Below are 55740 nucleotides of genomic sequence, written 5' to 3' on the forward strand. Positions count from 1 at the left end.
GCTCGCCCGCTGGCCCGAGCACCCCCGCGTCGAACTGGTCACCACCGACGGGTTCCTCTACCCGATGAAGGAGCTCCAGGACCGGGGGCTGATGTCGCGGAAGGGCTTTCCCGAGTCGTACGACCGCCGCGCCCTGACCCGTTTCGTCGCCGACATCAAGGCCGGCAAGGACGAGGTGTCCGCACCCGTCTACTCGCACCTCATCTACGACATCGTCCCGGGCGAGCGGCTGACCGTGCGCCGCCCCGACATCCTGATCGTCGAGGGCCTCAACGTCCTCCAACCCGCCCTGCCCGGCAAGGACGGGCGCACCCGGGTCGGTCTCGCCGACTACTTCGACTTCTCCGTGTACGTGGACGCGCGCCCGGAGGACATCGAACGCTGGTACCTCAACCGCTTCCGCAAGCTGCGCGAGACCGCGTTCCAGGACCCGTCCTCCTACTTCCGCAGGTACACCCAGGTCTCCGAGGAGGAGGCACTGGACTACGCGCGGACGATGTGGCGCACGATCAACGGCGTCAACCTCCAGGAGAACGTGGCCCCGACGCGCGGGCGTGCCACCCTGGTCCTGCGCAAGGGCCCCGACCACAAGGTCCAGCGGCTCTCCCTGCGCAAGCTCTGACCCGCCGCCGGCCGACCGGGCACACGCCGAGGAGCCGCCGGCGGGCTGCACCCTGAGTCTGCCGGTGGTGCCACCCGGTTACGCGCTACGGGCAGGCAGGGGGCTCCAGCCTGCAGCTGCTGCTGAACCTGCTCGGGATCGTCTTGGCGGGGACCCTCACGCTGTTCGTCCAGAAGTGGCTGTGGACGCGCCAGCGCCGGGCTATGTCGAAGCCGGCGGGAGTCTGAGCGTCGCACGAATGGTGCGCGCGAACGATTCGCCAAGGATTCTGTCGCTCAGGCGCCCGTTCCTTTGCCGTCCACGACGAAGACGCCCATGCCCGTCACGGTTTCGACGAGGCCCTCGTCCTTGAGTACCTTCACTGCCTTGCGCAGGGTGTCCCTGGCCACTCCGAATTCCGCTTCGAGTTCGACCAGGCTCGGAATGCGCCGTCCAGGGGGAATCGCGCCGCTCTCGATGCGCTCCCGCAGAAACGCGGCGATCTGCTGATACGGCGGCACGGGGCCTTCCCGGTCAATCCTCATGATCGCGACCGTAGACGGCGGGTGTCCACATTCCATAGCTATCCCAGGGGCTAGACGGGGGTAGTACACCTCCTCTACGCTGCAACGACAAGCCCCGGCGACGGATGCAGCCGTCCCGGGGCATGGCCATCAACCGACCAGGAAACCAAGGAGCCGATGACGTGACCGACCTTATCCCCCGCCTCGCCGCACGGCTGCGGGGTCGGCTGGACCGGCGCTTCCCTCCGGGAGCGGGCCCCGGCAGCACTCCCCCGCCCGCGCCGGTCGCACGCCCGGCGCCGACCCTGCCCGCGCACCGCAGCCCGTACGGCCTGGACGGACCGCTCGACGGGTGCGCGGGCGCGCTGGTGCGCCCGTACCTCGGCGACGCCCTCCTCCGCGAGGCGGCCGCATGAACCGCGACCGCTCTCCGGAACGGCCGCCGCCCGTGCGGATGTGCGTGCGGTGCGAGCAGGTCACGGACGATCCCGTACTGGTGCACGAGGTCCACAGTGCGAGCGGTCCCGGCTGGAACGTGTACGCCTGCCGCCGCTGCGCCCCTCGGTTCCCGCCGCCCGTCGACGTGTTCGACCTGCTGCGGGGCGACTGAACCGGGGCGACCGAGCCCGGAACGACGACGGGGCGGACCCGGCCCGGCGCCGTGCCCGCCCCGGAGCGTCCGGACGGACTACCCCAGCGTCCCCTGCAGCCAGTCGAAGACGACCTCGCAGTGCAGCTGCGGCGCCATCGGCGAGCAGTGCAGCTGCGCACCCTCGGCCGCGGTGAGTTTCAGATAGTCCTTGGGCGCGGTCAGTGCGTCGAACATCTGCTGGGCCTGGCCCGGGTAGAACTGCTCGTCCTCGTAGTCGAGCACGAGCGTCGGCGTCTTGATGCGCGGCACGATGTCCGTGATCGTCAGCGCCTGGATGCGCTTGGCGGGCGTGTAGAAGTCGGTGAAGATCTTGCCCTCGCGGGCGGCGAGCATCGCCGGGATGGAGAAGGGCTCGAAGCGCTTCTTCATCGTCGCGGCGTCTGCGGGAGACATTCCGGGAACGACTTCCTCGTTCCAGATGTTGTTCGTCTCCTCCTTGCTCGGGGTGAGGATCTCCCGGACCTCCGGGGGGAAGCCCAGCCACGGCTCCACGCAGCCGGGCATGGCCACCAGCGCGGCGATCCGGTCCTCGAAGGCCGCGGCCCGGGGCGCCAGGTCACCGGCCATGCTCAGCCCGGTGAGACCGATCTTGGCGGTGTCCACGTCGGAACGCCGCGACAGCCAGTCGAGGAGGGGCCCGACGACCTTCTCCCAGGTCGGGGTGAAGACGACCTGGTCCACGAAGAGCAGCTGGCCCTGGCCGGGGCCGTCGTAGACCAGGGCGTTCCAGCCGCGGTCCAGAGCGGCCGCCACGCCGTAGGTCCACATGTCGACGTTCTGTCCGTCGCTGCCGTTGGTGAGGATCACGGTGGGGCGGCGGGTGTTCGACGGGTCCGGCCGGAAGAACCACACCGGCAGCGGGGTCTTGCCGTACGGGACGTTCGCCTTCACCGGCGCCGGGTCGCACAGGTCGCAGAACTTGTCCCAGGCGCCACGCCCCGCCTTGTACAGGTCCTCCTCGCTGCCCGGGTCGTCCGAGCCGAGGACGAAGAACAGGGCCTGGGCGTAGTACTGCGCGGCGCGCAGCGCACGGAAGCGGGTGGTCTGGTCGTCGGGCTTGCTGCCCGGGGGCGGCCCCATCAGCTTGTCGCCGAGCTCGCGGAAGGTCTTGACGTACGTCTGCGCGGAGAGGCCGGCCTTGTTGACGGTGTTCACCGCGGTCAGGACCTCGCCCACCTCCCCCGCGCTGAACCCGGCCCCGCCGAGAGCCCACAGACAACTGAAGTTGTAGGCCGGTTCCTTGAACAGCGTCATCGCCCCGGGCGTCGGGTCGTCCGCCTGGGGCTGCGGCGGAGTCGCCCCGCTCGGCGTGGGCGCGTTCGCGGGCCTCGCCCCCGACGAGGTGCAGCCGGCCAGTACGGCCGCCCCGGCGCCGCCGAAGATCCCGGCCAGCGCGGAGCGACGGCTGGGCCCTGAAGAGAGGTCAGCTGATGTGTACGTCATACCGGCCGAACGTACGAGCCGTGCCTCCGGGCCGCCGTACGCGACACCCGCCGTTCCCCCGAACGGCGGGCCGCGGAGTCCCGCGTCAGCCCAGCGCGGACTTCACCGCGTCGGCGAGCCGTCCGGCCACCGAGCGGGCCTGCTCGATGTCCGCGGCCTCCACCATCACCCGGACCAGCGGCTCGGTGCCGGAGGGGCGCAGCAGCACCCGGCCGGTGGTACCGAGCTCGCGCTCGGCGTCGCCGACGGCGGCCGCCAGCTCGGCCGACGACGAGACGCGCGACTTGTCGACGTCCGGGACGTTGACCAGGACCTGCGGGAGGCGGTCCATGACGCCGGCCAGCTCCGCCAGGGAACGGCCGGTCGCGGCGACGCGGGCCGCCAGCATCAGCCCGGTGAGCGTGCCGTCTCCGGTGGTGGCGTGGTCGAGGACGATGACGTGGCCGGACTGCTCGCCGCCCAGGGCGTAGCCGTGCTCCTTCATCGACTCCAGCACATAGCGGTCGCCGACGGCCGTCTGCACCAGTTCGACGCCCTCGCGCTCCATCGCCAGCTTGAAGCCCAGATTCGACATCACGGTGGCGACGACGGTGTTGCCGCGCAGCGTACCCGCCTCGCGCATCGCGAGCGCCAGCACCGCGAGGATCTGGTCGCCGTCGACCTCGTTGCCCTCCGCGTCCACGGCGAGGCAGCGGTCGGCGTCGCCGTCGTGGGCGATGCCGAAGTCGGCCCCGTGGTCGACGACCGCGGCCTTCAGCAGGCCGAGGTGGGTCGAACCGCAGTTGCCGTTGATGTTGAGGCCGTCCGGCTCGGCGCCGATCGTGACGACCTCGGCGCCGGCCCGCGCGAACGCCTCGGGCGAGACCCGGGCCGCGGCGCCGTGCGCCTCGTCGAGGACGACCTTGAGCCCGTCCAGCCGGTTCGGCAGCACGGCGATGAGGTGGGCGACGTACTTGTCGAAGCCCTCGTCGTAGTCCCGGACCCGGCCGACGCCCGCGCCGGTCGGACGGTCCCACGGCGCACCGGTGCGGTGCTCCTCGTAGACGGCCTCGATGCGGTCCTCCAGCTCGTCGGCGAGCTTGTGGCCGCCGCGGGCGAAGAACTTGACGCCGTTGTCCGGCATGGCGTTGTGGCTGGCGGAGAGCATCACGCCGAGGTCGGCGCCGAGCACGCCGGTGAGGTACGCCACCGCAGGGGTGGGCAGCACACCGACCCGCAGGACGTCCACGCCCGCGCTCGCGAGACCCGCCACCACGGCGGCCTCCAGGAACTCCCCGGACGCGCGGGGATCACGTCCGACCACCGCCGTCGGCCGATGGCCCTCGAACGTGCCCGCCTCGGCGAGCACGTGCGCCGCCGCGACCGACAGGCCGAGCGCCAGCTCCGCCGTCAGATCCGCGTTCGCGACACCGCGCACACCGTCCGTGCCGAAGAGTCGTCCCACTGGTGTCCTCCGATTGTGCTCCGAAAACGCAGGCCCCGCGGTGTCCCTGCGCGAGGGTGCGGGGTCCCCCGTGTGCCGTTATACGCCGGGGGTACGGGGCCGTGTCACCCCGGGGGCGCCCCGGGTCCGATATACGGAACGCCCCGGCGGCACCGAGTGCCGCCGGGGCGAACGTAGGCCGTACAGGCGAGCAGGCGATTAGCGCTTGCTGTACTGCGGGGCCTTGCGGGCCTTCTTCAGACCGGCCTTCTTCCGCTCGACCGCACGGTCGTCGCGGCGCAGGAAGCCGGCCTTCTTCAGCGGGCCGCGGTTGTTCTCCACGTCCGCCTCGTTCAGCGCGCGGGCCACGCCGAGGCGCAGGGCGCCGGCCTGGCCGGACACGCCGCCACCCGCGATGCGGGCGATGACGTCGTAGCGGTCGTCGAGCTCGAGCACCTTGAAGGGCTCGTTGACTTCCTGCTGGTGCACCTTGTTCGGGAAGTAGTCCTCGAGGGTGCGACCGTTGATCGTCCACTTGCCGGTGCCCGGCACGATGCGGACACGCGCGATGGCGTTCTTGCGGCGGCCCAGGCCGGCGGCCGGCTGCGGCTCGCCGAAGCGGGACGCGAGCGACTCGCTCGTGTACTCGCCCTCGACGGGGGCCTCGGACTCGAAGGTGGTGACCTCGGCGTAGGTCTCTTCGCCCTCGAGCGGGGTCTCGGTGGTGGTCTCGGCCACGATTCTCCTCAGATTCTGTTCGTCTTAGGGGGTGGCCGGACTTACTGCGCGACCTGGGTGATCTCGAACGGGACCGGCTGCTGGGCAGCGTGCGGGTGGTTCTCGCCCGCGTAGACCTTCAGCTTCGAGAGCATCTGACGGCCCAGGGAGTTCTTGGGCAGCATGCCCTTGACGGCCTTCTCGACGGCCTTCTCGGGGTTCTTGTCGAGCAGCTCGTCGTAGCGGACGGAGCGCAGACCACCCGGGTAGCCGGAGTGGCGGTACGCCATCTTCTGGGTCCGCTTGTTGCCGGACAGGTGCACCTTGTCGGCGTTGATGATGATGACGAAGTCACCAGCGTCGACGTGGGGCGCGTAGATCGGCTTGTGCTTGCCGCGCAGGAGGGTGGCAGCGGTCGTGGCCAGACGACCCAGGACGACGTCCTGGGCGTCGATGACGTGCCACTGGCGCGTCACATCGCCGGGCTTGGGGCTGTACGTACGCACGGTCGTAGCCTTCGCTTCTTCAGTGATGGGGATCCCCCGGCTCGCGAGAGCACGGAGGACGGGGTCCTGACAAGGCCACCCGGACGATCACGACAGCCCTGGCCGCACATCGGGGACGCAACCCGAGTGCATGCCGCTGGTCATCGGCCCGGTGGACCGGCGTAAGGGCCCCTCACGTGAGATAGAGCAAGCCAATACGCATAACGAACCAGCAGAATACCCGCGCTCCCCCGCACGGGTCAAAACGCCCCCGTCCCGGCGGCGCGGCCCGGCAGGGCGGCCCCCGGGCCTCCGCTACCGGGCCCGGACCACCCTGCGCTCGTCCCAGACCGGCTCCGGCGCCTCCCTGACCGCCCCGTCCGAGCCGAAGACGAGGAAGCGGTCGAAGGACCGGGCGAACCAGCGGTCGTGCGTCACCGCGAGCACCGTGCCCTCGTACGCCTCCAGGCCCTCCTGCAGCGCCTCCGCGGACTCCAGGTCCAGGTTGTCGGTCGGCTCGTCCAGCAGCAGCGCGGTCGCGCCGCGCAGCTCCAGCAGCAGGATCTGGAAGCGGGCCTGCTGCCCTCCCGAGAGCCGGTCGAACGTCTGGTCGCCCTGGCGCTCCAGCTCGTAGCGGCGCAGGGCGCTCATCGCGCCGCCGCGGTCCTTGGCGTGCTCGGTCCACAGGATGTCGACGAGCGTGCGGCCGAGCAGTTCCGGGTGGGCGTGGGTCTGGGCGAAGTGCCCGGGCACCACCCGGGCGCCCAGCTTCCACGTCCCCGTGTGGGCCACGTCCTCCCCCGCCAGCAGCCGCAGGAAGTGGGACTTGCCCGAACCGTTCGAGCCGAGCACGGCGACCCGCTCGCCGTAGAAGACCTCCAGCGAGAAGGGTTTCATCAGCCCCGTCAGCTCCAGGTCCTCGCAGGTCACGGCTCGTACGCCGGTCCGGCCGCCGCGCAGCCGCATCCGGATGTCCTGCTCGCGCGGCGGCTCCGGCGGCGGGCCGGCCTCCTCGAACTTCCTGAACCGCGTCTGCATCGCGCGGTACCGCGACGCCATGTCGGGGCTGATCGCCGCCTGCTGGCGCAGCTTGTGGACCAGGGCCTTCAGCCGGGCGTGCTCCTCCTCCCAGCGCCGCTTCAGCTCCTCGAAGCGCGCGAACCGCTCCCGCCGGGCCTCGTGGAAGGTGCCGAAGCCGCCGCCGTGGACCCAGACGTCGCTGCCCGCGGGCCCCGGCTCCACGGCCACGATCTTCTGCGCGGCCGTGGCCAGCAGCTCCCGGTCGTGCGAGACGAAGAGCACGGTCTTGCGGGTCTCCCGAAGCCGGTCCTCCAGCCAACGCTTGCCCGGTACGTCCAGATAGTTGTCCGGCTCGTCGAGCAGCAGCACCTCGTCCGGGCCGCGCAGCAGCGCCTCCAGCACCAGCCGCTTCTGCTCGCCGCCGGACAGTGTGCTCACCAGGCGCCACTGTGCCTTCTCGTAGGGAACGCCCAGCGCGGCCGTGGTGCACATGTCCCAGACGGTCTCGGCCTCGTACCCCTGCACCTCGGCCCAGTCGCTGAGCGCCTGCGCGTACCGCATCTGCGCGGCCTCGTCGTCGACGCTCGTGGGCTGATCTTCCGGGGGACACCCCCGGATCCCCATCCGGTGCTCTGCCTCGTCGACCGCGCGCGCCGCGTCCCTGATCCTCGGCGGCGCGACCGAGACCAGCAGGTCCCGGACCGTGCGCTCGTCCCTCCCCCGTGGCCCTCCGGGCACGGGAGGCGCCCCCACGGAACCCACGAACTGCGGCATCACACCGAGGCCGCCGCTCACCGACACCGTGCCGCCGTGCGGCCTCAGCTCACCCGAGAGCAGGCGCAGCAGGGTCGTCTTGCCCGCGCCGTTCGCCCCGACCAGGGCGACGACCGACCCCTCGCCCACCCGGAACGACACGTCGCCGAGCAGCACCCTCCCGTCCGGGAGGAAGTACTCCAGATGCGCGGCCTCGAGATGTCCCATGGTGGGCATTCTCACCGCAGGACATGCTCACGCCCAACAGGTTTAGGATGCGCGGCATGAGCTTTGGGGGATCGCAGTGGCCGCAGGACCCGCGGCAGCCGTACCAGTCCTACGAGGAGCCGGCGTCCTCGACGCCCGACTGGGCGGCGCTGGCCGACGCCTCCGCCGCACGGGCCCGCCGCAGGAGGTGGCTGCTCATCGGGGCGGGCGGTGTCGCGACGGCGGCCGTCACCGCGCTCGTGGCCACGGCCGTCGTCTTCACCAACGACGCGGCGCCCTCCGGCAAGAACGCCAGTGACCTGCCCACGGCTCCCGAGCTGCCGAACGAGACCACACAGCCGGAGCCGTCGTTCTCGACGGTCGCTCCCCCGCCGCCGCCGAACCCCAAGGACTTCGTCTCCAGCGCGAAGAAGGACACCGCGCCGCTGAGCGCCGACACCCTCTTCCCGGGGAAGAGGCTCACGATGGGCGACCGGGTCTACGCCAAGGGCCCCACGGCCGGCACCAAGAACTGCGCCTCCGCGACCCGGGCCTCACTGGGCGCGGCGCTCCGCTCGCACGGCTGCGACCAGGTCATCCGCGCCACCTACACCAAGGACGGCGTGGCCGTCACCATCGGCGTCGCCGTCTTCCCCACGGAGGCGCAGGCCCAGGCGGCCGTGAAGCAGTCCGCCCGCAGCATCGCCCCGCTCTCCGGCTCGGGCGTCGCCGCCTTCTGCAAGGGTGGGCCGGTGTGCCGCTTCGTGGGCAACTCCTACGGCCGGTACGCCTACTTCACCGCCACCGGCTACGTCAGCGGAAAGTCCGTCACCAAGGGCGACAGCAAGGCGTTCCAGCCGGGCGACGACCTCGCGGAGTTCACGTTCCGCCAGATCGTGCGCCGCGGCGAGATGCAGGCGTCCGCCGCGGCCACGGCCCCGGCGGGCTGACGGCCCCCGACCGCGCCGGCGCGGCCTCGTCGAGCGGCGGCGCGCCTCCTGCCGCCGTCCGGCGGACCGCTGCTCCCCGGTCTGGGACGCCGTGATCCCCCGCCGGTTCCGGGGAACTCCGGCGCGGTCCCGCCCCGGCCGAACGCACGGAGGCGGAACGACCGCGCCCCTGCCGGGGCCGGATGCGCCGGGAGGCACCAGGTCGAGGGCGGGGCACCGCCGCGTCACGTTTCGTCCCCGGAACCCGCCCCGACGCGAGGGAGGGTGCCGAGGACGAGGGGGCGGCGAAACCCGCACAGCGGGCCGCCGGCTCAGCAGCAGCCGGCCGCCCCCGCGCGCCGGGCCGGAAGCGTGCGCCGGTTCCGCGCCTCCAGGTTCCTGGCGGCCAGCAGTTCGTCGGCGGGATAACCGACTTCCTCCAGCGTGAGCCCGTGCGGCCGCACGACGTGGACCGCCGAGTCACGGACACCGGCGGCCAGGACCTTCGCCGGCCAGTCCGCCGGCCGGTGGCCGTCGCCGACGAACAGCATCGCGCCGACGAGCGAGCGGACCATGTTGTGGCAGAAGGCGTCGGCCTTCACGGTCGCGGTCAGGATCCCGGACGCGTCGCGCTCCCAGCGCAGCTCCTGGAGCGTCCGGATGGTGGTGGCACCCTCGCGCTTCTTGCAGTACGCGGCGAAGTCGTGCTCCCCGAGGAGCCGTTCGGCCGCCGCGTTCATGGAATCCAGGTCCAGCGGCCAGTCGTGCCACAGCACATGGCCCCGCAACAGCGGGTCGACGCCCGCCGGGTGGTCGGTGACGCGGTAGGCGTAGCGCCGCCAGACCGCCGAGAAGCGGGCGTTGAAGCCGGCGGGGGCCTCCTCGGCCTTCCACACCCGGACGTCGTGGGGCAGCCGGCCCGCCAGACGCCGCAGCAGCTTCTCCCGGTGCTCGGCCCAGAGGTCCTGCGGCAGGTCGACGTGCGCGACCTGGCCGCGGGCGTGCACACCGGCGTCCGTGCGGCCTGCGACGGTCAGCTCGTACGCGTCCTGTGAACGGGTGACGGTACGGATCGCGTCCTCGATCTCGCCCTGGACCGTCCGCTGCCCACGCGTCTGCCGGGCCCAGCCCGAGAAGTCCCTGCCGTCGTAGGACAGGTCCAGCCGCACCCGCACGAACCCGGGCCTCACGTCATCGCTCACGTCTCGTATGCCTCTCAGGTCCTCTCAAGGGAACGGGCCCGCCCCCGGAAAAGATGGGGAACGGGCCCGTCCGTCAGCCGTAGAGCCGTCTCGGAACGCCTCAGGCGTCCTTCGACTCCTCGGCCGGAGCCTCGGCGGCGTCCTCGGCCTTGGTCTCCTCGGCCTTGGCCTCGTCGGCCTCCTTGACCGCGCGCTTGGCGGCGGCCTCGGCCTCGGCGACGGTGGCCTTCTTCGCGATCTCGCCCTCGACGAGCTCGATCACGGCCATCGGGGCGTTGTCACCACGGCGGTTGCCGATCTTGGTGATCCGGGTGTAGCCACCCGGACGCTCGGCGTAACGCGGGGCGATCTCGGTGAAGAGCGTGTGGACGATGCTCTTGTCCGTGATCGTCTGCAGCACCAGGCGACGGTTGTGGATGTCGCCCTTCTTCGCCTTCGTGATCAGACGCTCCGCGACGGGGCGCAGGCGGCGGGCCTTGGCCTCGGTCGTGGTGATGCGGCCGTGCTCGAAGAGCGACTTCGCGAGGTTCGCGAGAAGCAGCTTCTCGTGCGCGGCGCTGCCGCCCAGACGGGCACCCTTGGCGGGCTTCGGCATGGTTCTTCTCCTTCTGATCTGCACCGGCCGTGTCAGGTACCGGTGTCAGCCTGTGCGAGAGGCTCGCGCCCCTCGCGCACCCCCCGGCGGTGCCGGGGACATCCGTGCCGGGCTCGCGCCCGGAGCCCGGGGCCGTGGCCCCGGAGGCAGCCACCCCGGCGGGGTGCGGGGCGCACGGCCCCGCACCCCGCCGGGAGGTGCTCAGTACTGCTCGGTCTCGACGAAACCGGCGTCCGCGTCGTCGTCCGCGCCGAAGGCGTCGGCGGCGGCGGTCGGGTCGAATCCGGGCGGGCTGTCCTTGAGGGCCAGGCCCATGCCGGCCAGCTTCGCCTTGACCTCGTCGATCGACTTCGCACCGAAGTTGCGGATGTCGAGGAGGTCGGCCTCGGAGCGGGCGACGAGCTCACCCACGGAGTGGATGCCCTCGCGCTTGAGGCAGTTGTAGGAGCGGACCGTGAGCTCCAGCTCCTCGATCGGCAGCGCCAGGTCGGCGGCCAGGGCGGCGTCCGTCGGGGACGGGCCCATGTCGATGCCCTCGGCGTCGATGTTGAGCTCGCGCGCCAGACCGAACAGCTCGACCAGGGTCTTTCCGGCCGACGCCATGGCGTCGCGCGGGCGCATGGCCTGCTTGGTCTCGACGTCGACGATCAGCTTGTCGAAGTCGGTGCGCTGCTCGACACGGGTGGCCTCGACCTTGTACGTGACCTTGAGCACCGGGGAGTAGATGGAGTCGACCGGGATCCGGCCGATCTCCTGGCCCACCTGCTTGTTCTGCACGGCGGAGACGTAGCCGCGACCGCGCTCGACGGTCAGCTCCATCTCCAGCTTGCCCTTGCCGTTCAGCGTGGCCAGGACCAGGTCGGGGTTGTGGACCTCGACACCGGCCGGGGGCGCGATGTCGGCGGCGGTGACCAGACCCGGGCCCTGCTTGCGCAGGTACATCACGACCGGCTCGTCGTGCTCCGAGGAGACGACCAGCTGCTTGATGTTCAGGATGAGGTCGGTGACGTCCTCCTTGACGCCCGGCACGGTGGTGAACTCGTGCAGGACGCCGTCGATCCGGATGGACGTGACGGCCGCGCCCGGGATCGAGGAGAGGAGCGTACGGCGGAGGGAGTTGCCGAGGGTGTAGCCGAAGCCCGGCTCCAGCGGCTCGATCACGAACCGGGAGCGGTACTCGTCGACGACCTCTTCGGTCAGCGAGGGACGCTGAGCGATCAGCATGTCTGTGATCCTTCAGTCATGGGCGCCCGCTATTTGACGCCCGACTCGACCGGGCCGAGACCCGGCTGTCGAAAATACTGCGTGCTGCAAGGATACGGGCGGCACGTCCCACGAGGGGCCGTACCGCCCGGAGCCTCGGACCGGACGTGACGTGTCGGACACGTCGGCGCCCGGAGTCAGCCGTGCAGCGGCGACGCGTCAGACGCGGCGGCGCTTGGGGGGACGGCAGCCGTTGTGCGGCGTCGGGGTGACGTCCTGGATGGAGCCGACCTCGAGGCCGGTGGCCTGGAGGGAACGGATCGCGGTCTCACGGCCGGAGCCCGGACCCTTGACGAACACGTCGACCTTGCGCATGCCGTGCTCCTGCGCGCGGCGGGCGGCCGACTCGGCGGCCATCTGCGCGGCGAAGGGGGTGGACTTGCGCGAGCCCTTGAAGCCGACGTGGCCGGCGGAGGCCCAGGAGATCACGTTGCCGCTGGGGTCCGTGATCGAGACGATCGTGTTGTTGAACGTGCTCTTGATGTGCGCGTGGCCGTGAGCGACGTTCTTCTTTTCCTTGCGGCGCACCTTCTTGACGGCGCCCTGGCGTCCCTTGGGGGGCATGTATTTCTCCCGTGGAGGTGGTCGGTCCTACAGCGAAGACCGCTGGTAGAGCGTCCTGCTGAGGACTACTTCTTGCCCGGCTTCTTCTTGCCGGCGATGGCGCGACGCGGACCCTTGCGGGTACGGGCGTTCGTGCTGGTGCGCTGACCGTGGACCGGCAGACCGCGACGGTGGCGCAGACCCTGGTAGCAGCCGATCTCGACCTTGCGGCGGATGTCGGCCTGGATCTCGCGACGGAGGTCACCCTCGGTCTTGAGGTTGGCGTCCACGTACTCGCGGATCTTGACGAGGTCCTCTTCGGCCAGGTCACGAACGCGGGTGTTCGGGTTCACACCGGTCGCGGCGAGGGTCTCCTTCGCCAGGGTGCGGCCGATGCCGAAGACATAGGTGAGTGCGACCTCCACGCGCTTGTCGCGCGGGATGTCAACACCGGAAACGCGTGCCATTCAATGGCTCCTGTGGTGTTCGGGGGTCTGCAGCAGAACCGTCCCGGGCCGCCGACCGCTCCCGAAGGAGAGGTGGTACGTCCCGGTCCCCGGCCCCCGCCGGAGGTGCCGCCGGTCCTTGCGGACTGGGCGGGCCCTGCTGGTGAACGTGTTTTGCTCGCGTCGCGCGAAGATCTGCGAAGTGCAGGTCGGCGTGCGTCAGCCCTGGCGCTGCTTGTGGCGCAGGTTGTCGCAGATGACCATGACCCGGCCGTGACGGCGGATCACCTTGCACTTGTCGCAGATCTTCTTGACGCTCGGCTTGACCTTCATGGGATGTGAGGTTCTCCGGGTCAGTGCCAGCACCCCTCGGGAGGGGTGAGGGCAAGATCTACTTGTAGCGGTAGACGATCCGGCCACGCGTCAGGTCGTACGGAGAGAGCTCCACGACGACCCGGTCGTCCGGAAGGATTCGGATGTAGTGCATCCGCATCTTGCCGGAGATGTGCGCGAGGACCTTGTGACCGTTCTGGAGCTCCACCTTGAACATGGCGTTCGGCAGGGACTCGATCACGGTGCCCTCGATCTCGATGGCACCTTGCTTCTTGGCCACGCTTCGCCCTTCGAATCGGCTACCTTGATCGGCTCTTGTCGCCCTTGGACCGCAAGCGGGCATACGGGTACACGCGAACCGACGCATCAGTCTACGTCAGGCCCCTGGAAAAGACGAATCCGTGGAGTTTGCCCAAGGTGGGAGATCCTTAAGCAGAACGGGGGCCGCAGGGTCTCCCCCGCCGCCCCCGGTGTGCCGCGCCGCCCGCTCAGGCCAGCGGGTCCGGCGCCGCCGTGACGCCCAGCTCCGCCAGCTTCGCCCGGCCGCCGTCGACGGCCGTCAGCACCAGCGGGCCCTCCTCCGTCAGCGCCACCGAGTGCTCCCAGTGCGAGGACCAGGTGCCGTCCGTGGTGATCACGGTCCAGTCGTCGGAGAGCACCTCGGTGTGCGGGGTGCCGAGCGACACCATCGGCTCGATCGCCAGGCAGAAGCCCGGGACCAGCTTCGGGCCCTTGCCGCGCTTGCGACTGACGTAGTTCAGCAGATGCGGGTCCATGTGCATCTCGGTGCCGATGCCGTGGCCGCCGTAGTCCTCGATGATGCCGTAGCGGCCGCCGCCCGGCTTCGGCTGGCGGCGGATGTAGGTCTCGATCGCACGGGAGACGTCGACCAGCCGGTTGCCGTTCTTCATGGCGGCGATACCGGCCCACATGGACTCCTCGGTCACCCGGGACAGCTCGACGAGCTCCGGAGCGTGACCGTCGCCCACGAACGCCGTGAACGCCGCGTCGCCGTGCCAGCCGTCGACGATCGCGCCGGCGTCGACGGAGATGATGTCGCCGTCCTTGAGGACCGTCTTCCCGTCCGGGATGCCGTGGACGACGACCTCGTTCACCGAGGTGCAGATGGTGGCGGGGAAACCGCCGTACCCCAGGAAGTTCGACTTCGCGCCGTGGTCGTCGATCACCTTGCGGGCGACCTCGTCCAGGTCCTTCGTCGTCGCGCCGGGGACCGCCGCCTCACGGGTCGCCGCGTGGATGGCGGCGACGACCAGTCCCGCCTCACGCATCTTCGCGATCTGCTCGGGGGTCTTGATCTGCACCATGAGGGCCGGCGCCTTTCAGAGTCGGAGAGTGGTTCGGCGGAATGCCTGGGTAATCAACGATACGGCCGCGGCGTCCTGGGGACACCGCGGCCGTATGCGATCCGGTCGGAGGTACTGCGGGGTCAGGCCTGGGCGGCCCGGTCCTTCTGCAGCGCCTCCATCGCGCGCTCGGTCACCTCGTCGACCTTGCCGAGCGCGGAGATGGTCACCAGCAGGCCCTGGGCCCGGTAGTGGTCGATGATCGGCTCGGTCTGCGTGTGGTAGACCTCGAGCCGCTTGCGCACGGTCTCCTCGGAGTCGTCGTCCCGCTGGTACAGCTCTCCGCCGCAGACGTCGCAGACGCCCTCGGTCTTCGGGGCGCTGTAGGTGACGTGGAAGACGTGCGCGCTGTCGTTCCGGCAGATGCGGCGGCCCGCGATCCGCTTGACGACCTCCTCCTCGGGGACCTCCAGGTCCAGTACGGCGTCGAGCTTCACGCCGTCCGACTCCAGCGCGGCGTCGAGGGCCTCGGCCTGCGACACGTTCCGCGGGAAGCCGTCCAGCAGGAATCCGTTCTGGGCGTCCGACTGGGCCATCCGGTCCCGCGCCATTCCGATGGTGACCTCGTCCGGCACCAGGTTGCCGGCGTCCATGTACGCCTTGGCCTGCTTGCCCAGGTCCGTGCCCTTGCTGATGTTGGCCCGGAACAGGTCGCCCGTGGAGATGTGCGGGATCGACAGGTTCTTGGCAAGGAACGCGGCCTGCGTTCCCTTGCCGGCACCGGGCGGCCCGACGAGGACGATTCGCATCAGCGGAGGAACCCTTCGTAGTTGCGCTGCTGGAGCTGGCTCTCGATCTGCTTCACGGTCTCCAGACCGACACCCACGATGATGAGGATGCTGGTGCCACCGAACGGGAAGTTCTGGTTCGCACCACCGAAGCCCGCCAACGCCATCGTCGGCACAAGAGCGATCAGACCCAGATACAGCGAGCCCGGCCAGGTGATCCGGTTGAGCACGTAGCTCAGGTACTCGGCGGTAGGTCGACCAGCCCGGATACCCGGGATGAAGCCACCATACTTCTTCATGTTGTCCGCGACTTCCTCGGGGTTGAACGAGATCGCCACGTAGAAGAAGGCGAAGAACACGATCAGAAGGAAGTACGTCGCGATGTAGTACGGGTGGTCACCCTTGACGAAGTGGGCTTCGATCCAGGTTTTCCATCCGGCGTTCGAGCTCGAGAACTGCGCGATCAACGCCGGGATGTAGAGCAGCGACGACGCGAAGATGACGGGAATCACACCCGCCTGGTTCACCTTGAGCGGGATGTATGTGGACGTACCGCCGTACGACCTGCGGCCGATCATGCGCTTCGCGTACTGGACCGGGATACGGCGCTGGGCCTGCTCGACGAAGACGACGAGCGCCACCATCACGAAGCCGATCAGGATGACCGTGCCGAACTCGATCCAGCCCTTGGCGAGCTTGCCGCTCTCCTTGATGGCCCACAGCGCGCCGGGGAATCCGGCGGCGATGGAGATGAACATCAGGATGGACATGCCGTTGCCGATGCCACGGTCCGTGATCAGCTCGCCGAGCCACATGACCACGGCCGTGCCGGCGGTCATGGTGATCACCATGGTGGCGGTCACGAAGATCGACTGGTCGGGGACGATCTCGTTGGCCACCTGACAGCCGGAGAACAGCGCACCACTGCGGGCCGTGGCCACCAGGCCGGTGCCCTGCAGCACGGCCAGCGCGACCGTGAGGTAACGCGTGTACTGCGTGATCTTCGCGGTGCCGGACTGGCCCTCCTTCTTGAGGGCCTCCAGACGCGGGATCACCACGGTCAGCAGCTGCAGGATGATGCTCGCCGTGATGTACGGCATGATGCCGAGCGCGAAGATCGTGATCTGCAGCAGCGCGCCGCCGCTGAACATGTTGACGAGGCCGAAGAGGCTGCTGTTGTTCTTCGAGGCCTGGTCCACACAGATCTGGACGTTCTCATAGCTGACGCCGGGCACGGGGATGTGTGCGCCGAGCCGGTACAGCACGATGATGCCGAGCGTGAAGAGCAGCTTCTTGCGCAGGTCGGGCGTCTTGAACGCCCGGGCGAACGCGGTGAGCACGGTGCCTCCTGCGACCCCCGCGCAAAGCGTCAGAGGTGACGGTCTTGAGGTTCGACGAATTCGTATGAGACAAGAACCGCTCCGGGGACCGGGTGGGCCTCCGTCACGGCGTGGGGGTCGCCCCCCGGGGATAACAGCAACAACGCACGCCACCTTACCGGCGAGTGTGCCCCCCTTGGAACGACCAACCGGGGATGCCCCGTTTGAGAGCATCCCCGGTTGGTGTTCAGGCCATCGGCTCGTCTCAGACGAGCTCGGTGACGGTGCCGCCGGCGGCGGTGATCTTCTCCTTGGCGGAGCCGGAGACGGCGTCGACCGTCACCTGCAGCGCCACGGAGACCTCGCCCTGGCCGAGCACCTTGACGAGCTGGTTCTTGCGAACCGCGCCCTTGGCGACCAGGTCGGCGACCGTGACCTCGCCACCCTCGGGGTAGAGGGAGGCGAGCTTGTCCAGGTTCACGACCTGGTACTCGGTCTTGAACGGGTTCTTGAAGCCCTTCAGCTTCGGGAGGCGCATGTGGAGCGGCATCTGGCCGCCCTCGAAGCGCTCCGGAACCTGGTAGCGGGCCTTCGTGCCCTTGGTACCACGACCGGCCGTCTTACCCTTCGACGCCTCACCACGACCGACACGGGTCTTGGCGGTCTTGGCGCCGGGGGCGGGACGGAGGTTGTGGATCTTCAGCGGGTTCTGCTCCGCCATGATCAGTCGACCTCCTCGACCGTCACGAGGTGGCGGACGGTGTGCACCATTCCGCGGAACTCGGGGCGGTCCTCCTTGACGACCACGTCGTTGACCCTCTTCAGGCCGAGCGAACGCAGGGTGTCACGGTGGTTCTGCTTGCTGCCGATGTACGACTTCGTCTGCGTGATCTTGAGGCGGGCCATTACGCACCCGCTCCCGCACCGGCACGCGCACGAAGCAGAGCCGCGGGGGCGACGTCCTCGAGCGGCAGACCGCGGCGGGCCGCGATCTCCTCGGGACGCTGCAGACCCTTCAGGGCCTCCACGGTCGCGTGCACGATGTTGATCGCGTTGGACGAGCCGAGCGACTTCGACAGGATGTCGTGAACGCCGGCGCACTCGAGCACGGCACGCACCGGGCCACCGGCGATAACACCGGTACCGGGGGAAGCAGGCTTGAGCAGGACGACGCCCGCGGCCTTCTCGCCCGTGATCGGGTGCGGGATGGTGCCCTGGATGCGGGGGACCTTGAAGAAGTGCTTCTTGGCCTCCTCAACGCCCTTGGCGATGGCGGCCGGCACCTCCTTGGCCTTGCCGTAACCGACACCGACGGTGCCGTCACCGTCGCCCACCACGACCAGCGCGGTGAAGCTGAAGCGACGACCACCCTTCACAACCTTGGCGACGCGGTTGATCGCGACGACGCGCTCAACGTACGCGGTCTTCTCGGCGGCAGCAGCGCCGCCGTCACGGCCCTTCCGGTCCCGCCGCTCGCCGCCACCGGCACCGCTTCCGCGGCGCTGGGGTCCAGCCATTGGATTTACCTCTCTCTTTTCCGCTAGCTACGAACGGCTCAGAACTTCAGGCCGGCTTCGCGGGCGGCGTCGGCCAGGGCGGCGATGCGCCCGGCGTACTGGTTGCCGCCACGGTCGAACACGACAGCCTCGACGCCGGCGGCCTTGGCACGCTCGGCCACGAGCTGGCCGACCTGCTTCGCCTTCGCCGACTTGTCGCCCTCGCCGCCGCGGATGGAAGCGTCCAGGGTGGACGCCGACGCCACGGTGTGACCCTTGAGGTCGTCGATGACCTGAGCGGTGATGCCGCGGTTGGACCGGGTGACGACCAGACGCGGACGCTCCGCCGTACCCGAGATCTTCTTGCGGATGCGGATGTGGCGACGCTTCAGGGAAGCGCCCTTGTAGGCCTTGCCCTTGGCAATCTTCACGCCGTATGCCATGGCTTACTTACCAGCCTTTCCGACCTTGCGGCGGATGACCTCGCCCGCGTACTTCACGCCCTTGGCCTTGTACGGGTCGGGCTTGCGCAGCTTGCGGATGTTCGCGGCGACCTCGCCGACCTTCTGCTTGTCGATGCCCTCGACCGAGAACTTGGTCGGCGACTCGACCTTGAAGGAGATGCCCTCGGGGGCCTCCACCAGGATCGGGTGGCTGTAGCCGAGCTGGAACTCCAGGTTGGAGCCCTTCGCGGCAACGCGGTAACCGACACCGCTGATCTCGAGCGCCTTGGTGTATCCCTGGGTCACACCGGTGATCATGTTGGCCACCAGCGTGCGGGACAGGCCGTGCAGGGCCTTGTTCTGACGCTCGTCGTTCGGGCGGGACACCTTCAGGGTGCCGTCCTCGCCCTTAACGATCTCGATCGGCGCGGCAACGGTGTGGGTCAGGGTGCCCTTGGAACCCTTGACCGTGACCGTGCGGCCCTCGATGGTGACGTCCACGCCGGCGGGAACCGGGATGGGGAGCTTGCCGATACGCGACATTGTTCTTCTCCTCCGTTCCCGACTACCAGACGTAGGCGAGGACTTCCCCGCCCACACCCTTCTTGCTGGCCTGCTTGTCGGTGAGGAGCCCGTGCGACGTGGAGATGATGGCCACGCCCAGGCCGCCGAGCACCTTCGGCAGGTTGGTGGACTTCGCGTAGACCCGGAGACCGGGCTTGGAGATCCGCTTGATGCCCGCGATGGAGCGCTCACGGTTCGGGCCGAACTTCAGCTCGAGGACGAGGTTCTTGCCGACCTCGGCGTCCTCGACCTTCCAGCCCGTGATGAAGCCCTCCTGCTGGAGGATCTCCGCGATGTGCGACTTGATCTTGCTGTGCGGCATCGTCACGGAGTCGTGGTACGCCGAGTTCGCGTTACGCAGACGGGTCAGCATGTCCGCGATCGGATCAGTCATGGTCATGAATTGGCCTTCGGCCTCTCTCGCCGGGGTTTCCTGTATGTGCCATCCCTCTCCCCGCACAGGGGCGGGACGGGTGCGGCACGGGGACCTACGGCGTAGTAAGTCGTTCAGGGCGGCGGGCGCCCAACCCCACAAGCCTACGGCATATGAGGGAGGGCCCCGCCGACCCGTTGCTTACCGAGAGCCTCGGGTAGTCCCGCCCACCCGTCGCCCGACCGCCGCCCCTCAAGGGCGGCCCTTCGGGCCGACGGACTGGACTGGGGACTACCAGGAGCTCTTGGTCACGCCCGGCAGCTCGCCACGGTGAGCCATCTCACGCAGGCACACGCGGCACAGGCCGAACTTGCGGTACACGGAGTGCGGACGGCCGCAGCGCTGGCAGCGGGTGTACGCACGCACACCGAACTTGGGCTTACGAGCAGCCTTGGCAATCAGAGCCTTCTTCGCCATCTCGCTCACGCCTCCTTGAACGGGAAGCCGAGGTGACGGAGAAGGGCACGGCCTTCAGCGTCGTTGGTCGCCGTGGTGACCACGGTGATGTCCATACCCCGGACACGGTCGATCTTGTCCTGGTCGATCTCGTGGAACATGACCTGCTCCGTGAGACCGAAGGTGTAGTTGCCACGGCCGTCGAACTGCTTGGGGGACAGACCGCGGAAGTCGCGGATGCGCGGCAGCGCGAGCGACAGGGTGCGGTCCAGGAACTCCCACATGCGGTCGCCACGGAGCGTGACGTGGGCACCGATCGGCTGGCCCTCGCGCAGCTTGAACTGCGCGATGGACTTGCGGGCCTTGGTGACGGCCGGCTTCTGACCGGTGATCGTGGTGAGGTCGCGGATGGCGCCCTCGATCAGCTTGGAGTCGCGGGCGGCGTCGCCCACACCCATGTTGACCACGATCTTGACCAGACCGGGGACCTGCATGACGTTCTCGTACTTGAACTCGTCACGCAGCTTGCCGACGATTTCCTCGCGGTAGCGCGTCTTGAGACGCGGCGCAGTCGTGGTAGCCATCAGATGTCCTCACCGGTCCGCTTGGCAACGCGGATCTTGTTGCCCTCGTCGTCAAACCGGTAGCCGACGCGGGTGACGACCTTCTTGCCGTCCTTCTCCACGACGAGCTGCACGTTGCTGACGTGGATGGGGGCCTCGGTGGTCACGATGCCGCCGGCCTGGGAGGCACGGCCCGGCTGGTTGGCCTTGGTGTGCTTCTTGACCCGGTTGACACCCTCGACCAGGACGCGCTCGTCGCGCGGGAAAGCGGCAATGACCTTGCCCTGCTTGCCCTTGTCCTTGCCGGTGATGACCTGGACCAGGTCGCCCTTCTTGATCTTCATGCTTACAGCACCTCCGGCGCGAGCGAGATGATCTTCATGAACTTCTTCTCGCGCAGCTCACGGCCCACGGGGCCGAAGATACGGGTGCCGCGAGGGTCGCCGTCGTTCTTCAGAATGACGGCGGCGTTCTCGTCGAAGCGGATGTACGAGCCGTCCTGGCGGCGGCGCTCCTTGACGGTGCGAACGATGACCGCCTTGACGACGTCACCCTTCTTCACGTTGCCACCGGGGATCGCGTCCTTGACGGTGGCGACGATGACGTCACCGATGCCCGCGTAGCGGCGACCCGAGCCACCGAGAACACGGATGCAAAGGATCTCCTTGGCACCAGTGTTGTCGGCGACACGAAGTCGCGACTCCTGCTGGATCACGTCTATCTCCTGATCGTCTGCCGGTTCCCGGCGGGGGGCTGGTCCCGAAGGAGACAGCCCCCCGCCGAGCCTGGCGGAACTTAGTGCTGGGGCAGTGCCCCCGGAGGGGTTCCCCCAGCGGGGGGCATGCGGGGGAGCACTCCCCTTCCAGGGAGGGCCCCCGCAAAATTACTTGGCCTTCTCGAGGATCTCGACGACGCGCCAGCGCTTCGTCGCGGACAGCGGCCGGGTCTCCATCAGGAGGACGCGGTCGCCGACACCCGCGGCGTTCTGCTCGTCGTGCGCCTTGAGCTTGTTGGTACGGCGGATGACCTTGCCGTACAGCGCGTGCTTGACGCGGTCCTCGACGGCGACGACGACGGTCTTGTCCATCTTGTCGCTGACGACCAGACCCTCACGGGTCTTGCGGAAACCGCGCTCGGTCTTGTTCTCGGTCACGTTGCTCTCGCTCATCAGGCGTTCTCCACCGTCTCGATGCCCAGCTCGCGCTCACGCATCAGGGTGTAGATCCGGGCGATGTCCTTGCGGACGGCCTTCAGCCGGCCGTGGTTCTCGAGCTGACCGGTCGCCGCCTGGAAGCGGAGGTTGAACAGCTCTTCCTTGGCCTCGCGGAGCTTGGCAACAAGCTCCTCGTTGCCCAGCTCGCGCAGCTCGGACGCCTTGGTTCCGGCCGACATCACGCCTCACCTGCCTCGCGCCGAACGATGCGGCACTTCATCGGAAGCTTGTGAGCAGCGCGGGTGAGCGCCTCACGAGCAATCTTCTCGTTCGGGTAGGACAGCTCGAACATCACCCGACCGGGCTTGACGTTCGCGACCCACCACTCCGGCGAACCCTTACCGGAACCCATGCGGGTCTCGGCAGGCTTCTTCGTCAGCGGACGGTCCGGGTAGATGTTGATCCAGACCTTGCCGCCACGCTTGATGTGACGGGTCATCGCGATACGAGCGGCCTCGATCTGACGGTTCGTCACGTACGCCGGGGTGAGCGCCTGGATGCCGTACTCGCCGAACGCAACCTGCGTACCACCCTTGGACATACCGCTGCGCTTCGGGTGGTGCTGCTTGCGGTGCTTGACCCTACGGGGGATCAGCATTTCGGTCAGGCCTCCGTTCCGGTGCTCTCAGCAGCCGGAGCGGCAGCGGCGGGGGCGTCGGCCTTGGGAGCCTCGGCCGACTGCTGCTGGCCGCCCTGGGCCGACTGCTGCTGCGGCTTGCGACCGCGACCGCCACGCTCGCCACCACGGCCACCACGGGCCGGGCGGTCGGAGCCACCACGGGCCGGACGGTTGCCGGCGCGGGCAGCGGCGTTCTCGGCGCGGACCTCGGCGATGTTCTTGACATCGCCCTTGTAGATCCAGACCTTCACGCCGATGCGGCCGAAGGTGGTCTTGGCCTCGAAGAAGCCGTACTCGACGTTCGCGCGGAGCGTGTGCAGCGGCACACGGCCCTCGCGGTAGAACTCCGAGCGGGACATCTCGGCGCCGCCGAGACGGCCACCACACTGGATCTTGATGCCCTTGGCGCCCGCCTTCATGGCCGACTGCATGCTCTTGCGCATGGCGCGGCGGAAGGAGACGCGGGAGGACAGCTGCTCGGCAACGGCCTGGGCCACGAGCTGAGCGTCGACCTCGGGGTTCTTGACCTCGAGGATGTTCAGCTGGACCTGCTTGCCCGTGAGCTTCTCGAGGTCGCCGCGGATGCGGTCGGCCTCGGCGCCACGGCGGCCGATGACGATGCCGGGACGCGCGGTGTGGATGTCCACCCGCACGCGGTCACGGGTGCGCTCGATCTCGACCTTGGAGATGCCGGCGCGCTCCATGCCGGACGTCATCATCCGACGGATGGCGACGTCTTCCTTGACGTAGTCCTTGTACAGCTTGTCGGCGTACCAGCGGGACTTGAAGTCCGTGGTGATGCCGAGCCGGAACCCGTGCGGGTTTACCTTCTGGCCCATTACCGGGTTCCTTCCTTGCTGCTGACGACCACGGTGATGTGGCTGGTCCGCTTGCGGATCCGGTAGGCACGGCCCTGGGCGCGCGGACGGAACCGCTTCAGGGTCGGGCCCTCGTCGACGTACGCCTCGCTGATGAACAGCGAGGAGGCGTCCGTGTGGTCGTAGTTGTGCGCGGCGTTGGCGATGGCGCTGTCCAGCACCTTGCCGACCGGCACGCTCGCGGCCTGCGGGGCGAAACGCAGGACCGCCTGAGCCTCCGTGGCGTCCATGCCACGGATGAGGTCCACCACGCGGCGGGCCTTCATGGGCGTGACGCGGATGTACCGCGCCTGGGCCCTGGCTTCCATGGTTGTCCCTTCGGTGTAAGTCATAGTCGTTCCACTCCGCGATTAGCGGCGCTTCGACTTCCGGTCGTCCTTGACGTGGCCGCGGAAGGTGCGAGTCGGCGAGAACTCGCCGAGCTTGTGGCCGACCATCGACTCGGTGACGAACACCGGGACGTGGGTCTTGCCGTTGTGCACCGCGATCGTGTGGCCCAGCATGGCCGGGACGATCATCGAGCGACGGGACCAGGTCTTGATGACGTTCTTGGTGCCTGCTTCGTTCTGGGCGTCCACCTTCTTGATCAGGTGGTCGTCGACGAAGGGCCCCTTCTTGAGACTGCGCGGCATCTAAACCCGCTCCTAGCGCTTCTTGTTCGTCTTGCGGCGGCGGACGATGTACTTGTTGCTCGCCTTCTTGGGAGAACGAGTACGACCCTCCTTCTGACCCCAGGGGGAGACCGGGTGGCGACCACCGGAGGTCTTGCCCTCACCACCACCGTGCGGGTGGTCGACCGGGTTCATGGCGACACCGCGGACGGTCGGGCGAACGCCCTTCCAGCGCATACGGCCGGCCTTGCCCCAGTTGATGTTCGACTGCTCGGCGTTGCCGACCTCGCCGACGGTGGCGCGGCAGCGGACGTCGACCAGGCGGATCTCACCGGACGGCATGCGCAGGTGGGCCATGGAGCCCTCCTTCGCCAGCAGCTGCACGGAGGCACCCGCGGAGCGGGCGAACTTCGCGCCGCCGCCGGGCCGCAGCTCGATGGCGTGCAGGGTCGTACCGACCGGGATGTTGCGCAGCGCCAGGTTGTTGCCGGGCTTGATGTCGGCACCGGGGCCGTTCTCGATCCGGTCACCCTGCGACAGACCGCGCGGGGCGAGGATGTAGCGCTTCTCGCCGTCCGCGTAGTGCAGCAGCGCGATGCGCGCGGTGCGGTTGGGGTCGTACTCGATGTGCGCGACCTTGGCCGGCACGCCGTCCTTGTCGTGACGACGGAAGTCGATCACGCGGTAGGCGCGCTTGTGGCCACCACCCTGGTGGCGAACGGTCACACGACCGGCGTTGTTACGGCCGCCCTTGCTGTGCAGGGGGCGGACCAGCGACTTCTCCGGCGTGGACCGCGTGATCTCGACGAAGTCGGCGACGCTGGAGCCACGACGGCCCGGAGTCGTCGGCTTGTACTTGCGGATACCCATTTCTCAGTCCTCGTCCGATATCGGACCAAGGTCTCCGTTAGGAGGCCTGGCCGAAGATGTCGATACGGTCGCCCTCGGCGAGGGTCACGATGGCGCGCTTGGTGTTGGCGCGCTTGCCGAAACCGGTGCGGGTGCGCTTGCGCTTGCCCTGACGGTTGATCGTGTTCACCCCGGTGACCTTGACCGAGAAGACCGCCTCGACGGCCTGCTTGATCTGGGTCTTGTTGGCGTTGGGCGCGACGATGAACGTGTACTTGTTCTCGTCCAGCAGCGCGTAGCTCTTCTCCGAGACGACCGGCTTGACGAGAACGTCACGCGGGTCGGTGAAGGTCTTGCTGGTGATCTCGGCCATCAGGCTTCGCTCCCCTCATTGTCGTTGGCCTTGGGGCCGGACACGAAGGACTCGAAGGCGGCCTGGGTGAAGACCACGTCGTCGGAGACGAGCACGTCGTACGTGTTCAGCTGGCCCGGCTCCAGGATGTGCACCTGGGGCAGGTTGCGGGCGGACAGCCACGCGGCCTCGTCGGTGCGCTCGGCGACCAGGAGCAGGTTCTTGCGCTCCGAGATCTTGCCGAGCAGCGTCTTGGCGGCCTTGGTGGAGACCTCGCCCTCGACCACGCCGGAGACGACGTGGATGCGGGAGTTGCGGGCCCGGTCGGTGAGGGCACCGCGCAGGGCGGCTGCCTTCATCTTCTTCGGGGTCCGCTGCGAGTAGTCGCGCGGCACGGGGCCGTGCACGACGCCACCGCCGGCGAACTGCGGCGCACGGGTCGAGCCCTGACGCGCGCGGCCGGTGCCCTTCTGGCGGTAGGGCTTCCTGCCACCGCCACGGACCTCGCCGCGGGTCTTGGTCTTGTGCGTGCCCTGGCGGGCAGCGGCCAGCTGCGCGACGACGACCTGGTGGATCAGCGGAACGCTGACCTTGGCGTCGAAGATCTCCGCGGGGAGCTCGACGCTACCGGCCTTGTCGCCAGCGGGCGAAAGGATGTCAATGGTGCTCATCGGTTACCTCAGGCCCCCTTGGCCGCGGTACGGACCAGGACGAGGCCGCCGTTCGGACCGGGAACCGCGCCCTTGATGAGCAGCAGACCCTTCTCCGCGTCAACGGCGTGGACGGTCAGGTTCTGGGTGGTGACCCGCTCGTTGCCCATGCGGCCCGCCATACGGAGGCCCTTGAACACACGGCCCGGGGTGGCGCAGCCACCGATGGAACCGGGGGAGCGGTGCTTGCGCTGGGTGCCGTGTCCGGCGCCCAGGCCACGGAAGTTGTGGCGCTTCATGACACCGGCGAAGCCCTTGCCCTTGCTCTTGCCGGTGACGTCGACCTTCACGCCCGCCTCGAAGACCTCGGCGGTGATCTCCTGGCCGAGGGTGTACTCGCCGGCGTCGGCGGTACGGATCTCGACGAGGTGACGACGGGGGGTGACGTCGGCCTTGGCGAAGTGGCCCTTGAGGGGCTTGTTCACCTTGCGCGGGTCGATCTCGCCGAAGGCGATCTGGACCGACTCGTAGCCGTCGGTGTCGTTCGTACGGATCTGGGTGACGACATTGGGGCCGGCCTTGACGACGGTGACCGGGACGACACGGTTGTTCTCGTCCCAGACCTGAGTCATGCCGAGCTTCTCGCCCAGGATGCCCTTGATCTGCTTAGCCATCTCGCGCGTCACCTCAGAGCTTGATCTCGATGTCGACGCCGGCCGGCAGGTCGAGACGCATGAGCGAGTCGACCGTCTTCGGCGTGGGGTCGAGGATGTCGATGAGGCGCTTGTGCGTGCGCATCTCGAAGTGCTCGCGCGAGTCCTTGTACTTGTGCGGCGACTTGATGACGCAGTACACGTTCTTCTCAGTGGGCAGCGGCACCGGGCCCGCGACCGACGCACCAGTACGGGTCACCGTCTCGACGATCTTCTTCGCCGAGGAGTCGATGACCTCGTGGTCGTAGGCCTTGAGCCGGATGCGGATCTTCTGTCCCGCCATGGCTACTTCGTAGTCCTGTCTCTCGTAACGCTCCGGAACCCGGTGTTCCCAGCCCTCTCCTCCGACCCACGCGGTCGGGCGTGTCGCGCTCCCGCTACGCAGATGTCCGATGACCGGATTTCCCTGCTGGAGGGGATTGCGATCCGCAGAAGAGACCGCTGGACGGGGGCGAGGGCCCACCGGGTGCCTGGCCGGCGCCCCGCTGACACTTCCCGGAAGATTCCCGTACGTCCGCCCCAGCGCTGCCGGGAGGCAGTTGGGACGACGAGTACTGTGGGACTCGCTTCCGGTCCTCCCGGCGGGAGGCGCGCAGCATCGGCACTCAACCGAGCAACCCGGACAGTCTGCCATACGGGCCGCGACGGACGCCAATCGAGCCGAAGAGATTACCCCGCGGGGTCGACCTGTCAAACCGCGCCACGCACGGGTGCGGCAGCGCCCTCGGGCCGGGCGTCCGGGTGGCCCGCGGACCGTTCCCCGGCCCGAACGGACGATCGAAGCCAACTTCCCCCCGCCGGAGCCCTGTTGGCCTCTCCCCCGTCCCCGCGCCCAGCGGGCGCGGCACCGCAGCCCGGCCGCTCCCCGGTACGAGACCGCCCTCGACCCGACAGGGGTGGGCTCTCCGCGGGGCCACGGGTCCGCTCTCGCACGAGGCTCCTCGCCTCCCCGTCGGGTGTCGCGCCGCACCCGCCGGGCGACGGGCGCGGCGCGGCAACCCGTCAGGTACGCGTCACCGTCCCGCACTCCTGCGGCAGGGCGTCCAGATCCTTGCTGCGGTCGTACGGGTCCACGGCCGGGCCGGACCCTTCGGGGCCGGGGGCCTGGTCCGCCCGGAACTGCGGGTGGAAGTACCCGTCGCCGTCCCGCGCGCAGTCGGTGTTCCCGGTGGTCGACTTCCACGCGACCACGACCAGCCTGCCCGGCGTCGTCACCGTCCCCGCCGGGTCGTACAGGGCGACCGTCAGCTCCCTGCGGACGATCGTGCGCGCCACCTCGTCCGCGCCCGCCTTCGCCTTCACCAGGGGGTAGACGAAGGTGTAGTCGGCCTTGACCTCGACGGAGCCGTCGCGGTCGCCCTTGGCGAAGGTCAGCCGCCCTCGGGTCTTGACCGCGTCCCCCACCACACGCGCCTCGGCCGGGTCGAAGCGGCTGAGGAGCCACAGGGGGTCCTGATCCTCGCGGGGCGCGCGCAGCCCCTTCTCCATCAGGCCGTGGCCGTCCTTCTGGAGCGGGTCCAGCAGCCGGAGCGCCTTCGCCGGGTGCTCACCCCGGAGGGTCGCGGGATCGAGGTTCGACGCGACCAGCAGCTCCTTCGTGCTGCGCAGCGCAAGCGCGACCTGCTCCCGGCTCATCCCGCCGACCGCCCTGGCCTCGGGCACCTCGATCCCCGCCGCCCCGTCCGCCCAGGCCACCGCCGGAGACCCCCGGAACGGCTCCTTCAGGGTCGGCGTGTCCGGGAAGAGCTCCTCGGAGGGCGCCGCCGTGGGACGCGCGGTCTCCGCGGCGAGCGGTGCGGCGTCCGTGCCGGAACCGCCCCCGGCGCCCGGGAGCCGGTCGACGACCAGTTCCGGCCGGACGGCGACGACGGCGAGCGCCAGGGCGGCCGCCCCGACGAGGAGCGGCGCCGGCCACCGGCGCTTCCGCGACCGCCGGCCCCACCGGGGCGCCCGCCCGGCAGCGCTCTCCTCCGCCCGCAGCCGCCCGGTCACCATGCGCGCTCGCGCTGACGGCTCCACGGGCGCGTCCCGCCCGCCCTCCCCGGCCGTGCGAAGGAACTCGGCCCATTCCTCGTCCGAAACCGACGACCCGTCACCGGGCCGGCCCTCCGGCGTACTCGTTCCCACTGGTCCCCACCCCTGGTCGGGGCACACCGTGCCCATGTCGTGGACATTCCACGAATAGGCGGAGGATACAAGCAGTCGCCGACCGGCTTCTTTCTCGAGCACGAGGCAACCCGCCGCCGGCGCGGCGCCGGCTGACGGGGGAAGGGACCGGCCGCAGGACGTGGGCGAGAGGCGGGGGCCGCCGCCGTACCCCGGGGCCACCGCCCGCAGGTCCCCCCGCGGCACCGGGCGCCCGGCCCCCGGCTATTTCGGTCGAGCACCGTCGTACCCCCCGCCTACAGTGGCGACGCACCGCATGAAGTGACGGGGGGACGGATCACCATGGGCCGGCATCCGGCGCGTACGCACTATCCGCGCACGCCGCACCTGCCGTGGTCGCCCGGCGCGTCGAGCGACGACATACGGACCGGGGACCTCGCCGCGCTGCACGGCCGGGAGGTCGTCGTCACCGAGAAGCTCGACGGCGAGAACACCACGCTGTACGGCGACGGGCTGCACGCACGGTCGCCCGACTCCGCGCACCATCCGTCGCGGGCCTGGGTGAAGGCGCTCCAGGGCCGCATCGCCGACCGGATCCCGGCGGGTTGGCGGGTGTGCGGGGAGAACGTGTACGCCCGGCACTCGCTCGCCTACGACGACCTGGAGAGCTGGTTCTACGGCTTCTCCGTCTGGGACGGCGACGGCCGCTGCCTCGACTGGGACGGCGGCTCGGACTTCCTGCGCGGACTCGGAATCCCCGTGCCGCGCGTGCTGTGGCGCGGGGTCTTCGACGAACGGGCCCTGCGGCGGCTCAAGGTCGACACCGAGCGCCACGAGGGGTACGTCGTCCGCACAGCCGGTGGCTTCGCCGCCGAGGAGTTCCGTCACCGGGTCGCCAAGTGGGTCCGGCCGGGACACGTCCGCACCTCCACCCACTGGATGCACGCCGCCGTCGTGGTGAACGGACTGGCACCGTCCGCCGCGCTGTGGGCGGTGCGGTCGGGGGCGGCACCGGACCCGGCCGCCCTGCTCGAGGCGGTAGGACTGCCGGACGGCGACGCCCGGGCCGCCGGCGACGTCGCCGCCCGTCTCGGCGGCACCGGGGACGAACGGCTCGCGGGCGTGCTCGCCGGACTGCTGCACACGCGGCACCGCGGGACGCTCGCCGGCCGGCTGGCCCGGCCGCTCGGTCTCCCGCTCGCCCGGCGCGTCGCCGATCTCGTCGGCCTGCACACCGGGCTGCACCGCCCCTACCCCGACGAGCAGCGCCGGACCGGGCTGCTGCGGATGTCGTACGCCGTCGGCCTGGACGCGCTGCACGCCGTCGCCGCCGCGACCGCCCCGGACGCGGCGGCCCGTGAGCAGGTCGAGTGGTCCGCCCTCCACGCCGAGGAGGTACGCCCGATCGGTCCGCTGCGGGAGGCGTTCGCCGGGCTGGACCCGGAGGCCGCGGCCCGCTGCCTGGGCGAGGCCCGTGAGGCGTACGCGCTGGGCCGCGTCGGGACCGTCGAGGAGGCCGTCGCGGCCACCTGGCGCCGGCGCTCCGGGAACTTCCCGCGGCTGATCCACCTGGTCGGCCCGTCCGGCAGTGGCAAGAGCACCTTCGCCCGGGCGCTGCGAGGCGTCGACGCGTACGTCTCGCTCGACGCCCTGCGCGAGGCCCGCGGCGCCCGCGGCGCCCGCGCGGACCAGAGCGCCAACGGCGAGATCCTCCGGCGGGGCCTCGACCGGCTCGGCACCGCGCTGGCGGAAGGTGCGACGGTGGTATGGGACGCCACATCCCTCAACCCGCACCAGCGGTCCCTGGTGCACGCGGTCGCCCGCCGCCGCGACGCCCTGGTCACCCACGCGGTGGTGCTCGTCGACGAGGACGAGCTGGTCCGGCGCAACGAACGGCGACCGCACCCGGTCCCGGCGGAGGTGCTCACCGCGCAGGTGCGCCGCTACGTGCCTCCGTACCCCGGTCAGGCGCACCGCACCTGGTACATCGGCGCGGGCGGCACGATCGAGGAGGAGGCGTAGGTGCGTACCAGCGAGGAGATCTACCACCGGGTCCGCTGGGACCCGCGCTTCGACCCGGCCCGTTTCGTGATGGGCGTCCACCAGCGCGCCGCCGCGCCGAAGCGGATACGGCTGGAGGACTTCGACCCCTCCGGGGAGATCCCCTGGCACCGGGTGCTGTTCTTCGAAGCGGACGGCGAGGTGGTGTGGGACCGGTCCGCGGGAGTGGACCGGATCGACGCCACCGGCGCCGGACGGGTGCGGAACCCCCGCAGGCTGCGCGCCCCGTTCTTCGCCGCCCGGACGCCCCACGCCTGGGACCCCGCGCACGGCTGGGCGCCGTACGCGGGGGACGACGCGCACGGGACAACCGCCGGGGCGCGGCGAGCCGCACCGGCCACGGCGGGCCTGCGCGTACTGACCTGGAACACCCTGTGGGACCGGTACGACCGCGACCGCATCGACACCGCCCGGCGCAGACCGCTCCTGCTGGCCGCCCTGCGCGGTGCCGACGCCGACGTCATCGCGCTCCAGGAGGTCGAGGCGGAGCTGCTCGCGATGCTGCTCGCCGCCCCCTGGGTGCGGGAGTCGTACACGCTGGGCACCGACCCGGACGGCAGGGACGTCGGAGAGTGCGGCCTGCTGCTGCTCAGCAGGCTGCCCGTGCGTGAGGCGGCCCTCCACGCCCTCGGCCCGCACAAGGCCGTCGCCGCGGTGGTGGTGGAGATGGCCGGGGGCCCGGCCACCGTCGCCGTGACGCATCTGAGCAGCGACCACTCGGAGGACGGGCCGGCCCGTCGGGACGCCGAGCTGGGCCGGCTGGCCGAGGCGCTGGCGGGCGTCGAGGGCGAGGTGCTCCTGCTGGGGGACTTCAACGACGGCGGGGACACGCCCGCGACGGCGCTCGGGCTGCGCGACGCCTGGACCGAGGCGCACGGACCGGCCGACCGCACACCTACCTTCGATCCGGGCGTCAATCCGCTGGCCGCGGTCTCGTCGAGGAGCGGCCGGGCCGCCCGGCTCGACCGGGTGCTGGTCGGATCGGAGGGGCTGCGGGTGGATGCGGCGGCACTCCTCGGCGACACCCCCACGCCCGGCGGGCTGTACGTCTCCGACCACTACGGCGTCATGGCCGACCTGAGCCCGGGTGACCCGGTGCCGGGAGCCCGCAGGCCGGAGGGAGCGGGCGGCACCCCGGCCTCGGGGTCCGGCGCCGGTGCGGTTCCCGACGCGTCGCGGACGACGACGGACGCGCGCGGGGGTTCCGTCGCGAGCACCGCCGCCGACGGGCCGGCCGGGGTGCTCGCCGTCCGGCCCACGCCCCGGACGGCCGTCGCCTGGCTCCCGCCGGACGAGCTGTGGCCCCCGATCCAGCACATCCGCCGTGAGCACGACCGGCAGATCCGGCGCTGGCCGCCGCACGTCAACCTGCTCTTCGGCTTCGTACCGGAGTGCGACTTCGAGCGGGCGGCGCCGCTGCTGTCCGCCGCGGCCTCCGGCACGCCCCCGTTCACGGCGCGACTCGGAGGGGTGCGCAGCTTCCGGCACCGGGAGGACTCCACCGTCTGGCTCGACCCGGCGGCGGACGGAGCGGAGCCGTGGGACCGGCTGCACGGAGCACTCGCCGAGCGCTTCCCCCGCTGCACGGGCCGCACCGACGGCTTCACCCCGCACCTCTCCCTCGGCCGGACCCGCCGTGCGCACGAACTCGCCGCCCACTGCGAGGCCCTGCTCGGCAGCGTGACGGCGCGCGTGGGCGACGTCGTCCTGCTGTCGCGGCGCGCTGACGAGCCCATGCGGGTACGGGCGAGGGTGGGACTCGGCAGCGGCGAGGTGCGCTGGGAGCCGGAGGAGAACGACGCGGCCGCGCCGGCCGCCGAGGACCCGGACCGCGCGGAGCACGCCCGACGCACCACACGGCGCATCGCCGAGGCGCTGGCCGACGGCGTCGTGCACCTCGCCGGCTCGCGGCGCATGGGCTGTGCGCTGCCCGGCGCGGACCTCGACCTGGTGGCCGCCCTGCCGGGCACGACCGGGCCGGGAGAAGTACGGGCCCGGCTCGCCGCGGCCCTGCCGGAGGCGGAGGACGTGCGGGAAGTGGTGGGGGCGCGGGTGCCGGGCCTGCGGCTGCGGATCGGCGGGCTGGCCGTCGATCTCGTCCTGGTGTCCACCGGACCGATGGACCCGGACGAGGCCGTCGCCCGCCGGGCCGAGCTGGGCGGGGCCGCGGCCGTCGCACTCAGCGCCGTCAGCGACGCCGATGCCGTGCTGGAGCTGGCGGGACCGCGTCGGGAGGCGTTCGTGCGGCTGGCCCGGGAGGTCAAGGCGTGGGCGAGGGCACGCGGACTGGACTCGGCCCCGTACGGCGGGCTGCCCGGGCTGGCGTGGGCGCTGCTGTCCGCCCGCACGGTGCGCGAGGCGGGGGAGCTTCCCGCAGCCGAGCTGCTGGGACGGTTCTTCGCGACGTGGGCGATGGCCGACTGGAACGAACCCGCGGTGGCGACCCCGACGGAACCGGTCCGTTCCTGCACCGCGCAGGCCGGCCCAGGCTTCCGTGAGCTGCTGGCCCAGGAGCTGTTCCGGGCCTGGGAAGTCGTGGAAGCGGCCGTTCCCGCCGGCGCGGGCGCACCCGCCTCGGGCGGCCCGACGTCCGCCGGCCTCCCCTGGGCCGAGCTGCTGGCACCGCCTCCCCTGCACCGTAGGCACGCCGCCTGGGCCGTACTGACCGTGCCCACCGGTCCGGACGAGGGCAGGGTCCGGGGCCGGGTGCGCGCCCTGGTCACCGCGCTGGAGGAGGCGGGCGCGGCGGACGTCCACGCCTGGCCCCATCCGTTCGCCTCCGGCCCCGCGGAGGTCCGGTACGCGATCGGGCTCGGCGCCACTCCCCCGGACCGGGCCGGCCTCGCGAGGATCGCCGAGCGCTGGCTGCGCGGGCTGTCCGGAACCTCACTGAGCTGGGCCGACTGCGGCGACGTCCCGACCCTCCGGGCCCCGTCCACTGCTGCGGACGGGGCGTGACCACACGCCGGACCCCGGCTTCCGTCCGCTCACGCGGAGACGGGCGCGTCACGCTGTGATCCGCGAACGGCAGCGCGCAGGCCCTCCCCGCCGAAGGCGTCGCCCGGCCGGACCGGGCCCCCTCGCGCGGACCAGGACCGGGGGAGCGCCCGGACGCACGAAGAGGCCCCGCACCTCACGGTGCGGGGCCTCTCGCTTGCAGCTCGCTGCGGAGCTACCAGGTCGGACCGTCGAGGAACTTACTTGACGATCTTGGTGACCTGGCCGGCGCCGACGGTCCGGCCACCCTCACGGATGGCGAACTTCAGGCCCTCCTCCATGGCGACCGGCTGGATCAGCTGGACGGACATGGTGGTGTTGTCGCCCGGCATGACCATCTCGGTGCCCTCGGGGAGGGTCACGACGCCGGTCACGTCCGTGGTACGGAAGTAGAACTGCGGGCGGTAGTTGTTGAAGAACGGGGTGTGACGGCCACCCTCGTCCTTCGACAGGATGTAGGCCTGGGCCTCGAACTCGGTGTGCGGGGTGACCGAGCCCGGCTTGATGATGACCTGGCCGCGCTCGACGTCCTCGCGCTTGATGCCGCGGAGGAGCAGACCGACGTTCTCACCGGCCTGGCCCTCGTCGAGCAGCTTGCGGAACATCTCGATGCCGGTGACCGTGGTGGTGGTCTTCTCCTGCTTGATGCCCACGATGTCGACGGTCTCGTTGACCTTGAGGACACCACGCTCGATACGACCGGTGACGACGGTGCCACGACCGGTGATCGTGAAGACGTCCTCGATCGGCATCAGGAACGGCTTGTCGACGTCACGCTCGGGCTGCGGGATCGCCTCGTCGACGGCGGCCATCAGGTTCAGGACCGACTGGCCCCACTCCTTGTCGCCCTCGAGAGCCTTGAGCGCCGAGACCTTGACGACCGGAACGTCGTCGCCCGGGAACTCGTACTCGGAGAGGAGCTCACGCACCTCGAGCTCGACGAGCTCCAGGATCTCCTCGTCGTCCACCATGTCGGCCTTGTTCAGGGCGACGACGATGTACGGAACGCCGACCTGGCGGGCCAGGAGCACGTGCTCCTTGGTCTGCGGCATCGGGCCGTCGGTGGCGGCGACCACGAGGATGGCGCCGTCCATCTGGGCGGCACCGGTGATCATGTTCTTGATGTAGTCCGCGTGACCGGGGCAGTCGACGTGGGCGTAGTGACGCGACTCGGTCTGGTACTCGACGTGCGCGATGGAGATGGTGATACCGCGCTGGCGCTCCTCAGGAGCCTTGTCGATCTGGTCGAACGCCGAGGCCTCGTTCAGGTCCGGGAACGCGTCGTGCAGCACCTTGGTAATGGCGGCCGTGAGGGTCGTCTTACCGTGGTCGATGTGACCGATGGTGCCGATGTTGACGTGCGGCTTAGTCCGCTCGAACTTCGCCTTCGCCACTGGGGTCCTCCTGTGGAGTGGTTCTGTACGCCTTACTCATCGGCGCCAGGGTGATCTTTGCTGGTGGTGCCGACCGCCGGGACGAGCCTCACGGGTTCGCGGGGAACGCCCCGACGGTTCGGCGTCAAGCCTAAAGCGTGTACTCGGGTGAGTTACTCGCCCTTGGCCTTCGCGATGATCTCCTCGGCGACGTTCCGCGGAACCTCGGCGTAGGAGTCGAACTGCATCGAGTAGCTTGCGCGACCCGAGGTCTTGCTGCGGAGGTCGCCGACGTAGCCGAACATCTCCGACAACGGCACCAGGCCCTTGACGACGCGGGCACCGGCACGCTCCTCCATGGCCTGGATCTGGCCACGGCGGGAGTTGATGTCACCGATGACATCGCCCATGTAGTCCTCGGGCGTGGTGACCTCAACGGCCATCATCGGCTCGAGGAGAACCGGGGACGCCTTGCGCGCGGCCTCCTTGAAGGCCTGCGAACCGGCGATCTTGAACGCGAGCTCGGAGGAGTCGACCTCGTGGTAGGCACCGTCGAGAAGCGTGACGCGGACGCCCGTCATCTCGTAGCCGGCGAGGATGCCGAACGACATCGCCTCCTGGCAGCCGGCGTCCACGGAAGGGATGTACTCCTTCGGGATGCGGCCACCGGTGACCTTGTTCACGAACTCGTAAGCGGCGTCGCCGCCCTCGATCGGCTCGACCGCGATCTGCACCTTGGCGAACTGACCGGTACCACCGGTCTGCTTCTTGTGGGTGTAGTCCACGCGGTCCACCGACTTGCGGATGGTCTCGCGGTACGCGACCTGCGGCTTGCCGACGTTGGCCTCGACCTTGAACTCGCGCTTCATCCGGTCGACGAGCACCTCGAGGTGAAGCTCGCCCATACCGCCGATGACGGTCTGGCCGGTCTCCTCGTTGGTGTGCACCTGGAAGGAGGGGTCCTCCTCCGCGAGACGCTGGATGGCGACACCCAGCTTCTCCTGGTCGCCCTTGGACTTGGGCTCGATCGCGACCTCGATGACCGGCGCCGGGAAGTCCATGGACTCCAGGATGACCGGGTTCTTCTCGTCCGCGAGCGTCTCACCGGTGGTGGTCTGCTTCAGGCCCATGACGGCGACGATGTCACCGGCGCCCACCGAGTCGATCTCCTCACGCTTGTTGGCGTGCATGCGGTAGATCTTGCCGATGCGCTCCTTCTTGCCCTTGACGGAGTTCAGCACCGCGGTGCCGGACTCCAGGCGGCCCGAGTAGACCCGGACGAAGGTGAGCTTGCCCAGGTGCGGGTCGCTCATGATCTTGAAGGCCAGGGCGGCCAGCGGCTCGGTGTCGGCCGGCTTGCGGCGCACGACCTGCTCGGCGTCCTTGACGTCGTGGCCCTCGATGGCTTCGACGTCGAGCGGCGACGGCAGGTAGCGGACGACCGCGTCGAGCAGGGGCTGCACGCCCTTGTTCTTGAACGCGGTGCCACAGAACACCGGGGTGACCGTGGTGCCCTTGCCCTTGCCGGAGGCGATGGTGATACGACGGATCGCGGCGTACAGCTGCTCCTCGGAGGGCTCCTGGCCCTCGAGGTACAGCTCCATGATCTCCTCGTCGTTCTCGGCCACGGCCTCGAGCAGCTTGCCGCGGTACTCCTCGGCAGCCTCGGCGTGGGTGTCCGGGATGTCGACGACGTCGTACATCTCGCCCTTGGCGGCCTCGGCGGACCAGACCAGGGCCTTCATGCGGACCAGGTCGATGACGCCCTTGAAGTCGGCCTCGGCACCGATCGGGAGCTGCATGACGATCGGCTGCGCACCCAGGCGGTCGCTGATCATGTCGACACAGCGGTGGAACTCGGCACCGGTGCGGTCGAGCTTGTTCACGAAGCAGATACGCGGCACGCCGTATCGGTCGGCCTGGCGCCACACGGTCTCGGACTGCGGCTCGACGCCGGCGACGCCGTCGAACACCGTCACGGCACCGTCGAGCACACGCAGGGAGCGCTCCACCTCGACGGTGAAGTCGACGTGACCCGGGGTGTCGATGATGTTGATGGTGTGGTCGACGTCCTCGAGCGGCCAGTGACAGGTCGTCGCGGCGGACGTGATCGTGATGCCGCGCTCCTGCTCCTGCTCCATCCAGTCCATCGTGGCAGCGCCGTCGTGGACCTCACCGATCTTGTACGAAACACCGGTGTAGAACAGGATGCGCTCGGTGGTGGTCGTCTTGCCCGCGTCGATGTGGGCCATGATCCCGATGTTGCGGACCTTGGCCAGGTCAAGCGAAGTGGTAGCCATAAGGCTTTCGTCTTCTCTCGGTTCTCGATGGGGTTGCGACTACCAGCGGTAGTGCGCGAAGGCCTTGTTGGACTCGGCCATCTTGTGCGTGTCCTCGCGCTTCTTGACCGAAGCGCCGAGGCCGTTCGAGGCGTCGAGCAGTTCGTTCATGAGGCGCTCGGTCATGGTCTTCTCGCGGCGGGCGCGCGAGTAGCCCACGAGCCAGCGCAGGGCCAGCGTGGACGCGCGGCCGGGCTTGACCTCGACCGGGACCTGGTAGGTGGCGCCACCGACACGGCGGGACTTGACCTCGAGCGCCGGCTTGACGTTCTCGAGGGCGCGCTTCAGCGTGATGACCGGGTCGTTGCCGGTCTTCTCACGGAGGCCTTCCATGGCGCCGTAGACGATGCGCTCGGCGGTGGAACGCTTGCCGTTCAGCAGGATCTTGTTGATCAGCGAGGTCACCAGAGGAGAACCGTAGACCGGGTCGATGATGACCGGGCGCTTCGGGGCGGGGCCCTTACGAGGCATTCTTACTTCTCCTTCTTGGCGCCGTAGCGGCTGCGGGCCTGCTTGCGGTTCTTGACACCCTGGGTGTCGAGGGAACCACGGATGATCTTGTAGCGAACACCCGGCAGGTCCTTCACACGGCCACCGCGCACGAGCACGATGGAGTGCTCCTGCAGGTTGTGTCCCTCACCCGGAATGTAGGCCGTGACCTCGATGCCCGAGGTCAGACGCACACGCGCGACCTTACGGAGGGCCGAGTTCGGCTTCTTCGGGGTGGTCGTGAACACACGCGTGCAGACGCCGCGACGCTGAGGGGAACCCTCGAGTGCGGGCGTCTTGTTCTTCTCGACCTTGTCCTGCCGGCCCTTCCGGACCAGCTGCTGGATCGTAGGCACTACTTCTCCGGTTTCTGTGTGCCGTGTAGTAAAGCTAACCTGGAACGTCGCCGACCCACGCGGTCGGGTGTGTCGAATACCGCGGACCCCCGCCGAAGGCGGAAAAGGCGCAGATTACGGTGGCCGGTGCAGGCTCCTCGTACGGTTGTAGGCACGCACGAGGGCCAGGGCACACCCCAGGCACAAGGTCTGAGCGTACCTACCGCACCGAGTTCGGTCAAAACAAATGGGACGGGGGGCGACACGCCGGAAGGGCCGCCGACAGGGTCCGATGCCGCGGTGGCCCCTCGGACGCCCCGCATCGACCGGGAACGGGGCGCCACTGCGAAGGTGCGCGCACGTGGAGTACGGCCGCCGGCGAGGTGGCCCAGCCCCCTCCCAGCACGGACGGGCCGGGCTACTCGTCCGAGAAGATCGCGTCGGCGGAAGGAGCGGTGACGGCTCGCCGGAGCCAGTGGCGCAGGGTCTCGGGATCGCCGCAGCCGGTGACGCGCTCACGAACCGCCTCGGGCACGGCGATACCGCGCTCCGCCAGGACGTCCAGGACGTCCTCGGCCGCGCGTCGCGCCTCGCCCTCGGCACGGCCCTCGTCGCGGAGTTCCTCGGAGAGGGGCGACTTGTAGAAAGAGAGGTCCACGGCCACCAGTTTCCTCCATGTCTCTGCGGCCGGGTACGTGCCCAGGCCCTGTGCGATGAGTTCGACGATCGGGTTGGCGAGGGCTGCGGGCGTGTCCTGCAGCACGTTGGTCATTGCCTTGAGTATGGCCCCGATGTCCGGATTCGCAGCCTGGGTGATCGCGGACAGTGTGGCGAGCGCGAGGTCCTTGCGCACTTCGGCCGGGTCGGTGAGCACCGGCATGTTGTGCGGCCCCGCGACGAGCGGGTGCAGGGTGAGCAGCGGCCACTGGGGAGGGCCGAAGCGGACCGGCCGAGCCGCCCATTCGGCGGTCGCGCGGTCCTGGCAGACGACCAGCAGCATCGGCTGCAGCCGGTACTTCGCGAGCAGGTACGAGGCGTAGTAGGCCCAGCTCGCGGGCTTGTCCGGGTCCTTTCCGCCCTGGGCCTCGACGGCGAGAAGGAACGGCTCGTCCCCTTCCGTCTCCAGCCTCAGCAGGGTGTCGACGCGTCGTTCGAGCGGGCGGGTCTCGGTGAGGTCGGTGGGCAGGACGGTGACCGAGGTGGGTGGGGCGAAGTCGACGCCGAGCACCTCGGACACCCCGGAGAAGAGGCCCGGGTGGTCCTGGAAGATGCGGTGCATCGCCTCGTGGGACGAGCTGACCATAAGGGTTCCTGTGCAGGGAGTGGACGTACGTGAAGGCGCCAGGCGCCGCGCGGCACATGCAGGAGGCACGTGCCGCACGACGAGCGTAGTTGCGCAAGGAAGCCTGAATCAGGGCCAGTTGGCGACGTTCACCCCAAGTGGTGACCCTGTGTGGATTCCCATGCGGCGGCCGCCAGGTCAGCGGCTCGGACCGGCCCACTCCTGCCGGCGCCTCCGGGCGGCTGCCCGGCGCGGCGGCAACAGGACGGTCGGCCGTGCCCGGCCCGTCGACAGCTCGGGGCGAACCTCTGCGACGGCGGCGAAGTCGTCGTCCATGGGGAATCACGGTCAGGCGGTGGCGCTCGGCGGTGAGCGCGATCAGGATGCCGCCACAGCGAACTCACCGCGCCACCGAACGCCGAAGGGCGGCCACCCCGGAGGGAGACCGCCCTTGGCGTCAGACGTACGCCTTACTGGTTGTACGGACCGTAGTCGTAGTCCTCCAGCGGAACGGCCTGGCCGGAGCCGGTGCCGAACGGCGAGTAGTCGATGTCGTCGTAGCCGACGGCCGAGTACATCGCGGCCTTGGCCTCCTCGGTCGGCTCGACCCGGATGTTGCGGTAGCGGGCGAGGCCCGTACCGGCCGGGATGAGCTTACCGATGATGACGTTCTCCTTGAGGCCGATCAGGGAGTCCGACTTGGCGTTGATCGCCGCGTCGGTCAGGACCCTGGTCGTCTCCTGGAAGGACGCCGCCGACAGCCACGACTCGGTCGCCAGCGAGGCCTTGGTGATGCCCATCAGCTGCGGACGGCCGGAGGCCGGGTGGCCGCCTTCCTGGACCACGCGACGGTTCTCGTGCTCGAACTTCGAGCGCTCGACCAGCTCGCCCGGCAGCAGCTCGGCGTCACCGGACTCGATGATCGTCACACGGCGCAGCATCTGCCGGATGATGATCTCGATGTGCTTGTCGTGGATCGACACACCCTGCGAGTTGTAGACCTTCTGCACCTCGCCGACCAGGTGGACCTGGACGGCGCGCTGGCCGAGGATCCGCAGCACGTCGTGCGGGTTGGTGGCACCGAAGGTGAGCTTCTGGCCCACCTCGACGTGGTCGCCGTCCCGCACCAGGAGCTTGGCGCGCTTCGAGATCGGGTAGGCCGCCTCGTCGCTGCCGTCGTCCGGGGTGATGACGATCTTCTTGGTCTTCTCGGTCTCCTCGACCCGGACGATGCCGGCGACCTCGGAGATCGGGGCGACACCCTTCGGGGTACGGGCCTCGAAGAGCTCGACGACACGCGGCAGACCCTGCGTGATGTCGTCACCGGCCACACCACCGGTGTGGAAGGTACGCATCGTCAGCTGGGTACCGGGCTCACCGATGGACTGGGCGGCGATGATGCCGACCGCCTCACCGATGTCGACCAGCTTGCCGGTGGCGAGCGAACGGCCGTAGCAGTAGGCGCACGTACCGACCGCGGACTCACAGGTCAGGACCGAGCGGGTCTTGACCTCCTCGACACCCGCGCCCACGAGCGCGTCGATCAGCACGTCACCGAGGTCGACGTTGGCCGGCGCGATGACCTTGCCGTCCACGACGACGTCCTCGGCGAGCATCCGCGCGTACACCGACGTCTCGACGTCGTCCGCCTTGCGCAGGACGCCGTCGGCGCCCCGGTCGGCGATCCGCAGCTTCAGACCGCGGTCGGTGCCGCAGTCCTCCTCGCGGATGATGACGTCCTGGGAGACGTCGACCAGACGACGGGTCAGGTAACCCGAGTCGGCCGTACGCAGGGCGGTGTCGGCGAGACCCTTACGGGCACCGTGCGTGGAGATGAAGTACTCCAGCACGGAGAGACCCTCGCGGAAGGACGCCTTGATCGGACGCGGAATCGTCTCGTTCTTGGCGTTCGACACCAGACCACGCATACCCGCGATCTGACGCATCTGCATCATGTTTCCGCGAGCACCCGAGTTGACCATCATGAAGATGGGGTTGGTCTTCGGGAAGTTCTCGTTCATCGCCTCGGCGACCTCGTTGGTCGCCTTGGTCCAGATCGCGATGAGCTCCTGCGTGCGCTCGTCCTTGGTGATCAGACCGCGCTCGTACTGCTTCTGGACCTTCTCGTCCTGCGCCTCGTAGCCCGCGACGATCTCCTTCTTCGCCTCGGGAACGACGACGTCGGAGATGGCCACGGTGACACCGGAACGGGTCGCCCAGTAGAAGCCGGCCGCCTTCAGGTTGTCGAGCGTCGCCGCCACGATGACCTTCGGGTAGCGCTCGGCGAGGTCGTTGACGATCTCGGAGAGCTGCTTCTTGCCGACCGTGTAGTCCACGAACGGGTAGTCCTCGGGCAGCAGCTCGTTGAAGAGCGCGCGGCCCAGGGTGGTCGTCAGCCGGAAGCTGTCACCCTGCTGCCAGGGACCGGAACCGACGCCGTCGTCCCCGTCCTCGTCCACCGGCGGGGTCCAGCCGCGCGGGGGCACGGTGCCGATGGGGAAGCGGATGTCGATCTTCGCCTGGAGCGAGAGCTCCCGGGCGTCGAACGCCATGATCGCCTCGGCGGTGGAGTTGAACGCACGGCCCTCGCCGCGCACCTCGCGCTCCTGCTCGTCCGTGGTGAGGAAGAACAGGCCCAGCACCATGTCCTGGGTCGGCATGGTGACCGGACGGCCGTCGGCCGGCTTGAGGATGTTGTTCGAGGACAGCATCAGGATGCGGGCCTCGGCCTGCGCCTCCGCGGACAGCGGCAGGTGCACGGCCATCTGGTCGCCGTCGAAGTCCGCGTTGAACGCGGTACAGACGAGCGGGTGGATCTGGATGGCCTTGCCCTCGACCAGCTGCGGCTCGAAGGCCTGGATGCCGAGGCGGTGCAGCGTGGGCGCACGGTTCAGCAGCACCGGGTGCTCGGCGATGACCTCTTCGAGGACGTCGTACACGACGGTGCGGCCGCGCTCGACCATGCGCTTGGCCGACTTGATGTTCTGCGCGTGGTTCAGGTCGACCAGGCGCTTCATCACGAACGGCTTGAAGAGCTCCAGCGCCATGGCCTTGGGCAGACCGCACTGGTGCAGCTTCAGCTGCGGGCCGACGACGATGACGGAACGCGCCGAGTAGTCGACTCGCTTGCCGAGCAGGTTCTGGCGGAACCGGCCCTGCTTGCCCTTCAGCATGTCGCTGAGGGACTTCAGCGGGCGGTTGCCCGGACCGGTGACCGGGCGACCGCGGCGGCCGTTGTCGAACAGCGCGTCGACGGCCTCCTGCAGCATCCGCTTCTCGTTGTTCACGATGATCTCGGGGGCACCGAGGTCGAGCAGACGCTTCAGTCGGTTGTTGCGGTTGATCACACGGCGGTACAGGTCGTTCAGGTCGGAGGTCGCGAAGCGGCCACCGTCCAGCTGCACCATCGGACGCAGGTCCGGCGGGATCACCGGCACGCAGTCCAGCACCATGCCCTTGGGGCTGTTGCTGGTCTGCAGGAAGGCGGAGACGACCTTGAGGCGCTTGAGCGCCCGGGTCTTCTTCTGGCCCTTGCCGGTACGGATGATCTCGCGGAGGCGCTCGGCCTCCTCCTCCAGGTCGAAGGACTCCAGGCGCTTCTGCAGCGCCGCGGCACCCATCGAGCCGTCGAAGTACGTGCCGAAGCGGTCACGCAGCTCGCGGTAGAGCAGCTCGTCGCCCTCGAGGTCCTGGACCTTGAGGTTCTTGAAGCGGGTCCACACCTCGTCGAGACGGTCGATCTCGCGCTGGGCGCGGTCGCGCAGCTGCTTCATCTCACGCTCGGCACCCTCGCGCACCTTGCGGCGCACGTCGGCCTTGGCGCCCTCGGCCTCGAGCTCGGCCAGGTCGGCCTCGAGCTTCTTGGCGCGGGCCTCCAGGTCGGCGTCGCGGCGGTTCTCGACCTGCTGGCGCTCGACGGAGATGTGGGCCTCGAGCGAGGGCAGATCGCGCGTGCGGCGCTCCTCGTCCACGTACGTGATCATGTACGCGGCGAAGTAGATGACCTTCTCCAGGTCCTTCGGGGCGAGGTCGAGCAGGTAGCCCAGCCGCGACGGAACGCCCTTGAAGTACCAGATGTGGGTGACGGGAGCGGCCAGCTCGATGTGGCCCATCCGCTCGCGGCGCACCTTGGCGCGCGTGACCTCGACGCCACAGCGCTCACAGATGATGCCCTTGAAGCGGACGCGCTTGTACTTGCCGCAGTAGCACTCCCAGTCCCGGGTAGGACCGAAGATCTTCTCGCAGAAGAGTCCGTCCTTCTCGGGCTTGAGCGTGCGGTAGTTGATGGTCTCCGGCTTCTTGACCTCGCCGTGGGACCACTGACGGATGTCGTCAGCGGTGGCCAGGCCGATCCGCAGCTCGTCGAAGAAGTTGACGTCGAGCACTATGCGTCAATCCCTCTCAGGGTCGTGTCTCAATCATGGTCTGTACGGGGTCCCGGGGCCCGCCACCCCGGGTGAGGGGTGGCGGGAGGCCCGTCAGACCTCTTCGACGCTGCTCGGCTCGCGCCGGGACAGGTCGATACCGAGCTCCTCCGCGGCGCGGAAGACGTCCTCGTCGGTGTCGCGCATCTCGATGGACATACCGTCCGAGGACAGCACCTCCACGTTGAGGCACAGGGACTGCATCTCCTTGATGAGCACCTTGAAGGACTCGGGGATGCCGGGCTCGGGGATGTTCTCGCCCTTGACGATGGCCTCGTAGACCTTCACGCGGCCGGTGACGTCGTCGGACTTGATGGTCAGCAGCTCCTGGAGGGCGTATGCGGCGCCGTATGCCTCGAGCGCCCACACCTCCATCTCACCGAACCGCTGGCCACCGAACTGAGCCTTACCACCCAGCGGCTGCTGGGTGATCATCGAGTACGGACCGGTCGAGCGCGCGTGCAGCTTGTCGTCGACCAGGTGGTGCAGCTTGAGGATGTACATGTACCCGACCGAGATCGGGTCCGGGAACGGCTCGCCGGAGCGGCCGTCGAACAGGCGCGCCTTGCCGGACGGGAGGACCATGCGGTCGCCGTCGCGGTTCGGGATCGTGTGCTCCAGCAGACCCGCCAGCTCGTCCTCGCGGGCACCGTCGAAGACCGGGGTGGCGACGTTGGTGCGGGGGTCGACCTGGTCGGCACCGATGGCCTGCAGGCGTTGGGCCCACTCGTCGGCGAGACCGGAGACGTCCCAGCCCTGGCTGGCGAGCCAGCCGAGGTGGATCTCCAGGACCTGTCCCGGGTTCATTCGGGACGGGACGCCGAGCGGGTTGAGGATGATGTCGACCGGGGTGCCGTCCTCCAGGAACGGCATGTCCTCGATCGGCAGGATCTTGGAGATGACGCCCTTGTTGCCGTGACGGCCGGCGAGCTTGTCACCGTCGGTGATCTTGCGCTTCTGCGCGACGTACACGCGCACCAGCTGGTTCACACCGGGGGGAAGCTCGTCGCCCTCCTCGCGGTCGAAGACGCGGACGCCGATGACCTTGCCGGTCTCGCCGTGCGGCACCTTCAGCGAGGTGTCACGGACCTCACGGGCCTTCTCGCCGAAGATCGCGCGGAGCAGGCGCTCCTCCGGGGTCAGCTCGGTCTCGCCCTTCGGGGTGACCTTGCCGACCAGGATGTCGCCGGCGACGACCTCGGCACCGATCCGGATGATGCCGCGCTCGTCGAGGTCGGCGAGGACCTCCTCGGAGACGTTCGGGATGTCCCGGGTGATCTCCTCCGGGCCGAGCTTGGTGTCACGGGCGTCGACCTCGTGCTCCTCGATGTGGATCGAGGAGAGGACGTCGTCCTGCACGAGGCGCTGCGACAGGATGATCGCGTCCTCGTAGTTGTGACCCTCCCACGGCATGAACGCCACGAGCAGGTTCTTGCCGAGCGCCATCTCACCGTTCTCGGTGGCAGGGCCGTCGGCGAGGACCTGGCCCTCGATGACCCGGTCGCCCTCGGAGACGACGACCTTCTGGTTGACCGAGGTGCCCTGGTTGGAGCGGGAGAACTTCGCGATGCGGTACGTGGTGTACGTGCCGTCGTCGTTGGTGACGGTGATGTAGTCGGCCGAGACCTCCTGGATCACACCGTCCTTCTCCGCCTTGATGACGTCGCCGGCGTCGGTGGCGCAGCGGTACTCCATGCCGGTGCCGACGAGCGGGGCCTCCGCCTTGATGAGCGGTACGGCCTGGCGCATCATGTTCGCGCCCATGAGGGCGCGGTTGGCGTCGTCGTGCTCGAGGAAGGGGATCATGGCGGTCGCGACCGACACCATCTGGCGCGGCGAGACGTCCATGTAGTCCACGTCCTCGGGCGACACGTAGTCGACCTCGCCGCCGCGGCGGCGGACGAGCACGCGGGCCTCGGAGAAGCGCAGGTCGTCGTTGAGCGCGGCGTTGGCCTGCGCGATGACGAAGCGGTCCTCCTCGTCGGCGGTCAGGTAGTCCACCTCGTCGGTGACCTGGCCGCCCTGGACCTTGCGGTACGGCGTCTCGACGAAGCCGAAGGCGTTGACGCGGCCGTACGAGGCGAGCGAACCGATCAGACCGATGTTCGGGCCTTCGGGGGTCTCGATCGGGCACATGCGTCCGTAGTGGGACGGGTGCACGTCTCGGACCTCGAAGCCCGCCCGCTCACGGGACAGACCGCCGGGGCCCAGCGCCGACAGACGGCGCTTGTGGGTCAGGCCCGACAGCGGGTTGTTCTGGTCCATGAACTGGGACAGCTGGCTGGTGCCGAAGAACTCCTTGATGGAGGCGACGACCGGCCGGATGTTGATCAGGGTCTGCGGCGTGATCGCCTCGACGTCCTGGGTGGTCATGCGCTCGCGCACGACGCGCTCCATGCGGGCGAGACCCGTACGGACCTGGTTCTGGATCAGCTCACCGACGTTGCGCAGACGGCGGTTGCCGAAGTGGTCGATGTCGTCGGTCTCGACGACGATCTGCGTGCCGCTCTCGCCGACCGTCTCGGTCTCACCGGCGTGCAGCTTGACCAGGTACTTGATGGTCGCGATGACGTCGTCGGTGGTGAGCACGCCGGCGTCCAGCGGCTCGTCCGCGCCGAGCTTCTTGTTGACCTTGTAGCGGCCGACCTTGGCGAGGTCGTAGCGCTTCGGGTTGAAGTACAGGTTCTCGAGAAGGGTCTGCGCGGCCTCACGCGTCGGGGGCTCGCCCGGGCGCAGCTTGCGGTAGATGTCGAGCAGCGCGTCGTCCTGGCCCTGGGTGTGGTCCTTCTCCAGGGTGGCGCGCATCGACTCGTACTCGCCGAACTCCTCGAGGATCTGCTCGGTGGTCCAGCCGAGCGCCTTCAGGAGGACGGTGACGGACTGCTTGCGCTTGCGGTCGATGCGGACACCGACCATGTCGCGCTTGTCGATCTCCATCTCCAGCCAGGCACCCCGGGACGGGATGATCTTGGCGGAGAAGATGTCCTTGTCGGACGTCTTGTCGATGGAGGAGTCGAAGTAGACACCCGGCGAGCGGACCAGCTGCGACACCACGACACGCTCGGTGCCGTTGATGACGAAGGTGCCCTTGTTGGTCATGAGCGGGAAGTCGCCCATGAAGACCGTCTGGGACTTGATCTCGCCGGTCTCGTTGTTGGTGAACTCGGCCGTGACGAAGAGCGGGGCGGCGTACGTGAAGTCGCGCTCCTTGCACTCGTCGATCGAGTTCTTGGGAGGCTCGAAGCGGTGGTCGCGGAAGGTCAGCGACATCGACCCGGAGAAGTCCTCGATCGGGGAGATCTCCTCGAAGATCTCCTCCAGACCGGACTTGGTGGGGACGTCCTGTCCGGACTCCAGAGCCGCCTCGACACGAGCCTTCCACGCGGCGTTGCCGAGCAGCCAGTCAAAGCTCTCGGTCTGCAGCGCGAGGAGGTTCGGAACCTCGAGGGGCTCCTTGATCTTTGCAAAGGAGATGCGCAGCGGGGCGGTGCTTGCGCCGTTGTTCGTATTCGCGGTCGAGGCGTTGCGCGAGGCGGCCAAGAGGGGGTCCTTCCGAGGGCTCGGACTCACTACGCGCGTACCGGTCCCAAGCCGGGCACAAAGACAGAAATCCCAGGTCAGGGCTATTCCGGTCAACGATGCTCGTGCGTGGGGATGCCCCTGGTGACGGGCAGGGGGCAGCTAACAGGCAGCGCAAAGGGTCAGTGTAGCCACTTGGCCCACTGATGTCCAGGGCGGGTAAACCGAGACCCTCGTTGTTCTCAACTCCGCGGTATGCCGTGCGCCGGGAGGCGCACACCGATACTGCCCGTTCGGTCGCCGATCCATGCCTCGAACTTGGACCGTTGTGACGACGCGTCCTGAGAATTGCGCGCTGCGTGCGGTTCGTCAAGGCCCCCCAGCCCAATCCTGGCTGCGGGGATCGTCACCTGGCGCACGGCGAAGATCACCCTACTCTCCGCAGCGGCCATCGCAAGGCGCCCGCCCGACGGTGGAGGGAACGCCGAAGGGCGACCACCCGAATGGATGATCGCCCTTCAGCGTGTGCGCGTTACAGCGCGGGAGTCAGAAGACTCGCAAGGTCACTTGACCTCGACGGCCGCACCGGCAGCCTTGAGGGACTCGGCGGCCTTGTCGGCGGCCTCCTTGTTGACCTTCTCGAGGACCGGCTTCGGGGTGCCGTCGACGAGGTCCTTGGCCTCCTTCAGGCCCAGGGAGGTCAGCTCACGCACGACCTTGATGACCTGGATCTTCTTGTCGCCGGCGCCGGTGAGGATGACGTCGAACTCGTCCTTCTCCTCGACGGCCTCGGCGGCAGCGGCACCGGCGCCACCGGCGGCGGCAACGGCGACCGGGGCGGCGGCGGTGACGTCGAACTTCTCCTCGAACGCCTTCACGAACTCGGAGAGCTCGATGAGGGTCATCTCCTCGAACTGCGCGAGCAGGTCTTCCTGAGACAGCTTCGCCATGATGGCGGTCCTTCCACTAAATCGGCTGGTGCCGGGTGTACATGTCGGCGGGCGTACGTTGGGCCCGCTGCGACCCGCGCGCTGGACGGCGCGGATCAATGCGCGAGCCGAATTACTCGGCACCGCCCTGCTCGGCCTGCTTGGCGCGAAGCGCGTCCACGGTGCGGACGAGCTTCGACGGGAGCGCCTGGAAGAGCGCGGCAGCCTGGGACTGCTTGCCCTTCATGGCACCCGCCAGCTTGGCGAGCAGAACCTCGCGGGACTCGAGGTCCGCAAGCTTCTTGATCTCATCGGCGGACAGCGCCTTGCCGTCAAGGACACCGCCCTTGATGATGAGGTTCGGGTTCTCCTTGGCGAAGTCACGAAGACCCTTCGCCGACTCCACCGGGTCACCGGTGATGAAGGCGACCGCCGTCGGACCAGCGAACTGGTCGTCGAGCGAGGTGATCCCGGCCTCGTTGGCCGCAATCTTGGTCAGCGTGTTCTTCACCACGGCGTACTGGGCGTTCTCACCGAGCGAACGACGCAGCTGCTTGAGCTGCGCCACGGTGAGACCGCGGTACTCGGTCAGCACGGCGGCGTTCGAGCTGCGGAACTTGTCCGTCAGCTCGGCGACCGCGGCGGACTTGTCGGGCCTCGCCATGAGCCTCGGCCTCCTTCCGGGTGATTCGGACCGCATGGGCTGAAGGAAGGAGACTGGGCAAAACGAAACGCCCCGGCGCAGGCGCACGGGGCGTGGCTCGACCGGACGGACGTCCGGGAGCTTCATCCACAGTCACCTGCGCGGGTCGTCCGCAGCTAGCGGATCCTTCGGCCGCCGAAACCCTCACGGGCACGGCAACGACCAGCGGTCTTTGGCTTCCCGGGAAGAGTACGCGAACGGATCGGCGTCAAGCAAATCGGGCGTCCGGACCGGCCGGGGCCGGTGGACGGGGCCGGTCGGCAGATCCTGCCGGCCGGCCCCGTCAGGGGGTGTCCGGTCCGCCCGCTCAGCCGAGGCCGGGCCTCAGCCGTCCAGGCCGGGGGCGCCCTCCGCGCCCGAGCCCTCCAGCTCCTTGAGCATCTTGAAGAGGTCGAAGGTGTCCTTCGCCGGCGGCGCCTGGACCGTGGCCGCGGCGCCGTAGTCGGAGTAGTTCGCCGTCATCGTCATCATGCCCTGCGGCATCTCGATGCCGACGACCATCTTGACCGGGTAGTCGTCCTCGTTGACCCAGACCTGGGTGTCGTAGCCCTTGATACCGGCCTTCTTGACGTTGGCGACCAGCTCCTTGCGCTCCTCCGCGGAGAGCACGTCGAGGGACTCGTTGGCGTCGAGCATCTCCTGGAAGGTCAGCGTGCCCTTGTAGTGCTGCGCCTCGACCCCGTCGACCTTCTCCGCGCCGACGTGCTTGATGCTCGGCGAGCCGAGCAGCAGGGCGAGCTGCTGGGCCGGGTCCTGGTTCATGCTCTCCAGGCTGCCGGTCATCTGCTTCTGGAGCGCCTTGTCGCCGCTGGCCTCGGCAGCGGCCCTGAAGTCCATCTTCATCCAGCGCTTGCCGTCCATCTCGGCGGCCTGCTTGGCACCCATCTCCATGTACATGGCCTGGTCCACCATGACCATGCGCACCGCGGAAGGCGCGTCCGGGCCGCCCGCGGTGAGCATCGAGCCCTTCACGGTGACGTCCATCACGCCGGGGTCCCAGCCCTGCACACCGGACATCTCCATCGTGCCGCCGCCCTCCATGCCCGCCGGCATGGCCACGGTCATGCGGATCTTGGCGGACTTGGCGTCCGACGTCTTCTTGTACGCGGCCTGGATCACCTTGGTGATCTCGCCCTGCGACTGGACGGCGGACCGCGGGGAGTCGGCGGCCTTCTTCTTCCCGCCCTCGTCACCGTCCTGACAGCCCGCGACACCCGCGACGACGGCCACGGCCGTCAGGGAGACGCCCACGCGCTTCCACGTCGACATACCCATGAATCCCCACCCCTGCTTTTCAGTTCTGTTGCGTCCGTGAAGTCAACTGAACGGTAACGCACCCCACCGACACCGTCGTAATGAGAAACCGGCCCCCGCGCCTCGGGAAGAGGTGCGGGGGCCGGTCTCACCGTGTGCGAGCCATCAGGCTCAGACCGCGGCCGGGTCCTCCTCGACGAGGAGGTTGCGGGTGCGGTTCGAGTCCAGCGGGATGCCGGGACCCATGGTGGTGGTCAGGGTCGCCTTCTTGATGTAGCGGCCCTTCGCGGCGGACGGCTTCAGACGGAGGATCTCCTCCAGCGCCGCGGCGTAGTTCTCCACCAGCTTGGTCTCGTCGAAGGAGACCTTGCCGATGATGAAGTGCAGGTTCGCGTGCTTGTCGACACGGAACTCGATCTTGCCGCCCTTGATGTCGGTGACGGCCTTGGCGACGTCCATGGTCACGGTGCCGGTCTTGGGGTTCGGCATCAGACCACGGGGACCGAGCACGCGGCCGAGACGGCCGACCTTGCCCATGAGGTCCGGGGTGGCGACGACGGCGTCGAAGTCCAGACGGCCCTTCGAGACCTCGTCGATCAGTTCGTCGGAGCCGACGATGTCGGCGCCCGCGGCCTCCGCGGCCGCAGCACGGTCACCGGTCGCGAAGACCAGGACCCGGGCGGTCTTGCCGGTGCCGTGCGGAAGGTTCACGGTGCCACGGACCATCTGGTCGGCCTTGCGCGGGTCGACGCCCAGGCGGAAGGCGACCTCGACGGTGCCGTCGAACTTGGTGGTGGCGGTGTCCTTCGCAATGCGGACGGCCTCGAGCGGGGCGTAGTTGCGCTCCCGGTCGACCTTGGCGTCCGCGTTGCGGAGAGCCTTGCTGCGCTTCACTTCTTCTCCTGTGGTGTTTCAGGCGTGGAGTTCGTGGTCCGGGCCAGCGCCTGGCCCTGCCACTGAGGTCTCGGGGAGCTGATCAGCCCTCGACCGTGATGCCCATGGAACGGGCGGTGCCGGCGATGATCTTCTCGGCGGCGTCCAGGTCGTTGGCGTTCAGGTCGGGCATCTTGGTGGTGGCGATCTCGCGGACCTGGTCGCGCGTCAGCTTGGCGACCTTGGTCTTGTGCGGCTCGCCGGAGCCCTTGTCCACGCCCGCAGCCTTGAGGATCAGCTTGGCGGCCGGCGGAGTCTTGGTGATGAAGGTGAAGGAACGGTCCTCGTAGACCGTGATCTCCACCGGCACGACCATGCCACGCTGCGACTCGGTCGCGGCGTTGTAGGCCTTGCAGAACTCCATGATGTTGACGCCGTGCTGACCCAGCGCGGGGCCGACCGGCGGAGCCGGGTTGGCGGCGCCGGCCTGGATCTGGAGCTTGATAAGCCCCGTGACCTTCTTCTTCTTGGGAGGCATTGCTCTCTCCGGGTCCAGTTGAGAGTTTGCTGAAACTGCATGACTTCCACCCGATCATCCGGATGGAGGCATACCGCACCACGATAACGGGTACCACTGTGCGGCTGAAAACCGAGCAGGTCAGAACAGCCGCGGGGGCCGCTCTGACCTGGTCGGAAGCTGTGGGGCGATCCGTCAGTTCTTCTGGATCTGGTCGAAGCTGAGCTCGACCGGCGTCTCGCGGCCGAAGATCTCGACGAGGCCCTTGACCTTCTTCGAGTCGGCGTTGATCTCGTTGATCGTGGCCTGCAGGGTGGCGAACGGACCGTCGGTGACGGTGACCGAGTCGCCGACCTCGAAGTCCAGGACCTGGACCTCGACCTTGCGGGCCGGGGCCGGCTTGCCCTCGGCCTCGGCGGCCTCGCGGGCAGCCTTCTCCTCCGCCTCCGGGGCGAGCATCTTCACGATCTCGTCCAGGGTCAGCGGGTACGGGTCGTAGGCGTTGCCGACGAAGCCGGTCACACCCGGGGTGTTGCGGACGACGCCCCAGGACTCGTTCGTCAGGTCCATCCGGACGAGCACATAGCCGGGCAGCTTGTTCTGCCGGACGTTCTTGCGCTCGCCGTTCTTGATCTGGACGATCTCTTCCTCGGGCACCTCGGCCTGGTAGATGAAGTCCTCGACGTTCAGCGAGACGGCGCGCTGCTCCAGGTTGGCCTTCACGCGCTTCTCGTAACCGGCGTAGGTGTGGATCACGTACCACTCGCCGGGCAGCCCGCGCAGCTCCTCGCGGAGCGCGGCGACGGGGTCGGCCGGAGCCTCCGGCTCGGCCTCTTCGAGGGGCTGCTCGCCGGCCACGGCCTCCGCCGCCTCCGCGTCCTCGTCCACCTCGGCCACGGCCTCGGCTTCGTCGTCCACGTGGATCGCGGCCTGCTCCGCGGGCTCACCCGCAGCGGCGTCAGCAGCCTCCGCCTGGTCCGGGTCGACGGAGTCCGCCGCCTCGACGATGTCGAGCGCGTCCTCAGCGGACTCGAGGCTGTCGCTCGGCTCAACGGCGTCGTTCAGGTTCGGGTCAGACACGGTGGCTGCTTCTTCCTGGATACAGATGGGGTGGAACATGCGAAAAAGGCGCCGGTCAGGCGCCCTCCGCGGGATCAGCCGAAGACGTACTTGACGGCTGCCTGGAAGCCATAGTCGATCACGGTCACAAGACCGATCATGATGACCACGAAGATGATCACCACGGTCGTGTACGTCGTCAGCTGGCTGCGCGTGGGCCAGACGACCTTGCGAAGCTCGGCGACGACCTGGCGGTAGAACAGCGCGAGGCGGCCGAGGGGGCCCTTCTTCCCGCGCTTGCCACCCTTTCGGGTCTTCTTGCGGGACTCGGGCGCCTCGTCCTCGGCATCAGGCATGTCGATGGAGCCCACGGCGTCCGTCACGTCTCTCACCTGATTCCGGGTCGTGGCCGTGCCGCGCCCGGTCGAGCCGCACGGCGATGCATTGAAGTACGTACATGCGCACACATCCTGGCGAAGGTGTGTGTAGCAGGGCCGGAGGGACTTGAACCCCCAACCGCTGGTTTTGGAGACCAGTGCTCTACCAATTGAGCTACGACCCTTTGTGGTTCCCCCCAAACCTACCGCATCGGCGGTGGTGGTCCGTGAGGGCCAACGACCAGTGAGTGTACGTGGTCGGAAGCCGTGCGTCGAACAGATAGCTCCGAGGCGGTTCCTGTCCGCGTTCTGTCCGGACCCTGTCAGCCACCGCCCGACCCGCGAAACCCCCCTGCCCGGCCTCTCCGCGTTCTGGGACGATGGACCGTATGAGCGCTGCAACTCCTCCCACCGAGCGCCGGGTCTCCGCCCGTATCGGCGCGATCTCCGAGTCCGCGACCCTCGCCGTCGACGCCAAGGCCAAGGCCCTCAAGGCCGCCGGCCGTCCGGTGATCGGCTTCGGGGCGGGCGAGCCGGACTTCCCGACCCCGGACTACATCGTCGAGGCCGCGATCGAGGCCTGCAAGAACCCGAAGTACCACCGCTACACCCCGGCCGGCGGCCTGCCCGAGCTGAAGAAGGCGATCGCGGAGAAGACCCTCCGCGACTCGGGCTACGAGGTCGACCCCGCGCAGGTGCTGGTGACCAACGGCGGCAAGCAGGCGATCTACGAGGCCTTCGCGGCGATCCTGGACCCGGGCGACGAGGTCATCGTCCCGGCGCCGTACTGGACGACGTACCCGGAGTCGATCCGGCTGGCCGGCGGCGTCCCCGTGGAGGTCGTCGCCGACGAGACCACGGGCTACCGGGTGTCAGTGGAGCAGCTGGAGGCGGCCCGCACGGAGCGGACGAAGGTCGTCCTGTTCGTCTCCCCGTCCAACCCGACCGGCGCGGTCTACAGCGAGGCGGACACCGAGGCGATCGCCCGCTGGGCCCTGGAGCACGGTCTGTGGGTGCTTACGGACGAGATCTACGAGCACCTCGTCTACGGCGACGCGAAGTTCACATCGGTCCCCGCGCTGGTGCCCGAGCTGCGCGACAAGTGCATCGTGGTCAACGGCGTGGCCAAGACGTACGCGATGACGGGCTGGCGGGTGGGCTGGATCGTCGGCCCGAAGGACGTCGTCAAGGCCGCGACCAACCTGCAGTCGCACGCCACCTCCAACGTCTCGAACGTGGCGCAGGTCGCCGCCCTCGCCGCGGTCTCCGGGGACCTGGAAGCGGTCGCGAAGATGCGCGAGGCGTTCGACCGCCGCCGGCAGACCGTCGTGCGGATGCTCAACGAGATCGACGGCGTGGTCTGCCCGGAGCCCGAGGGCGCGTTCTACGCGTACCCGTCGGTGAAGGGCCTGCTGGGCAAGGAGATCCGCGGGCAGCGTCCGCGGACCTCCGTGGAGCTCGCGGCGCTGATCCTGGAGGAGGCCGAGGTCGCGGTCGTTCCCGGTGAGGCGTTCGGCACGCCGGGTTACCTGCGGCTGTCGTACGCGCTCGGCGACGAGGACCTCGTCGAGGGCGTGTCGCGCATGCAGAAGCTGCTGGCGGAGGCCCGGGGCTGAGGTTCCGTTTCCGCCGGACGACATGAGGGGCGGGCCCCGGCCGGACTTCAGTTCTAGTGGTCGTTGCAACACCCCAGTTCAAGGGGTGTCATGGACTTCGAGATCCGCAAGAACAGGAAGCCGCAGGGGCCCAAGCCGTTGCTCCGTGAGCGGGCCGCATACTTCCAGCTCATGGAGCAGGGCTACAGCACCCGGGAAGCGGCCCGGATCGTCGGCATCGACCGGCGCACGGGCAAGAAGTGGCGCAACGGTCACACGAGGGGCCGCAAGGTAGTTCCTCCGATCCATCCCGAGCACGGGCACGCGTCCGTGACTGCGGGAGATCTGGAGGCGCCGCCTTGCGGCCCTTCGCGGTATCTCCAGGAGCACGACCGCATCCACATCGCCGACCGGCTGCGGGAGAAGGCGTCGATGCGGCAGATCGCCGCCGAGCTGGGCCGCAGCCCGTCCACCATCAGCCGCGAGATACGCCGCAACCGGCGGACCATGCCCAAGGGAGGCTGGTACTACCGGCCGCACACCGCCCAGGCCCGGGCCGATGCCCGCCGACCCCGCCCCAAGACCGGCAAGATCGGCCAGAACCCCGAACTGCGGGACTTCATCCAGGACCACCTCACGATGCGGTGGAGCCCCGAGCAGATCTGCCAGGCTCTGCGGGCACGCTTCCCCGACCGGCCGGAGATGCACGTGACCCACGAGACGATCTACCAGGCCCTCTACGTCCACGGCCGCGGAGAACTCCGCCGGGAACTGACCCGCGCACTTCGCACAGGACGTGCCCGCCGGCGCCCGCACCGCCAGGCCCACAAGCGCACCTCCCGCGCCATCAAGGACATGGTCCTGATCAGCGACCGGCCCGCCGAAGCCGAAGACCGTGCCGTCCCCGGCCACTGGGAAGGCGACCTCATCATCGGCAAGGACGGACGCTCCGCCATCGGCACCCTGGTCGAACGGTCCACCCGCTACGTGATGCTCGTGCACCTGCCGACGGGCCACAGCGCCCTCGCCACCCGCAACGCGCTCGCCGCCACCGTCCAGACCCTCCCGCCGCATCTGTGGCGATCCCTGACCTGGGACCAGGGTTCGGAGATGGCCGCCCACCGGTCGTTCACCGTCGCCACCGACATCCCGGTCTACTTCTGCGACCCGGCCAGTCCCTG

60 protein-coding genes, 1 tRNA gene and 1 pseudogene (2 of these 62 only partly in view) are annotated in these 55740 nt (G+C 69.1%); 9 read left to right on the forward strand and 53 right to left on the reverse strand.

What is annotated here, in order from left to right:
- Together coaA and O7595_RS33830 are read left to right on the forward strand one after the other, a co-directional pair.
- Positions 1-622 carry the 3' portion of a type I pantothenate kinase gene (gene coaA / locus O7595_RS12990; protein ID WP_269728881.1) on the forward strand. Its footprint begins 371 nt before the window's first position, so only the last 622 of its 993 coding nucleotides appear in the window; its start codon lies beyond the left edge, outside the window; the stop codon is at positions 620-622.
- Between the two features lie 92 nt (positions 623-714).
- Positions 715-849: pseudogene (locus O7595_RS33830) on the forward strand (DUF389 domain-containing protein); the annotation flags it as partial.
- A 48-nt stretch (positions 850-897) separates the two neighbouring features.
- Here O7595_RS33830 and O7595_RS12995 read toward each other — a convergent pair.
- The gene (locus O7595_RS12995; protein ID WP_269728882.1) at positions 898-1146 is read right to left on the reverse strand and encodes a GntR family transcriptional regulator; all 249 of its coding nucleotides are present in this window, start codon (positions 1144-1146) and stop codon (positions 898-900) included.
- A gap of 161 nt (positions 1147-1307) precedes the next feature.
- On the opposite strand from O7595_RS12995, the gene O7595_RS13000 reads away from it, so the two are divergent.
- Both O7595_RS13000 and O7595_RS13005 read left to right on the forward strand, forming a co-directional pair.
- Positions 1308-1541, forward strand: coding sequence for a hypothetical protein (locus tag O7595_RS13000; RefSeq protein ID WP_332328157.1), 234 nt, complete (start codon positions 1308-1310; stop codon positions 1539-1541).
- The gene (locus tag O7595_RS13005; protein WP_269728883.1) at positions 1538-1735 is read left to right on the forward strand and encodes a hypothetical protein; all 198 of its coding nucleotides are present in this window, start codon (positions 1538-1540) and stop codon (positions 1733-1735) included. The genes O7595_RS13000 and O7595_RS13005 overlap by 4 nt, the downstream gene beginning before the upstream one ends.
- A 78-nt stretch (positions 1736-1813) precedes the next feature.
- Here O7595_RS13005 and O7595_RS13010 read toward each other — a convergent pair whose 3' ends face one another.
- From O7595_RS13010 to O7595_RS13030, 5 genes are all read right to left on the reverse strand, one after another.
- Positions 1814-3220, reverse strand: a complete 1407-nt coding sequence (locus O7595_RS13010) for an alpha/beta hydrolase family protein (protein ID WP_269728884.1) — start codon at positions 3218-3220, stop codon at positions 1814-1816.
- An 85-nt stretch (positions 3221-3305) separates the two neighbouring features.
- Positions 3306-4664 (reverse strand): phosphoglucosamine mutase, encoded by a 1359-nt coding sequence (gene glmM / locus O7595_RS13015; protein WP_269728885.1) that lies wholly within the window; start codon positions 4662-4664, stop codon positions 3306-3308.
- 198 nt (positions 4665-4862) lie between these two features.
- Positions 4863-5381 (reverse strand): 30S ribosomal protein S9, encoded by a 519-nt coding sequence (rpsI, locus tag O7595_RS13020; protein ID WP_093656348.1) that lies wholly within the window; start codon positions 5379-5381, stop codon positions 4863-4865.
- 41 nt (positions 5382-5422) lie between these two features.
- On the reverse strand, positions 5423-5866 hold the full coding sequence (rplM, locus tag O7595_RS13025) for a 50S ribosomal protein L13 (RefSeq protein ID WP_017949632.1): 444 nt from the start codon (positions 5864-5866) through the stop codon (positions 5423-5425).
- Positions 5867-6160: 294 nt separating this feature from the next.
- Positions 6161-7846 carry an ABC-F family ATP-binding cassette domain-containing protein gene (locus O7595_RS13030; RefSeq protein WP_269728886.1) on the reverse strand — a complete coding sequence of 562 codons (1686 nt, stop codon included), beginning with the start codon at positions 7844-7846 and terminating at the stop codon, positions 6161-6163.
- Positions 7847-7902: 56 nt separating this feature from the next.
- On the opposite strand from O7595_RS13030, the gene O7595_RS13035 reads away from it, so the two are divergent.
- Positions 7903-8775: a hypothetical protein gene (locus tag O7595_RS13035; RefSeq protein ID WP_269728887.1), complete on the forward strand. Its 873-nt coding sequence runs from the start codon at positions 7903-7905 to the stop codon at positions 8773-8775.
- A 311-nt stretch (positions 8776-9086) separates the two neighbouring features.
- On the opposite strand, the gene truA is transcribed toward O7595_RS13035, so the two are convergent.
- The 32 genes from truA to O7595_RS13195 form a co-directional block, all read right to left on the reverse strand.
- Positions 9087-9956, reverse strand: a complete 870-nt coding sequence (gene truA / locus O7595_RS13040; protein ID WP_269728888.1) for a tRNA pseudouridine(38-40) synthase TruA — start codon at positions 9954-9956, stop codon at positions 9087-9089.
- 100 nt (positions 9957-10056) lie between these two features.
- Positions 10057-10551 carry a 50S ribosomal protein L17 gene (gene rplQ / locus O7595_RS13045; RefSeq protein ID WP_269728889.1) on the reverse strand — a complete coding sequence of 165 codons (495 nt, stop codon included), beginning with the start codon at positions 10549-10551 and terminating at the stop codon, positions 10057-10059.
- 201 nt (positions 10552-10752) lie between these two features.
- Entirely contained in the window at positions 10753-11775 is a 1023-nt protein-coding gene (locus tag O7595_RS13050; protein WP_003956430.1) for a DNA-directed RNA polymerase subunit alpha, read from the reverse strand.
- Positions 11776-11973: 198 nt separating this feature from the next.
- Positions 11974-12378 carry a 30S ribosomal protein S11 gene (gene rpsK, locus O7595_RS13055; RefSeq protein ID WP_017949643.1) on the reverse strand — a complete coding sequence of 135 codons (405 nt, stop codon included), beginning with the start codon at positions 12376-12378 and terminating at the stop codon, positions 11974-11976.
- Between the two features lie 65 nt (positions 12379-12443).
- Positions 12444-12824, reverse strand: coding sequence for a 30S ribosomal protein S13 (gene rpsM / locus O7595_RS13060; protein WP_093656368.1), 381 nt, complete (start codon positions 12822-12824; stop codon positions 12444-12446).
- A 198-nt stretch (positions 12825-13022) separates the two neighbouring features.
- Positions 13023-13136 carry a 50S ribosomal protein L36 gene (rpmJ, locus tag O7595_RS13065; RefSeq protein WP_003956441.1) on the reverse strand — a complete coding sequence of 38 codons (114 nt, stop codon included), beginning with the start codon at positions 13134-13136 and terminating at the stop codon, positions 13023-13025.
- 58 nt (positions 13137-13194) lie between these two features.
- The gene (gene infA / locus O7595_RS13070) at positions 13195-13416 is read right to left on the reverse strand and encodes a translation initiation factor IF-1 (RefSeq protein ID WP_003956442.1); all 222 of its coding nucleotides are present in this window, start codon (positions 13414-13416) and stop codon (positions 13195-13197) included.
- Between the two features lie 208 nt (positions 13417-13624).
- Positions 13625-14461, reverse strand: coding sequence for a type I methionyl aminopeptidase (map, locus tag O7595_RS13075; protein ID WP_269728890.1), 837 nt, complete (start codon positions 14459-14461; stop codon positions 13625-13627).
- A gap of 122 nt (positions 14462-14583) precedes the next feature.
- Positions 14584-15249, reverse strand: coding sequence for an adenylate kinase (locus O7595_RS13080; RefSeq protein ID WP_269728891.1), 666 nt, complete (start codon positions 15247-15249; stop codon positions 14584-14586).
- Positions 15249-16568 (reverse strand): preprotein translocase subunit SecY, encoded by a 1320-nt coding sequence (gene secY, locus O7595_RS13085; RefSeq protein ID WP_138053657.1) that lies wholly within the window; start codon positions 16566-16568, stop codon positions 15249-15251. Before secY ends, O7595_RS13080 begins: the two co-directional genes overlap by 1 nt.
- A 244-nt stretch (positions 16569-16812) precedes the next feature.
- Positions 16813-17268 (reverse strand): 50S ribosomal protein L15, encoded by a 456-nt coding sequence (rplO, locus tag O7595_RS13090; RefSeq protein WP_240109366.1) that lies wholly within the window; start codon positions 17266-17268, stop codon positions 16813-16815.
- 2 nt (positions 17269-17270) lie between these two features.
- Positions 17271-17453, reverse strand: coding sequence for a 50S ribosomal protein L30 (rpmD, locus tag O7595_RS13095; protein WP_071273185.1), 183 nt, complete (start codon positions 17451-17453; stop codon positions 17271-17273).
- Entirely contained in the window at positions 17453-18064 is a 612-nt protein-coding gene (rpsE, locus tag O7595_RS13100) for a 30S ribosomal protein S5 (RefSeq protein WP_093656378.1), read from the reverse strand. The genes rpmD and rpsE overlap by 1 nt, the downstream gene beginning before the upstream one ends.
- Before the next feature lie 38 nt (positions 18065-18102).
- On the reverse strand, positions 18103-18486 hold the full coding sequence (gene rplR / locus O7595_RS13105; protein ID WP_093656380.1) for a 50S ribosomal protein L18: 384 nt from the start codon (positions 18484-18486) through the stop codon (positions 18103-18105).
- 3 nt (positions 18487-18489) lie between these two features.
- Entirely contained in the window at positions 18490-19029 is a 540-nt protein-coding gene (gene rplF / locus O7595_RS13110; RefSeq protein WP_269728892.1) for a 50S ribosomal protein L6, read from the reverse strand.
- Positions 19030-19051: 22 nt separating this feature from the next.
- Positions 19052-19450, reverse strand: coding sequence for a 30S ribosomal protein S8 (rpsH, locus tag O7595_RS13115; RefSeq protein WP_017949652.1), 399 nt, complete (start codon positions 19448-19450; stop codon positions 19052-19054).
- 264 nt (positions 19451-19714) lie between these two features.
- Positions 19715-19900, reverse strand: coding sequence for a type Z 30S ribosomal protein S14 (locus O7595_RS13120; protein ID WP_003956452.1), 186 nt, complete (start codon positions 19898-19900; stop codon positions 19715-19717).
- A 5-nt stretch (positions 19901-19905) separates the two neighbouring features.
- Positions 19906-20463 (reverse strand): 50S ribosomal protein L5, encoded by a 558-nt coding sequence (gene rplE / locus O7595_RS13125; protein ID WP_123188895.1) that lies wholly within the window; start codon positions 20461-20463, stop codon positions 19906-19908.
- A complete protein-coding gene (gene rplX, locus O7595_RS13130; protein ID WP_017949655.1) occupies positions 20463-20786 on the reverse strand; it encodes a 50S ribosomal protein L24 in 324 nt (107 codons plus the stop codon). Before rplX ends, rplE begins: the two co-directional genes overlap by 1 nt.
- A 2-nt stretch (positions 20787-20788) precedes the next feature.
- Positions 20789-21157 carry a 50S ribosomal protein L14 gene (rplN, locus tag O7595_RS13135; protein WP_003956455.1) on the reverse strand — a complete coding sequence of 123 codons (369 nt, stop codon included), beginning with the start codon at positions 21155-21157 and terminating at the stop codon, positions 20789-20791.
- Positions 21158-21325: 168 nt separating this feature from the next.
- The gene (gene rpsQ / locus O7595_RS13140) at positions 21326-21610 is read right to left on the reverse strand and encodes a 30S ribosomal protein S17 (protein ID WP_093656384.1); all 285 of its coding nucleotides are present in this window, start codon (positions 21608-21610) and stop codon (positions 21326-21328) included.
- Positions 21610-21834, reverse strand: coding sequence for a 50S ribosomal protein L29 (rpmC, locus tag O7595_RS13145; RefSeq protein WP_030759371.1), 225 nt, complete (start codon positions 21832-21834; stop codon positions 21610-21612). Before rpmC ends, rpsQ begins: the two co-directional genes overlap by 1 nt.
- On the reverse strand, positions 21834-22253 hold the full coding sequence (rplP, locus tag O7595_RS13150) for a 50S ribosomal protein L16 (RefSeq protein WP_017949658.1): 420 nt from the start codon (positions 22251-22253) through the stop codon (positions 21834-21836). Before rplP ends, rpmC begins: the two co-directional genes overlap by 1 nt.
- A 5-nt stretch (positions 22254-22258) precedes the next feature.
- Positions 22259-23113 (reverse strand): 30S ribosomal protein S3, encoded by an 855-nt coding sequence (gene rpsC, locus O7595_RS13155; RefSeq protein WP_138053660.1) that lies wholly within the window; start codon positions 23111-23113, stop codon positions 22259-22261.
- Positions 23113-23460: a 50S ribosomal protein L22 gene (rplV, locus tag O7595_RS13160; RefSeq protein WP_009327087.1), complete on the reverse strand. Its 348-nt coding sequence runs from the start codon at positions 23458-23460 to the stop codon at positions 23113-23115. The genes rpsC and rplV overlap by 1 nt, the downstream gene beginning before the upstream one ends.
- Positions 23461-23502: 42 nt before the next feature.
- On the reverse strand, positions 23503-23784 hold the full coding sequence (gene rpsS, locus O7595_RS13165) for a 30S ribosomal protein S19 (protein ID WP_017949661.1): 282 nt from the start codon (positions 23782-23784) through the stop codon (positions 23503-23505).
- A 12-nt stretch (positions 23785-23796) separates the two neighbouring features.
- Entirely contained in the window at positions 23797-24633 is an 837-nt protein-coding gene (rplB, locus tag O7595_RS13170; protein ID WP_017949662.1) for a 50S ribosomal protein L2, read from the reverse strand.
- Between the two features lie 37 nt (positions 24634-24670).
- Positions 24671-24985 carry a 50S ribosomal protein L23 gene (rplW, locus tag O7595_RS13175; protein WP_018889347.1) on the reverse strand — a complete coding sequence of 105 codons (315 nt, stop codon included), beginning with the start codon at positions 24983-24985 and terminating at the stop codon, positions 24671-24673.
- Positions 24985-25635, reverse strand: a complete 651-nt coding sequence (gene rplD, locus O7595_RS13180) for a 50S ribosomal protein L4 (protein WP_123188892.1) — start codon at positions 25633-25635, stop codon at positions 24985-24987. The genes rplW and rplD overlap by 1 nt, the downstream gene beginning before the upstream one ends.
- An 8-nt stretch (positions 25636-25643) precedes the next feature.
- On the reverse strand, positions 25644-26288 hold the full coding sequence (rplC, locus tag O7595_RS13185) for a 50S ribosomal protein L3 (protein ID WP_017949665.1): 645 nt from the start codon (positions 26286-26288) through the stop codon (positions 25644-25646).
- 13 nt (positions 26289-26301) lie between these two features.
- Positions 26302-26610 carry a 30S ribosomal protein S10 gene (rpsJ, locus tag O7595_RS13190; RefSeq protein WP_003948644.1) on the reverse strand — a complete coding sequence of 103 codons (309 nt, stop codon included), beginning with the start codon at positions 26608-26610 and terminating at the stop codon, positions 26302-26304.
- A 719-nt stretch (positions 26611-27329) separates the two neighbouring features.
- Entirely contained in the window at positions 27330-28454 is a 1125-nt protein-coding gene (locus O7595_RS13195; RefSeq protein WP_269728893.1) for a hypothetical protein, read from the reverse strand.
- Positions 28455-28775: 321 nt separating this feature from the next.
- On the opposite strand from O7595_RS13195, the gene O7595_RS13200 reads away from it, so the two are divergent.
- Both O7595_RS13200 and O7595_RS13205 read left to right on the forward strand, forming a co-directional pair.
- Positions 28776-30455, forward strand: coding sequence for an RNA ligase family protein (locus O7595_RS13200; protein WP_269728894.1), 1680 nt, complete (start codon positions 28776-28778; stop codon positions 30453-30455).
- Positions 30456-33452 (forward strand): poly(A) polymerase, encoded by a 2997-nt coding sequence (locus O7595_RS13205; protein WP_269728895.1) that lies wholly within the window; start codon positions 30456-30458, stop codon positions 33450-33452.
- A gap of 239 nt (positions 33453-33691) precedes the next feature.
- Here the strand turns inward: O7595_RS13205 and tuf are convergent, their stop codons facing one another.
- The 15 genes from tuf to O7595_RS13280 all read right to left on the reverse strand — a co-directional run bounded on the left by tuf (position 33692) and on the right by O7595_RS13280 (position 53149).
- Positions 33692-34885, reverse strand: a complete 1194-nt coding sequence (gene tuf / locus O7595_RS13210) for an elongation factor Tu (protein WP_017949669.1) — start codon at positions 34883-34885, stop codon at positions 33692-33694.
- A gap of 152 nt (positions 34886-35037) precedes the next feature.
- Positions 35038-37164: an elongation factor G gene (fusA, locus tag O7595_RS13215; protein ID WP_269728896.1), complete on the reverse strand. Its 2127-nt coding sequence runs from the start codon at positions 37162-37164 to the stop codon at positions 35038-35040.
- A 39-nt stretch (positions 37165-37203) separates the two neighbouring features.
- Positions 37204-37674 carry a 30S ribosomal protein S7 gene (gene rpsG / locus O7595_RS13220; protein WP_100108597.1) on the reverse strand — a complete coding sequence of 157 codons (471 nt, stop codon included), beginning with the start codon at positions 37672-37674 and terminating at the stop codon, positions 37204-37206.
- Positions 37675-37676: 2 nt separating this feature from the next.
- Positions 37677-38048 (reverse strand): 30S ribosomal protein S12, encoded by a 372-nt coding sequence (gene rpsL / locus O7595_RS13225; RefSeq protein WP_003948652.1) that lies wholly within the window; start codon positions 38046-38048, stop codon positions 37677-37679.
- A gap of 397 nt (positions 38049-38445) precedes the next feature.
- Positions 38446-39330, reverse strand: a complete 885-nt coding sequence (locus tag O7595_RS13230; RefSeq protein ID WP_269728897.1) for a hypothetical protein — start codon at positions 39328-39330, stop codon at positions 38446-38448.
- Positions 39331-39779: 449 nt separating this feature from the next.
- Positions 39780-43694 carry a DNA-directed RNA polymerase subunit beta' gene (locus O7595_RS13235; protein WP_269728898.1) on the reverse strand — a complete coding sequence of 1305 codons (3915 nt, stop codon included), beginning with the start codon at positions 43692-43694 and terminating at the stop codon, positions 39780-39782.
- 93 nt (positions 43695-43787) lie between these two features.
- Positions 43788-47273: a DNA-directed RNA polymerase subunit beta gene (gene rpoB, locus O7595_RS13240; RefSeq protein WP_093656427.1), complete on the reverse strand. Its 3486-nt coding sequence runs from the start codon at positions 47271-47273 to the stop codon at positions 43788-43790.
- A 542-nt stretch (positions 47274-47815) separates the two neighbouring features.
- On the reverse strand, positions 47816-48202 hold the full coding sequence (gene rplL / locus O7595_RS13245; protein ID WP_269728899.1) for a 50S ribosomal protein L7/L12: 387 nt from the start codon (positions 48200-48202) through the stop codon (positions 47816-47818).
- A gap of 112 nt (positions 48203-48314) precedes the next feature.
- Positions 48315-48845 carry a 50S ribosomal protein L10 gene (gene rplJ, locus O7595_RS13250; RefSeq protein WP_269728900.1) on the reverse strand — a complete coding sequence of 177 codons (531 nt, stop codon included), beginning with the start codon at positions 48843-48845 and terminating at the stop codon, positions 48315-48317.
- A gap of 363 nt (positions 48846-49208) precedes the next feature.
- Positions 49209-50153 (reverse strand): hypothetical protein, encoded by a 945-nt coding sequence (locus O7595_RS13255; RefSeq protein ID WP_443071833.1) that lies wholly within the window; start codon positions 50151-50153, stop codon positions 49209-49211.
- A 156-nt stretch (positions 50154-50309) separates the two neighbouring features.
- Entirely contained in the window at positions 50310-51032 is a 723-nt protein-coding gene (gene rplA / locus O7595_RS13260; RefSeq protein ID WP_138053681.1) for a 50S ribosomal protein L1, read from the reverse strand.
- 82 nt (positions 51033-51114) lie between these two features.
- On the reverse strand, positions 51115-51549 hold the full coding sequence (gene rplK, locus O7595_RS13265) for a 50S ribosomal protein L11 (RefSeq protein WP_006347265.1): 435 nt from the start codon (positions 51547-51549) through the stop codon (positions 51115-51117).
- Positions 51550-51723: 174 nt separating this feature from the next.
- Positions 51724-52608, reverse strand: coding sequence for a transcription termination/antitermination protein NusG (gene nusG, locus O7595_RS13270; RefSeq protein ID WP_269728902.1), 885 nt, complete (start codon positions 52606-52608; stop codon positions 51724-51726).
- A gap of 74 nt (positions 52609-52682) precedes the next feature.
- Complete coding sequence (secE, locus tag O7595_RS13275) at positions 52683-52970, reverse strand: preprotein translocase subunit SecE (RefSeq protein ID WP_269728903.1); 288 nt, start codon at positions 52968-52970, stop codon at positions 52683-52685.
- A gap of 106 nt (positions 52971-53076) precedes the next feature.
- A tRNA-Trp gene (locus O7595_RS13280) sits at positions 53077-53149 on the reverse strand.
- Between the two features lie 204 nt (positions 53150-53353).
- On the opposite strand from O7595_RS13280, the gene O7595_RS13285 reads away from it, so the two are divergent.
- Positions 53354-54580, forward strand: coding sequence for a pyridoxal phosphate-dependent aminotransferase (locus O7595_RS13285; RefSeq protein ID WP_269728904.1), 1227 nt, complete (start codon positions 53354-53356; stop codon positions 54578-54580).
- 171 nt (positions 54581-54751) lie between these two features.
- On the forward strand, positions 54752-55740 hold the 5' portion of the coding sequence (locus tag O7595_RS13290; protein ID WP_269732418.1) for an IS30 family transposase. Its footprint extends 190 nt past the window's final position; the window shows 989 of its 1179 coding nt (coding positions 1-989); its start codon is at positions 54752-54754; its stop codon lies off the right edge, out of view.

The sequence above is a fragment of the Streptomyces sp. WMMC940 genome (genome assembly GCF_027460265.1).
Taxonomy (GTDB): domain Bacteria; phylum Actinomycetota; class Actinomycetes; order Streptomycetales; family Streptomycetaceae; genus Streptomyces.

Excerpts from the sequence above, each read along its gene's own strand:
- O7595_RS12995 (WP_269728882.1), bottom strand. The coding sequence starts at position 1,146 with ATGAGGATTGACCGGGAAGGCCCCGTGCCGCCGTATCAGCAGATCGCC.
- O7595_RS13005 (WP_269728883.1), top strand. The coding sequence starts at position 1,538 with ATGAACCGCGACCGCTCTCCGGAACGGCCGCCGCCCGTGCGGATGTGC.
- O7595_RS13010 (WP_269728884.1), bottom strand. The coding sequence starts at position 3,220 with ATGACGTACACATCAGCTGACCTCTCTTCAGGGCCCAGCCGTCGCTCC.
- O7595_RS13030 (WP_269728886.1), bottom strand. The coding sequence starts at position 7,846 with ATGGGACATCTCGAGGCCGCGCATCTGGAGTACTTCCTCCCGGACGGG.
- O7595_RS13035 (WP_269728887.1), top strand. The coding sequence starts at position 7,903 with ATGAGCTTTGGGGGATCGCAGTGGCCGCAGGACCCGCGGCAGCCGTAC.
- rplQ (WP_269728889.1), bottom strand. The coding sequence starts at position 10,551 with ATGCCGAAGCCCGCCAAGGGTGCCCGTCTGGGCGGCAGCGCCGCGCAC.
- O7595_RS13050 (WP_003956430.1), bottom strand. The coding sequence starts at position 11,775 with ATGCTGATCGCTCAGCGTCCCTCGCTGACCGAAGAGGTCGTCGACGAG.
- rpsK (WP_017949643.1), bottom strand. The coding sequence starts at position 12,378 with ATGCCCCCCAAGGGACGCCAGGGCGCCGTCAAGAAGGTGCGCCGCAAG.
- rpsM (WP_093656368.1), bottom strand. The coding sequence starts at position 12,824 with ATGGCACGCGTTTCCGGTGTTGACATCCCGCGCGACAAGCGCGTGGAG.
- rpmJ (WP_003956441.1), bottom strand. The coding sequence starts at position 13,136 with ATGAAGGTCAAGCCGAGCGTCAAGAAGATCTGCGACAAGTGCAAGGTG.
- map (WP_269728890.1), bottom strand. The coding sequence starts at position 14,461 with ATGGTGCAGATCAAGACCCCCGAGCAGATCGCGAAGATGCGTGAGGCG.
- O7595_RS13080 (WP_269728891.1), bottom strand. The coding sequence starts at position 15,249 with ATGCGAATCGTCCTCGTCGGGCCGCCCGGTGCCGGCAAGGGAACGCAG.
- rplO (WP_240109366.1), bottom strand. The coding sequence starts at position 17,268 with ATGGCGGAGCAGAACCCGCTGAAGATCCACAACCTCCGTCCCGCCCCC.
- rpmD (WP_071273185.1), bottom strand. The coding sequence starts at position 17,453 with ATGGCCCGCCTCAAGATCACGCAGACGAAGTCGTACATCGGCAGCAAG.
- rpsE (WP_093656378.1), bottom strand. The coding sequence starts at position 18,064 with ATGGCTGGACCCCAGCGCCGCGGAAGCGGTGCCGGTGGCGGCGAGCGG.
- rplR (WP_093656380.1), bottom strand. The coding sequence starts at position 18,486 with ATGGCATACGGCGTGAAGATTGCCAAGGGCAAGGCCTACAAGGGCGCT.
- rplF (WP_269728892.1), bottom strand. The coding sequence starts at position 19,029 with ATGTCGCGTATCGGCAAGCTCCCCATCCCGGTTCCCGCCGGCGTGGAC.
- rpsH (WP_017949652.1), bottom strand. The coding sequence starts at position 19,450 with ATGACCATGACTGATCCGATCGCGGACATGCTGACCCGTCTGCGTAAC.
- O7595_RS13120 (WP_003956452.1), bottom strand. The coding sequence starts at position 19,900 with ATGGCGAAGAAGGCTCTGATTGCCAAGGCTGCTCGTAAGCCCAAGTTC.
- rplE (WP_123188895.1), bottom strand. The coding sequence starts at position 20,463 with ATGGCTACCACGACTGCGCCGCGTCTCAAGACGCGCTACCGCGAGGAA.
- rplX (WP_017949655.1), bottom strand. The coding sequence starts at position 20,786 with ATGAAGATCAAGAAGGGCGACCTGGTCCAGGTCATCACCGGCAAGGAC.
- rpsQ (WP_093656384.1), bottom strand. The coding sequence starts at position 21,610 with ATGAGCGAGAGCAACGTGACCGAGAACAAGACCGAGCGCGGTTTCCGC.
- rpmC (WP_030759371.1), bottom strand. The coding sequence starts at position 21,834 with ATGTCGGCCGGAACCAAGGCGTCCGAGCTGCGCGAGCTGGGCAACGAG.
- rplP (WP_017949658.1), bottom strand. The coding sequence starts at position 22,253 with ATGCTGATCCCCCGTAGGGTCAAGCACCGCAAGCAGCACCACCCGAAG.
- rpsC (WP_138053660.1), bottom strand. The coding sequence starts at position 23,113 with ATGGGCCAGAAGGTAAACCCGCACGGGTTCCGGCTCGGCATCACCACG.
- rplV (WP_009327087.1), bottom strand. The coding sequence starts at position 23,460 with ATGGAAGCCAGGGCCCAGGCGCGGTACATCCGCGTCACGCCCATGAAG.
- rpsS (WP_017949661.1), bottom strand. The coding sequence starts at position 23,784 with ATGCCGCGCAGTCTCAAGAAGGGGCCCTTCGTCGACGACCACCTGATC.
- rplB (WP_017949662.1), bottom strand. The coding sequence starts at position 24,633 with ATGGGTATCCGCAAGTACAAGCCGACGACTCCGGGCCGTCGTGGCTCC.
- rplW (WP_018889347.1), bottom strand. The coding sequence starts at position 24,985 with ATGGCCGAGATCACCAGCAAGACCTTCACCGACCCGCGTGACGTTCTC.
- rplD (WP_123188892.1), bottom strand. The coding sequence starts at position 25,635 with ATGAGCACCATTGACATCCTTTCGCCCGCTGGCGACAAGGCCGGTAGC.
- rplC (WP_017949665.1), bottom strand. The coding sequence starts at position 26,288 with ATGGCTAAGCAGATCAAGGGCATCCTGGGCGAGAAGCTCGGCATGACT.
- rpsJ (WP_003948644.1), bottom strand. The coding sequence starts at position 26,610 with ATGGCGGGACAGAAGATCCGCATCCGGCTCAAGGCCTACGACCACGAG.
- O7595_RS13200 (WP_269728894.1), top strand. The coding sequence starts at position 28,776 with ATGGGCCGGCATCCGGCGCGTACGCACTATCCGCGCACGCCGCACCTG.
- fusA (WP_269728896.1), bottom strand. The coding sequence starts at position 37,164 with ATGGCTACCACTTCGCTTGACCTGGCCAAGGTCCGCAACATCGGGATC.
- rpsG (WP_100108597.1), bottom strand. The coding sequence starts at position 37,674 with ATGCCTCGTAAGGGCCCCGCCCCGAAGCGCCCGGTCATCATCGACCCG.
- O7595_RS13230 (WP_269728897.1), bottom strand. The coding sequence starts at position 39,330 with ATGGTCAGCTCGTCCCACGAGGCGATGCACCGCATCTTCCAGGACCAC.
- rplL (WP_269728899.1), bottom strand. The coding sequence starts at position 48,202 with ATGGCGAAGCTGTCTCAGGAAGACCTGCTCGCGCAGTTCGAGGAGATG.
- rplJ (WP_269728900.1), bottom strand. The coding sequence starts at position 48,845 with ATGGCGAGGCCCGACAAGTCCGCCGCGGTCGCCGAGCTGACGGACAAG.
- O7595_RS13255 (WP_443071833.1), bottom strand. The coding sequence starts at position 50,153 with ATGTCGACGTGGAAGCGCGTGGGCGTCTCCCTGACGGCCGTGGCCGTC.
- rplK (WP_006347265.1), bottom strand. The coding sequence starts at position 51,549 with ATGCCTCCCAAGAAGAAGAAGGTCACGGGGCTTATCAAGCTCCAGATC.
- O7595_RS13285 (WP_269728904.1), top strand. The coding sequence starts at position 53,354 with ATGAGCGCTGCAACTCCTCCCACCGAGCGCCGGGTCTCCGCCCGTATC.